Origin of the sequence: Shewanella sp. SP1S1-7, from assembly GCF_031932105.1 — a bacterium.
Classification (GTDB): domain Bacteria; phylum Pseudomonadota; class Gammaproteobacteria; order Enterobacterales; family Shewanellaceae; genus Shewanella; species Shewanella baltica.
This window is the reverse complement of record NZ_JAUOEU010000029.1, coordinates 1-57,671: the sequence shown is the minus strand read 5'-3', so window position 1 is coordinate 57,671 and position 57,671 is coordinate 1. Positions and strand designations below refer to the sequence as shown.

Below are 57,671 nucleotides of genomic sequence, written 5' to 3'. Positions count from 1 at the left end.
TGGCCACAGCGTTTTTACTGACCTCAGCGCTTTTACTGGCGAAAGCGGGCGCTCGGCTGGTTGCAGCTGTTTTATCCGTCTCGGTTTCGTTTTCGGTTTCGGTTTTAGTTTCAGTCTGACTTTCGGCGCTAGGGTGCGCTATGGCAAAACGCGCGAGCAGTTTTTGATAAGTATCGGCGCAGCTCCACTCATCGAAACTGAGTCCCGTGGGTGAGGACGTTGCGCTAAAGTGCTCGCCATAGAAGGGCGCGCGTTCATGTAACAGCTGATTGAGTGTCAAAATGGTGTGATTCAAACCGTCGTGGCTGTGCGAGGTATCGCGCAATAGTTGCAGTCTGGTGTCTCCTCGTTGGCTTGCCATAATGACTCCTTAATGGCTGTGATTGATTGCCGCTGTGCTTGATAAGCCACGCTATTATTGATAAGTCCAATAGATGAGGACCTTGTGGGCCCAAGATTTGGGCTCACAAGGGTTTTCGAACTATCTCAATAAAAGTCTGACTTAGAAGCGATAGTCCAAGGTTAAGCTGGCACTGCGCGGCGTACCGTATTGGAATTGACTATATTGACCGACTTGGCTGTAGTAGCTTTTATCTAAGGCGTTGTGCAGGTTTGCGCTGAGTTTAAGTTGCTCGGTGAAGGCGTAACTCGCCATTAGACTCGCTAGTGCGTAAGAGCCTTGCTCTACTTCGACTTTGCCAAGTGGCGAATTAATCGTTTGGTAGACGCGGCTCTGCCAGTTAACCCCCGCACCTATTTGCAATTTATGCCAATCACCGCCAAAGGTATAAGTGGTGAAGAGTTTTAACTGCTGACGTGGTGACGTGGTACTGATACGTTTGCCTTCAGGATCTTCGCTAGTGAACTGGGTGTAACCTAAGTAAAGATTCCAGTCATCAGTGATTTTACCCGTCGATTCAAATTCGAATCCCTGTGTTTTTGTACCGTTTACGCCTTCATACACTTGCGTTGTTGTTCCTGGGATCACATCGCCAGTGCTGACTCCGACATTGTCTTGTCTGATCTCAAACACCGACAGCGACATATCTAAAGCCTCATCGAACAGGCTCGCCTTAATCCCGCCTTCGTAGTTTTTCCCTTTGACCGGATCTAGATAGCTTTTATCGATTTTTTGCTTAGTTTGCGGTGCAAAAATATCCGTATAACTGGCATAGAGCGAATATTGCTCGGTCAGGGCGTAGGTGAGGCCGAAGTAAGTGGTGAGTTCGTTGCTGATGTTGAAATCGTAACGGCTGCCAAAATTATCTTGGTCGGTTTCCCACTCATTGAGGCGTAATCCGACGATGACAGCTAAAGCGTCGCTGAGATTAAGCTGAGTCGCTACATAGGCTGCACTCTGTTTGGTTTCGCCAAATGAACCCGTGGTATAGGTTTCCTTCCATTGAGGTTTTGGATATTGGAAGTTCGGATCGCGAAAATCCCCCAAAGGCGGTACTGCCGCAGTGGGATAATAGTAGGGATTGGCGAACTCTTGGCGTTGGCCATTCCAGCCAAACATCAATTGATGTTCTAATCCAAAGAGTTGGTATTGTCCTTCGGCGCGCAAATCCACATTGTGTTGGGTGCGACTGCCGTCGACATAGGCGATAGAGCCTGCAGTGGCGCCGATATTGGTTACAGGATCTGGATATCCCGTGGCCCATAGTACATCGAACTCCAATGAGTTATCGCCGTAGGTGTAAGTCCCTTTTAGGTTCCAACCGTTATCTAATCTGTGTTCGAGACTCGCAAAGGTGTTGAGGCCTTGGGTATGCGCCGAGCCCCAATCGGGCGCCGTTGAAGTGGCACGATCATAATTAGTGCGACTGCCATCGCTGTAAAATAGCGGTAAACCGCCCGACATAGTGCCGCTCGGCGTAGCATCTTGGTAATCGACACCAAGGGTGAATAAGGTGCTATCGCCAATATCGGTTTCGACTATGCCGTATAGCGTTGTGCGCTGTTGCTCGTACCTGTCTTGGAATGAATCTTTATCCTGATAGGCGGCCACCACGCGACCGCGCACAGAACCCGAATCATTTAAGCCGCTGGAAACATCGACCATACCACGCACATTATTCCATGAGCCCACACTTAACGAGGTGTTGCCCATAAACTCTTGAGTCGGGCGTTTACGGATAAGGTTAATGGCCGCCGAGGGGTTACCAGCTCCCGTCATGAGGCCAGTCGCGCCGCGTACCACTTCTACTCGCTCGTAGATGGCGGTGTCGATCAGATTATCTCCATAGTTGAAGCGGGTATCGTAGGTGGTTGGCACACCATCGTACAAAATACTGGTCACGGCAATGCCGCGGGCACTAATACTGTATCTGTCGTTATCCATTGGGCGGGCATTGATCCCCGCGACGCTGGTCATGGCATCAATGACACTATTAAGCTGTTGATCGTTCATCATCTGGCGGGTGATAGAAGTGACCGACTGCGGCGTTTCTAGATAGGATAAATCGAGCCCAGTTGCCGTGTTCATCGCTTGGGTTTTATAACGGTTGTCGTGTAAATCCTTAGCGCCAATGACATTGATGACTTCAATTTCTTTCTGGTGCTTTTTAGTTTTACTATCCGCATCGACAGTGTCAGCTGTGGCATGGGGAACCGTGGCTAACATGGCTGAGCACAGCAATAGCTTCGGGTTAACGAGGGCTTGCCGACAGACGAGTGCGATGCTGGAGAGAGGAAAAGTCTTCATAATGTTGATCTTTAATTCCGTTTAGGTTGGGTTTAAATAAAGTGGGCCAGTTAGTAGCCCACACAAACGTTTCGTAAAGTTTCAGGTCTGAGCTGCGTGTTAACGTGTTTTCGGCTCAGCGCTGCCAAGTTTGGGACGCTTAAAGGCATGGCTTTGTCTAAAGGCCGCCAAGGGATTGTCGATGTCACCGGCGAAACGCAGGTTTTTCTCCCTGTCGGCGAGGTCTATCATTTGTTGATTATTATTCAATTGGATACGATTGAGGCACGTACGTACAAAGCTGTCCTTAAACAGATCGTATTGGGCAAACTTGTCGGCCAAATGTGGATGCTGGGCTTGGTAGTCACGTACATTGTCCGCCACTAACTCCCAGAATTGGCTTTCACTGACGCTGGTTTGCTCATCGAGCAGCGGTGCTAAATAGCGGAAAATACAGTCAAAAATATCCAGTAAGATGTAGTTAAGCTTCATCTCTTCTTCAAGGCTTACCGCCAGGCGTTTTACATCATCAGGTAGCGGCTTCGCGCCATTGAGTACCGCGACTTCTTCGCCTATGTCTTTCATTAAAATCTTGACTGGCACATATTCATCGAGCACTAAGATCAGGTTTTCCCCGTGTGGCATAAAGACCAGATCGTAGGCAAAAAACGCATGTAACAGCGGCGATAAATACAGGTTTAAGTAGCGACTGACCCAATCCTTTGCAGCTAAGCCTGAGGCCGTTATCAAGGCTGCAATCAGCGCTTTATCTTCATGATCCGTGTGCAGTAGGGCAGCCATGGTCATCAAATTTTGCTTAGGCGCAATGTGCGGCAGTGGGCTTTCGCGCCACAGGGCCGAGAGCATTTTTTTGTAGGCGCTATCTTGGGTGAGCGCTTGCTCGTAATAATGGTGGTGATATCCTATGGCGGCAATTTCCTTCAGGATCACAAAGCCTTGTTGGGCAAAGTAAGGGTCGCTCTCAACCAAGTTCGCCACCCACGCATTAATTTGTGGTGTGCAGCTCATGTAAAGGGGCGATAGACCACGCATAAAGCCCATATTTAGGATAGAAAGCGCGGTTTTGACGTAGCACTTTTGCGGCGATGCAAGGTTGAAGAAAGTGCGTATCGATTGCTGCACTTGGTATTGCTCATTGCCTTCACCAAGATAAACCAGATCGCCGCGGGCTATGTCGCCGGCAAAGACGCGGGCGATTTTTTCACGCCACTGCCAAGGATGCACTGGCATAAAGTAGAAGTCCTGCGGATCATGCTGCTGGGTTTTAAGATGCTGCTGAAAATCATCGAACTGCTGACCGAGCTCTGCTTTTAATAACGCGTCGTGATTCAAGTTTTCGAGGGCGGCAAACGTGGTCTTGCTCTTGCGCACCCCAAGCCAGACTAACTGCATTGGCGCGGCGCTTTCTGGGGCAAATTGACGGTAATCCTGCATATCGAAGCCAATACGGCCGTTATTGGCAATAAACACCGGATGGCCTTCAGTCATACCCGCTTCTATGCTCTGATAATCGGCTCGCGCCAGCGTGGCGGCGGGGATCGCCTGATACGCTAACTTGTACGCCTTGCTATAAAGCGTGCTAGTGATTTCCTCTAAATAGGTAGGCAGTAAGGTTTCGCTGATCCCTAAGTCATTTTTAAGGGAAATGATCAGCGACATCGCATCGAGAATTTGCTCTTGTCCTGCGACTGAAACGCGGATGGAATCGGCATCAATCGCGAGATGATCTAGCTGATAGTGCCGTGCACTAAAATAGTAAGTGCTGTCTTTGAGCCGCAGTTCATAGTGGTTAAGCCCTGCTTTTTGCCCGTATAGCGTCGGTGTAATGAGCTTCTCGTGGGTGAATTCGCAGAGGATTTTCTTCACTAAATGCCGATTAGCCGCTTGCCAATAGGCGGGGGTCAAATGCTCTGGCATAGAAGTCGAGGTTGACGACAGTGTTGGCTCGAGTTGAGCCGCTGCATGAGTTGGATGATCCTGCGTTGGCAATGGATTTATTAATAAGGCTTTTGTGGGTAAGTTCATCTAATTCACCTAAAGAGTCGAAAATGTTATGGGGGAGGTTGCGGGTGCTTTGAACGAGCTTGGCAGCACTGAGCTTGTCTGGGCTAAGCCCGTCGAAGAGGGCGTGTTCGATGCCAGCAGACGATCGGCCGCGGTACAAAATCCGAGGTAAGCTGCTTTAGTACTTAATTGAATTGCTTTTTCATAGCGAATGCCCACTCGGCTATTTAAGCGATGAATTTTGCCATTGAGTTGATCGGGTTCAACCACAAGGCGGCTAAAGGCCAATTTTTCAAGCACAAGCTGCGCTATCGCATCCATCACTTTGAAAGATAAGCCGCTGATTGGGCGGCCATCGGGCGGCGCGATAATCAGGTGCATACCGCAATCCCCCTTCGCAACAGGATAGTGGTGACCGATTTCATCGTGGGCGGGATCGTAGAGCTCCGCCATAAAGAGCGCTTTGCCCTGCCACTCACCTATCAAGGCAAACTTGTGCTGCGTGGTTACCATAAGGTTCTCTATGGCGGTGAGACTCAAGCCTTGCATGCCCCAAAACTGCGCGTACTCTTGGTTAAACCAAGACTGGAGTGTTGGTGTGTCTTGCTTAAGATCTAACGCTCTGAACTGGAAACCATTGATACTTGTCATCGCTGATAGCTGCGTTAAACCTAGCTGCGTTAAACCTAGCTGCGTTAAACAATGGTCACTGAAATGACTCGCCATTATTGCGCCTCCTTGTTTGGCGCCATCAAGACCGACATCTTGGTTCCCGCGCCTGCGCTCATACTCGAAGTCGGTGTTTGGGTTGGGTAGAGATGCGGCGATGCATCAGCGTTATTGTTGTGCGGCGACGTCTTAGGGAAATGTTTAGGGTTAATAATTGCATTGCTGCCGCAGGGCTGATGCTTGGCAAGTTTGGCCGGATCGAAGGTTTGAAAGGCGATATGTTCTTCAATATGGTAGGGCGCATAACCAAGCACGGCCTTTAAGATGATGCCGTTGCGATAACAGCCCATACCCAGATCCGGGGAACTTATTCCATGGGTATGTAAACCGACATTTTGGACAAAAATATCCCCGCGAATATCTATGCTGTAGTCGCGTTGCACGCTGAGTTGTCCCGCATCATCGAACTCGATCTGTTGCTTTATCTCTTTGATAAATTCAGGTAAACGGTAGTGATAGCCAGTGCCTAACACCACTGCACCCGTGGTTTGGCTCAAAGGGGTATTTTGCTCTTGATGCTGGAAATGTAATTTGAGTGCATCTGGGTCAGTTTGAATACGGGTTAACGCCACATTGGTCATCAATTGGCACTGGAAATCCGCAATCAAGCGCTTTTGATATAACAAGTCATAGATGTCGTTGATAAGCTCTGCATTAATGCCCTTGTAGAGCGATTTTTGACTGGCAATCAAAGCACAGCGTTTTTCCGGTGCTAATTCGTGGAAGTAATCGACATAATCTGGCGAGGTCATCTCCAACGTCAGCTTAGTGTATTCCAAGGGATAGAAACGTGCTGACCGTGTCATCCAATTGAGTTGATAGCCATAGGTATCAATGTCTTGCAGTAGATCGTAAAACACTTCCGCCGCACTTTGACCACTGCCAATTACAGTGATGGCACTCTGACTCTGCAGGTAGGTTTTTTGCTGCATATAGCTGGCTGTATGCATGACCCGCGCATCTTGAATGGGGCAATCCTTTGGCAGATAAGGCTCTGTTCCTGTGCCTAACACTAGCTTTCGGCATTGATAGGTATGGGTTTTGCCACTGCGTCTATCAAAACCTGTGACTCGATAAATACCTTCACCGGCGTTGTAATCCACTTGAGTGACCTTAAAACCAAATTTTAGATTGCTGAGTTGTTGGCTTACCCATTGGCAGTACAAGTTGTATTCGTGGCGAGGTAAAAAGAAATTCTCACGAATGTAAAAGGGATAAAGTCTACCCGTCTTTTTGGCAAAATTAAGGTAACTGTAACGGCTGGTGGGATCGGCCATAGTCACTAGATCTGACATAAAGGGGGTTTGCAGTCTCGAGGATTTGAGTAGCATGCCTGGATGCCAGTCAAAGCTGGTTTTAGCATCTAAAAATAAGCAGTTAAAGCCGTCGATAGGTTCTGATAAGGCGGCGAGACCAAGATTGAATGGGCCAATGCCGATGCCGAGTAGATCAAAGATTTCGCGATCCATTTCCCTTTGTTGAGTAGTCACTTACGCCTCCTTTGGCAGCATGCTGTTGCGTGTTGCCGATCCAGTAATCAGTTACCTAAGGACGCAAACCAAGTTAATGCGGCTGTCAAAATAGCCTGTTTAGCTATCTATCTTGCTGTGGTTAATTCGCTATGTTTAGCGCAGTCCTTAGGCCATTTTTCCTGCTGCCTCTGTCCCGACAACGGCGAGTAAATTAGCACGTGAAAATATTCAAATGCAAACCATTCTCATTTAGGAGGTGGTGAGGGTTAATACTTTTAACTTACGGATAAGCGGGCTAAGTACGGTTAATAACGTATGTGACGGCAAGATAATTGGCTGGCAAAAAGGCTAAACTTAAGGGGTGTATAATCGAGTTGATTACGAGTAATTTGACTTTTATATCTATAAATACAAGTGGTTATATCGATATTTGTGTTGGTTTATTAATCGAGGGGAATTGATTTAGATTGCGGCAATGTCGGCTGAGTCCAATGGGGATAGGTGCCGCTAAACAGTCAGTGTAAATCCATTGTAAAGCGCAGGCTGGAGCCTCGCTCAAGGCACTGGGTAAAATGAGTCGGGTGTGGGTTAAGTTTAAATGGATTGGCTCAGATGCATTGGTCCAGATTTATTGGTTTTGATGAATGAGTTCAGAGGCATTGCCCCCAGATGTATTCGCTTAGCTTGGTATTTTCTCAGAGAGCTATTCGCTTAAAACTGCTATTGGCTGGAACTGTAAATAGGGCGGTTATCTCGGTATGGATAGCGGCAGTGCGCGTTTATTAAGGGCATGAACTTAAGCTAAAGCCGTCCTAATACGGCTTTGAAATGTGGCTGTTAACTCAGAATGCGAGTTCGAAAAGCTAAATCGTAAAACTAGCGTAAATCGACAAAGTGTCCGGTAATTTTACGCACTAATGGCAACACCATCAGTAATGTCGGGAAGGCGACCACCCATGAGATAAGCCAAGCACCGAGCCAGAGTTCGATAAACTGCGGTGAAGCGCCAACGCCATTGAAAGTACTGATCCCAGAAACGATACAACTCATGAGAATAGAAAGGAAAAAGGGCATTACAACCGTGGCATACTTGGCTGGTAATTTAGGCGTGCCCAAAAAAGTACGAGGTTTGTCATCGGGCAAAGATTTGGAAATGGTCATCGGATCCTCTATTGGAGATGTATCAGGCGAATGATTTGTCACAGGCTAACACAGTCAATTGCGTTATCGACTTCATTTGCTCTTCCCATTGGGTTCAATAGCGAAAGCAAGGTATTTAAGCGATTGATGAAGTTTAGCCCGCGCGGCGACATTCTAGGTATTGCACCGATAAAGCGCAATCATTAAAGCCCAAGCTCGCCTATCTGTACGTTCACAGTTAGCGCAGGGATCAAGACTCAATTCATTCCATTTGTTACCCAAAGCTCGCCCGTCACATGGACCCAGTGACCGAGCGAAATAGGGGATTTGCCCAGTTCAGTATCAAAGGGGAGTGCAAGGTTTGAGTGCGACAGGTAAATCGTATCTTCGGGTGTTTGGCTGATGTCGACGATTTGTCCTGAAGTTTCAAAGTTCAATTGAATTGGTAGGCGTGGAGCTTGCTCAATGATGTCAACTTGAACACTTGCTAGTCGGCCGAGTAATTCAACCGTCACCCATTGGTTAACCGGAAAGCGCATTTTTGCCAGTTGATCGCTGCCTTGGTAATAAAACCAAATCGGCGCGCCATTGTCGCATTTGCCTGCGACTTCACCTTCAACACCATTGCCACATGGAGTTAGCTCGAGAATATAGATCCGATACTGCATATAAAGTCCATTTCATTTCGATACAGACATGCTACCGAGGAACTGTGACTAAATAACTGCGACTAAATAACCGCTAAGCTATCAGTTTGATTTCTTGTCACGGTAGGGGGGGGAGGCGTGATTGTTGATAAAGATAAGAGCCGTAAGAGAACACCAACAGTGAGGTGAGCAAGGCTGGGTAAACATAGGAGTCGGTCAATCTAAAGCAAAATAAGTGAGGCTGCGAATGTGCCCCACTTATTCTGTTGATTTTTCTCTTTCATCGCGTCTTAAGCACTAGCGATTTAGGCTATCAATTTAAATCAGTGACTTAGTTTATCAATTTCAATCAGTAATTTATCTCAGTGATTGAAATCTTGATTAACTTAGGTCGCCGCTTTCATGGCGCGAGTAAAATCGCCAAGTGTCGCCAGTAGCTTAGCTTCATCGTGCTGGTGGGTTTCGATGATCTTCACAACGGCAGAGCCAGAAATTGCCCCTGCAGCGCCTGCTTTGATGGCGGCGGTTACTTGAGCGGGTTCGGCAATGCCAAAGCCGAGTAGCGGTGGCGGCGCATTAAAAGTTTTCAATTTGGATAGAATTTCTTCCACCGGAACGCCAGCTTTAGTGTCTGTGCCTGTCACCCCTGCGCGGGATAAGAGATAGGTGTAACCTTCGCCGCTGGCGCTAACCAGTGCAAGGGTTTCACTGTCGGCATTGGGCGGCGCGATAAAAATGGGTGCGATACCATGGGCTTTAGCGGCTTCGCTAAAGGGCGCCGATTCTTCCACGGGTACGTCGGCAATAAGCACTGAATCCACACCCGCTTGCTGCGCTTTGGCGTAAAACGCATCTATGCCATTAGCAAACACCAAGTTCGCATACAGCAGCAAACCGATTGGCAGTTCAGGATATTTAGCACGCACTTGCGCCAGTAATTCAAAACACGCCGTTGGAGTCGTGCCCGCCGCTAAAGAACGCAGGTTAGCACCTTGGATCACAGGGCCATCGGCCAAGGGATCGGAAAACGGAAAGCCCAGTTCTAAGGCATCGGCACCGTTTTGCACTAAGGTATCGATAATTTTCAGCGATAACTCAGGGCTAGGATCACCAAGAGTGACGAATGGGACAAAAGCGCCACGACCTTCGGCTTTGAGTTTGGCAAAGGTGGCTTGGTAACGGCCAGTGTTGGTAGACGTGTCACTCATGTTTATTATTCCTCTTTACCATTCAAAATGTCAGAAACGGTGAAAATATCTTTGTCGCCACGACCGGAAAGATTGACCACTAAAATGGTTTCTTTGGTGCACTCGCGCGCCATTTTCACGGCATAGGCGATAGCATGTGCCGATTCCAATGCGGGGATAATCCCTTCACAGCGAGCCAGTTGTTGGAAGGCTTCTAACGCTTCATCGTCGGTGGCGGATTCATAACGGGCGCGGCCTGTGGCATTAAGATGCGCGTGCTGCGGGCCAACGGATGGGAAGTCCAATCCAGCTGAAATTGAATAGGATTCTTCGATTTGGCCTTCGCTATCTTGCATCAAAGGCGCTTTCATACCGAAGAAAATCCCTGTCTTACCGTGTTTAAGCGGCGCGCCGTGCATTGGCGTGTCTATGCCTTTACCCGCAGGTTCGACGCCAATCAGTTCGACACTTGGCTCGTCGATAAAGTCAGCAAACATGCCGATGGCGTTGGAACCGCCGCCCACACAGGCGATAACCGCATCAGGTAGGCGACCTTCGCGTTCCAGCATTTGCTTTTTGGTTTCTTCGCCAATAATGCGTTGGAATTCACGCACTATGGTTGGGAACGGATGTGGCCCCGCGGCCGTGCCGAGCAAATAGTGGGCCTTTTCGTAGCTGCCAGACCAGTCGCGCATCGCTTCATTACAGGCATCTTTTAAGGTGGCAGAACCTGAGGTGACAGGAATGACTTCCGCGCCCATCAACCGCATTCTAAATACGTTAGGTGATTGGCGCGCAACGTCTTTCGCGCCCATATAGACTTTACATTTCAAGCCTAATAGCGCGCAGGCAAGAGCGGTGGCAACGCCGTGTTGTCCTGCACCGGTTTCTGCAATAATTTCCTTTTTACCCATGCGTTTAGCAAGCAGAGCTTGGCCTAACACTTGGTTAGTTTTATGTGCGCCACCGTGGAGTAAATCTTCCCGTTTAAGGTAGATTTTCACCATAGGATTGGGGCTTAAATTGCGGGTTAAGGTCAGTGCTGTTGGGCGACCCGCGTAGTTTTTCAGTAAATCGGTAAATTCGGCTTTAAAGTCGTCATCTTCCTGCGCTTCCACAAAGGCAGTTTCTAATTGCTTAAGGGCTGGCACTAAAATCTGTGGCACATACATGCCGCCGTATTCGCCGAAATAAGGGTTAAGCTTTAACTTGGACATACCTTTTTCCTTATCTTATCAATCATTTTGTCAGTGGCTTGATGGGGCTAACCGCGTCTTGGTATTAAACGCGTTAACTGAGCCGTTATCTATTTGGTCACTGGCATTAATAGGTTCATATTTTTTGTTGAGCATCACGCTTGTCGAGCACCAACTGCATCTAGGGCTTCTTGCTTAGCGCGATAGGCTAGAGACGTAAATGGGTAAAAGCCGTTTGGATCAGTTGCGCCGATTTAATTCCTGCGGCGGTTTCTAGGCCAGAATTAAAATCTAAACCGTAAAATCCTTGGGCATTGGCACTTGCCGCATTGTCGGCGTTGAGTCCGCCCGCCAATATGGCATGGGCCTTTTGCTGGCCTAAGGACTTCACATCAATATTTTGCCAATTAAAGGCTTGGCCTGAGCCGCCAAATTGACCTGCCGTTTTACTATCAAAGAGATATCGCGATGCTCCCAGAGGCAAGTTGCCAAGTTCACCCGTTTGCGCATCGACGCTGACGGCTTTCCAAATTTGGGTGGTGAGTCCCGCTTGCTCAAGTCGCTCGGCGAGCTGTGCGATTTCAAGTTCAGTTTCCGTGCCGTGCAGCTGTACGGCAGATAACTGCAAACTGGCAGCGATATCGGTGATGGTGCTTGGCGCGGCATTAACAAACACGCCGACAAATTCAATGGCGGGGGCATCGGATGCACGGTACTCCTTGAGTAGTTGTTCTGCGGCATTAAGGGTTAACGCGCGTGGGGATTTTTCAGCAAAAATCAGTCCGCCATAGACAGCGCCTGCTGTTGCCGCGGCGCGAATATCTTCCACACGGGTGAGGCCGCAGACTTTATTGTGACCGAAGATCAATTTACGGCAGGCCAAGTCGATATCAGCCTCAGCCATAATCGAGCTGCCGACAAGGAAGCCATCAACCAGCGGACTTAGGCGACGTACTTGCTCATTGTTGTAGATGCCAGATTCGCTGATCACCACGCGGTCGCTGCCAATGTGTGGCGCTAAGGCTTCTGTGGTGGCGAGATCGGTACTTAAATCCCTTAAGTTACGGTTGTTGATGCCAATAATCGGCGCATCTAATGCGATGGCGCGCTTAAGTTCTTCTTCGTTACTGACTTCGGTCAGTACATCGAGTTGATACTTAGCGGCTTCTTTCGCTAGACCTTGATATTGTTCATCATCAAGCACGGACAGCATCAACAGAATCGCATCGGCGCCTTGGTGGGCGGCGAGTTTGATTTGGTATTTGTCCACAAAAAAATCTTTGCACAGAATTGGTTGGTTGACCCGAGCGCGCACCTTAGGGATATAGTCCATATCCCCTTGGAAAAATTGCTCGTCGGTTAATACCGAAATGCCCGCCGCATATTTACCGTAAATATCGGCAATGGCTTCTACATTAAACACATCGCGGATAAGTCCTTTGGATGGACTGGCTTTTTTGCATTCTAAAATGTAACCCGCCTTGGGTGCCTTGAGTGCGGCAAATAAACTGCGGTCAGAGATTTTTGGCGATAGGCTCGCCTCAGGGAAACGCAGCTTCAGGGCGGCAATATGGGCCGCTTTGGTATCGACGATACGGGTTAACACATTACTTTTTGGCATAGCGTTTGTGGCTGCCTCTGGCTGAGTACGCAGGTCTTGAGTCATTGCTGTTGGAGTCAATTCTACTTGAGACATTCGCTTATTTTCCTCTTTCTTGACCGTTGACATGGGCTTCACCGCTGACTTTTGCGAGCTGGCTTAACAATTCAAAGGCTTTGCCGCTTTGAATGGTAGCGAGAGCAAGTAAGGTTCCGGCTTTGACTGAATCAGCAATTCCACAGACATATAAAGCACAACCGGCATTGATGGCGACCGCATTGGCATGTGCTTCAGTACCGTTGCCTTTTAAAATCGCCTCGGTAATCAAGGCATTCTGCGCGGGCTCGCCACCTTCTAAGTCTGTTATCTGCGCTAAAGGCACACCTAAATCGGCGGGCGTGAGTTGATACTCTATGATGTCGCCGTCTTTTAACTCAGCAACTTGGGTGTTGCCGTGCAGCGCGACTTCATCTAAACCGCTGCCGTGCACTACCATAGCGCGTTTTGTGCCAAGCGCCTTTAATACTTTCGCTATCGGTAAGACTAACTCAGGGCTATACACGCCAAGTAACATAAATTCAGGTCGTGCGGGGTTAATTAGCGGCCCTAACACATTGAATAAGGTGCGCGTTTTCAGTGCTTGTCTTACGGGCACCGCATGTTTTACCCCGCCATGGTAGTGGGGCGCAAACAAAAAGCACAAATTCAATGCGTCGAGGCAACGACTGGCAGTCTCTGGCGACATAGTTAAGTCGATGCCAAACTGCGCCAAAAGATCCGATGACCCTGATTTACTCGATACGCTACGATTGCCGTGTTTGGCGACCTTAGCACCTGCCGCCGCGGCAACAAAGGCCGCAGTGGTGGAAATATTAATGGTATTAAAGCCATCGCCACCCGTGCCAACAATATCAACTATGCCATTGTAAAGCGGATTGTTGTTTCGCTCAGGGCAGGGAAAAGGTTTGGCGGCGGCGCGCATGGCATCGGCGGCGCCGCTGATCTCATCAATGGTCTCGCCGCGCATTTTCAGCGCAACTAACATTCCCGCCATCGCTGCTTCACTCATCTCACCGCGAATTAACGCGCCAAAAAGTTCGGCGGTTTGCTCGCGGCTTAAACTTTTACCTTGGTATAAAACGTCGAGTAAAGGCTGAATAGGGTTGGTACTCATGCGGTTACTCCTGTTGTCATGTCTTGGGTAAGAAAGGCTAAGGTTTGAATGAGCAATGTGCTGCCCAACGTCGTCAGAATTGATTCAGGGTGGAACTGAAAGCCAACGGCTCTGTGCTCAGGGTGCAGAATCGCCATCGGCATAGCGTCAGTCGTTGCGATTACTTGCAAGCAGTCAGGCACGTGAGTGGCGACCAGACTGTGGTAACGGGCAACGGGCAAGGGAGAGGGCAAACCGGCAAATACGCCAGTACCATCATGGAAGGTTGGGCTTGCCTTGCCGTGCACCACAAAAGGCGCGCGCGCCACTTTGCCGCCGTAATATTCCACCATAGCTTGATGCCCAAGGCAGATGCCCAGCATAGGGACTTTACCGGCGACTTTGGCGATAAGCGCCATCATAGAGCCTGCTTCATGGGGCGCACCAGGACCGGGTGATAACACTAGGGCTGAGGGTTCTTGTTCGTTAAGCAGTTTTTCAGCGATAAAGTCGGCGGCAACATCGTTGCGGTAAATCACCACTTCACAGCCAAGGCTGCGAAATTGATCCACTAAGTTGTAGGTAAAGGAGTCAAAGTTATCGAGTAGATAGAGTTTCATGTTTGGCTCCTATTTAGATGGTACTGAAGTGGATTTCACAAAAGTGGATTGAGCTGACGCGTCATTTACTGGCGATTCATTGACTAGCAGCCCAGCGCCCATTTTGATGGCCGAAATCACGGCTTGGGCTTTTTGACGGGTTTCGTCAGCCTCACTTTGGGGATCCGAATCGAACACGACACCCGCGCCCGCTTGAATAAAGGCGGTGCCATTTTTGACAAAGGCGGAGCGGATCACAATACAGGTGTCCATATCACCAAGGGCATTAAGGTAGCCCACAGCGCCGCCGTAGCTGCCACGGCGGGCTTTTTCCGCTTGGCGAACCAATTGTGATGCACTCACTTTTGGGGCGCCGACTAAAGTGCCCATATTCATACAGGCCTGATAAGCATGCAGCGCATCTAAATCTTGGCGCAGTTGACCCGTTACGCGACTGACGAGGTGCATCACGTGGGAATAGCGATCAACTTTCAGTAATTCAGCTACTTTACGGCTGCCGCTTTGGCTGATGCGTGCGATATCGTTGCGAGCTAAATCGACCAACATTAAGTGTTCTGACAGTTCTTTTTTATCTAAACGCAGTTCAAGTTCAATGCGGCTGTCTAAGTCAAAATCAATCTCGCCCGTGGCGGTTTTACCGCGTTTGCGGGTGCCGGCAATCGGGTAGACTTCGACTTGATTGCTGCTGGCTTCGTATTTAAGCGCGCTTTCTGGTGAAGCACCAAAAAGCGTGAAATCTGGGCCCCTGAAATAAAACATGTAAGGGCTTGGGTTAGTTAGACGCAGGGCGCGATAAGCCCCTAAGGTATTCGGGCAAGGTAAACTAAAACTACGCGATGGCACCACTTGGAAAATATCGCCCGCAATAATGTGTTCTTTCAAATCGATAACGGTTTGTTTGAACACCTCATCGGAAATATTGACTTGCTCAGTAGCGTCGATGGCGACCAGTGTCGGCACATCGGCAGGTGAATTACCGAGGGTTTTACATTGAGTACTTAACAGCTGAACTCGCTCGCTCAGCGCTGCGGTGATGGCGGTATGCTGGGCGGAATCACGACTGAAATTATGGGTAATGATGTCGGCTTGTTTCAGTTTATGGTCGATAAGGATTAAGGTTTCTGCGAGGTAGAATAAGTAGTCTGGGCAATCATTATCGCGGTTCGGCACGGCTGGCAGCGGTTCGACGGTATCAATCAAGTCGTAGGCCAGTACGCCACCTAAAAACAGATCCTCAAAGGCGGGTTTACTTTGGCTGTCAGTATGAGTGCCACAATCAATTTGCTGGATAAACATCCGCAGGCCATCGAGTGGCGAGGTAGATTTTAAGCGTGCATCTTCATCCTGCAACTTAGTGTCTTTTTGCAGTGTCACCACTAAGGTCAAGTTATCACGGACTAGACTGGCACTCATATCAGCACGATCGCCGCTCGCGCTGAAGAAGGTTTCGATTGGGGTAAGTAAGCTCGCGCCATTGTCGGTCAGTGCGGTAAAGGTCAGTTGATAACCGTCGCAGCGGATCATCATGGCGGCATGGGTCATCACCATGCTTTTTAAGTGATCTTTACTGTCGATTTCGGCCGATTCCAGCAACATAGTATGGGGCGCATCTTGAGTAATGTGCTGATACAAGCGCAGTGGATCGCTGTGGTAGGTTAATGCCGCCTTGAGTGTGCTTGAGCGTGCGAATGTCTGTTTGGGCATGTTCATACTCCAGCTACCTTATAAAATGTCTTTAACATCATGAGTTATCTCGCTTTCTTAATCTTGTTACCCGAGTCTGCCGACATTTTTCGCACCTAACAAAAAAGCCCGCATTTCTGCGGGCTTCTTGTTGATTCTGGTCACTTTCAAATGAGCACAGAGCTTCACACCACCCGCTAAGTTGGGAAGTGCCACCACCAAATGATGTTTAATGAAGCATTAATGTGTGTCATTCAAAAGGGTCTCGCTAATTCAGTAATTGGTGTATAGAAAACCTTAGCCGGGGTCGAATGTCAATTGAATATTTTTCATTTTCTGCGATTTATTCACTTTAATGACGCAGAAAATTTAAGTCACACAGCCACAAAATGCGAGATAGCAGCGCATTTATTAACAAATTCACGTACAATAGCCCCATGAATACTCAAAGCATATTGGCTGATCTGCACAGCCACACGACCGCATCCGACGGTCAGTTAACTCCGTCTGAATTGGTGGCTAGAGCCCTTGAAAAGGGCGTGCAGTTATTTGCGATTACTGACCACGACACGGTAGCAGGTTTACCCGAAGCCCGTGCCTTTAATCTATCGCAAGCAGAACCGTTGAAATTGATCTCTGGCGTAGAAATCTCTACTCGCTGGAACAGTTATGATATTCACATAGTTGCGCTTAACTTCGATGCGGATAATCCTGCCTTATTAGCATTTTTAGAAAACCAGCGTGAGTTACGTGAATTACGCGCTCAAGAAATTGGCCATAGATTAGCTAAGGCCGGTATTGAAGGTGCTTACGAAGGTGCCAAGGGGTTGGCGGGTGAAGCGGCATTGAGCCGTGGACATTACGCCCGTTGGATGGCTGAAAATGGTCATGCTGTGGATATGCCGAGCGTGTTTAAACGCTACCTTGCCCGCGGTAAAACCGGTTATGTCCCCAATAATTGGGGTGATATGGCCAGCGCCATCGATATCATTCATAACGCGGGTGGATTAGCTGTGTTGGCGCATCCCAGTGGTTATAAGTTATCGGCAAAGTGGCTTAAGCGATTAGTGCGTGAATATAAAGAAGCGGGTGGAGATGCCATGGAAGTGGTACTTGGCCAGCAAACATTAGACGACAGGGCCAACCTTGTGGCCTTGAGCTTACAAAATCAATTGCTTGCATCGATAGGGAGTGATTTTCACTTTCCAAGTAATTGGATCGAATTAGGAAAAAATCTGTATCAGCCCCAAGGTATTGATTGGGTCTGGCAATCGGAATCTTGGGTGGAACGACCATGAGTCAGTTTTTTTATGTACATGAAGTAAATCCGCAAACACGCCTTATCAGTCAAGCTGTTGCCGCTTTAAAAGCGGGCGGTGTGATTGTTTATCCCACCGATTCGGGCTATGCCTTAGGCTGCTTGATTGGTGAGAAAGATGCGATGACGCGGATGGCGAGAATTCGTCAAATCGAGAACGATCATAACTTTTCATTGATGTGCCGTGATTTATCCGAGCTTGCGACCTACGCCAAAGTGGATAATCAGGCGTATCGCATTCTAAAAAGTTGCACGCCTGGGCCTTATACGTTCATTTTTAAAGCGACCAAAGAAGTGCCACGTCGTCTGCAAAATGACAAGAAAAAGACCATAGGTATTCGCGTGCCCGACAATGTGATCGCACTGGCGTTGCTTGAAGCCTTAGATGCGCCGCTGATGTCGACCAGTTTGGTGATGCCAAATGCAGAATTTGCCGAGTCTGATCCTGAACAAATTCGCGATTTGCTCGAGCATCAAGTGGATGTGATTATCCATGGCGGTTATTTAGGTGAAAAACCGACGACAGTGATTGATATGTCTGAAGATGGCGCCGAAATTTTGCGTGAAGGCGCGGGTGATATCACGCCTTTTCTCTAAATCCAGCGCATTAGATTTATCTGTAGTGGATGCGAGTGAGCGATGCGGCGAGCGGCAGTGAACATTTGGCAGTTTTATCGCCGCAGATTTACAGGTATAATCGCGCGTTTGGCGTTAGCCTAAGTTGGCTAGCGCAGCGTTAACGGAGCAAGATAGCGGATGCAGGGCACGCAACAGAGTTTACCCTTAGCCGTTATTCGTGGTCAGGCAATGACCGAAATGCCGCTGGATTTGTTTATTCCGCCGGAGGCATTGGAAGTGTTCCTTGAGTCCTTTGAAGGCCCATTGGATTTACTGTTATATTTGATCCGTAAGCAAAAATTAGACGTTGTCGATTTACCCATTCAGCAAATCACCGCGCAGTATTTAGAATATATTACGTTGCTGACACAGGCTCGAATTGAACTTGCCGCCGATTACTTAGTGATGGCGGCAACGCTTGCCGAGATTAAATCCCGTTTGCTGCTGCCGCGTATGGTGGCTGAAGATGAGGTTGAGGAAGATCCTCGGGCGCAATTGATCCGTCAGTTGAAAGCCTATGAAGTGATTAAAGAAGCGTCGCAAAAACTCGATGATTTGCCGCGGCTCGAGCGGGATGTGTTTCAAGCCAAAGCGGTGGCAGCACCTGACATTAAGCCGTTAATGATCCCGCCAGAAGTCTCGTTGTTTGAAATTGCCCGCGCCTTTGGCGATGTGCTCAAACGTATCGATGCCAATGAAGATCATCACGTTAAGCGTGAACAGTTATCGACGCGTGAGCGCATGAGCCAGATTTTAGCCATGCTGAACTCGGAAGATTTTACGGCATTTGAACGTTTATTTACCGTAGCAGAAGGCCGTGCAGGCGTGGTCGTGACCTTCTTAGCACTGATGGAATTAGTCAAAGAATTATTGGTTGAATTGTACCAAACAGAACCGTTTTCAACTATTTACGTTAAGGCCTATTAATTGATGCAGATAAATCCGACTCAATTAAAACAGCTTATTGAAGCGAGTTTGTTTGTATTGGGGAAACCCTTGTCGGCGAAAATGTTGAAAGACACTGTATTGGTGGATTTCACGGTTTCCAGAGACAAAATAAAAGCTGCATTGGATGAGCTGCAGCAGGATTATCAAGACAGAGGTGTGCAACTTGTGAAAGTCGCTGGTGGTTATCGCTTCCAGACCTTAGACGTCTTGAGTCCTTTTTTGCAGCCCCTGTGGCAAGAAAAGGCGCCTAAATATTCGCGTGCGACATTAGAAACCTTGGCGGTGATTGCTTATCGTCAACCTGTGACTCGCGGCGATATTGAACAGGTGCGCGGTGTGGCCATTAGTAGTCACATCATAAAAAGTTTGTCAGATAGACATTGGATTAAAGTAGTTGGCCATAAAGAAGTACCGGGGCGACCCGCGTTGTATGCCACTACCTTAGAATTTTTAGCATATTTTGGCTTAGACACCTTAGCGGATTTACCGCCGCTGTCGGATACTGAGTCATTGCAGGCGGTTTTTTCAAGTGTGAAATTAACGCCGGAACAGTCAGAAGAGCAAAATACTAATGAGTGAAAAATTGCAGAAAGTCTTGGCCCGTGCAGGCCATGGCTCCCGTCGTGAGATGGAGGCATGGATTGCTGCAGGCCGAGTTAGTATTGATGGTGAAATTGCTAGCCTTGGGGATCGGATTGAAGCCGATGCTAAAGTGCGTATCGATGGCAGAGCCATTTCGTTAAAGTCTGCCGAAGACGTGATCTGTCGAGTATTGGCATACCATAAACCTGAAGGCGAAATTTGTAGTCGTAAAGATCCTGAAGGCCGTCCAACGGTATTCGATCGCTTACCTAAAGTGCGTGATTCACGCTGGGTTGCGGTAGGTCGTTTAGACATCAACACCTCAGGTTTATTGTTGTTTACCTCAGATGGTGAATTAGCGAACCGCTTAATGCATCCATCGAACGAAGTCGACCGCGAATACGCAGTGCGTACCTTCGGTGAAATCCCTGAAGCGACAGTGCAACGTTTGCGTACTGGCGTAATGTTAGAAGACGGCCCTGCGCAGTTTGATAGCATCAAGCCAGCGGGCGGCGAAGGCATGAACCAGTGGTGGCATGTGTGTTTACGCGAAGGTCGTAACCGCGAAGTGCGTCGTCTGTGGGAATCCCAAGAAGTGCAAGTGAGCCGTTTGATCCGTATCCGTTACGGTATGGTTGAATTGCCAAAATCACTGCCACGGGGTGGCTGGGTTGAATTGCCAATGGAGCAAGTTAACTACTTGCGTAAATTGGCAGGTTTAGAACCAGAAACCCGCACTATGCTTGCTGCCGATAAACACAGCGTAGCCCGTGCTCAGGTGAAGAGTGCTAAAATTCGCCGCGCCGTACGTAAGCATAAAGTAACCGGTTCGGGAAAACCTAAGCCATCGCGTCAGCGCAGCTAAGTTGTTTTATCCCAATGAAAAAGGCCGCTTAGCGGCCTTTTTGCTTTCTGTTATTTGCAGCTATGTTATAACAAGAGTCAGCTGGATTGAGGAGTGAATGGATGAAGCTAATTTCAGTGCGACGGATTTGGGAGCAAGCTGCCCATAATGCGTTTACCGATTTAATCGCGTTTCAGGAAGCACTTTTTTGTGTTTTCCGTGAAGGGACTGCCCATGTGTCACCCGATGGCGCTTTGCGTATTCTACGTTCAGTGGATGGCGGCGAGACGTGGCAGAGCGTGGCACTTATTCGTTCGGAAGAGGCTGATTTACGCGACGGTAAACTGATTGAATATCAAGGGGAATTGCTTTTACTCGGTGGCGGGACCTTACATGATAAGTCGGGTATACAATCACATCTTTGGCGCTCAGCCGATGGGCGAGTATGGTCGGATGCGCTAAAGATAGCTGATAAGGGCTATTGGTTATGGCGTTTAACCGAGCATCAAAATACGCTCTATGGTGTGGGCTATCGCCCAGGACCTGATGGTGACACTCGGTTGTATAAGAGTGATGATGGCGTGCGGTTCAAGACTTGGCTAAAGGTGTTTAATAATCAAGGTTATGTCAACGAAACAGCCATTGTTTTTGATCAAGACAGCGGCTTTTGTCTCTTGAGGCGCGATCCCGTTTGGGGCCCTGAATTTGTTGGTTTACTCGGTCACAGTCGCGCGCCATTCACCGATTGGCAATGGCAAGAACTCGATAAGCGCATTGGTGGGCCAGTGATGTTGATGTATCAATCCCGCCTGTTGGCTGTGGTGCGCTTATACGATGAACAAGTTCGAACGGCTTTAGTTGAAATTCATCCTGATACTGGCGTTGTTCAAGAACTACTGACACTGCCATCGAAGGGCGATACCAGTTATGCGGGCGTTGTGATTGACGGAAATGAGTTGTGGGTAAGTTATTACTCAAGCCATGAGTTAGCTGACTCACCGCTAGATACGCAGAATTTGCTTGATGAATCAAGCAGAGCCGCTAAAGCTAAAACGATGATTTATTTTGCAAAAATTCAGTTAAGTTAAGATTGGCGGTGCGGCGTTTTTATGCTTTTTATTGCCATTGATTAAAACAGAGTTCCATCTTGTGAATATCTAAAATAATAAAGGGCCATCAATAGGCCCTTTATTATTGCTGAATCATATTGCCAAAAACCGATAAGCGATGTGATTACTGAGCGTTGAACTGCTGACCGTTCACTGCGCTTGCGTCTTGACCCATTAAATATAAATAGGTTGGCATGATCTCTTCTGCGGTTTTGAGATCCAGCGGATTTTCAGCAGGGTAGGCTTTAGCGCGCATTTCAGTGCGGGTTGCACCAGGATTGATACTGTTGACGCGAACCGAGGTGCCATCACACTCATGGGCGAGGACTTGCATCATGCCTTCAGTGGCAAACTTAGAGAAGGAATAAGGTCCCCAGTAGGCGCGGCCTTGACGACCCACACTGCTCGACGTGAAGATAATCGATGCACTGGGCGCTTGGCGCATCACAGGTAGTAATGCTTTAGTTAGCATAACTTGGGCCGTGACGTTCACTTTGAGTACGTCTTCGAGTGATGGAATATCTATGTGTTCAAACGGGCCTAGGGCACCGAGCAGGCTCGCGTTATGTAATAAGCCGTCTAAATGATCGAATTGCTCGGCTATGGTATCGGCCATATCGCGATAATTTTGCTCCGTCGCGCCCTTAAGATCTAATGGCACTATGGCAGGTTTTGGATAACCGGCTTGTTCGATGACATCGTAAACCGCTTCTAGTTTTTTCACTGTTTTACCGAGTAAAATCACAGTGGCGCCGTGCTTTGCAAACTCAATGGCAGCGGTGCGACCTATGCCTGCGCCAGCGCCTGTCACTAAAATTGTTTTGCCTTTGAGTAAATCTTTTGCTGCTTGATATTCCAACATGAGTCTCTTTTTCCTCTTGGCGAGAATGCCCGCCACTTCTAGAGTCGCCGAAGTGATAAACGCATGTTTCAAACAAATGAATGAAACTTTGTTATAAATAGCTAAAATGTTTGTGACAAACTTGTGGCTAACTCAATATTTTTACGTTAACTTGAAATGAGTTAGGGGCTAACATAAGCCCTATTGGTCACAGATTTAAAAGCTATTGTGACTAATTTCTTGGGGAAAACAAAACTATTACAACAAGATTTGGGGAAAAAAGATGAAAAGACTCATTTTGGGTGTTGCGATTGCATCTGCACTGGGCCTCACAGGATGTGGTGAGGACAGTTATAACGATCTCAAGGATAAGACAGAACCACTCGTCCCTGAATCGCACATGGTGTTCGACCCTGCTAATTCAAAAGTACCATTACCGAATGATTTGCTATTCAGTGGTACCAAGGATGGCACATTATCGATTCCGGGTGAAAGCTCAGGCAATTATGTTGATCCACAAATAGCGCTTGGGGCGTTAGATGGCTGGTCGACAACATCACCGATTTCCATTGATATTGATCTAGCGAAAAAACACGACGGCACACCGCTGACCTTAATGGCGGCATCGGTTGCACAACCTGGCGCAGTCAGAATGTTTGAGGCCACTGTCGGTGGTCCATTGTCTTCTGATGCTGAGTGTACTGCTAAACCGTCAGTTTCAGCGTGTAAAGTCGGAGCAGAACTTCAGTTTGGCGTTGACTTTGTATCCACCGCATCAGGCAATAAAGTGGTGATCGTGCCGCTTAAGCCACTCAAAGCTGGGCAGTCGTATATTTATGCGACGACTAATCTTATTCAAGATTCTGAAGGTCGTGGTATTGCGCCTTCAACGACCTATGGTTTGTTGAAGCTAGACATCACTACATTACCTTTAGAAACACCCGATCAATTGATGCTGCAAACCTTAGTGAACAGCTATGAGAAAGGCATTGCTGCGGCCCATAATGTCGATCCTTCGACCATAAGCTACTCTGGGCTGTTTACGACTCAGTCTGTCGCTAACGTCTATGAAACGACTAAACTGCTGATGGCAAAGGGCGCGCCTTATGCCCCCAGCTTTGCTCAGATGCCAACGCCTGCCGGTTATACTGTTGCACAAGCGGTGGGATTAACGGACTCAAATAGTGCTGCCTTTAAAGCCGCTGATTTAGCCGATGTGTATACCGCAAAAATTAAACTGCCGATTTACGGTGATTGCTCTTCGGTCAGTTGTTTATCAGCTGAAGGCAAACCATTAATTAATGGTCATTGGAAAGCACAAGGCGATAGCCCAGTCTCCGTACTATTAGCTTTGCAAGCGGGCACACTCAGCCAAAATAATTTTGGTATGCAAGCCGTGGCCAATGGTATTGCGAACCCTGCCGATGCGTTAGCCAATCCGTCTCTAATGGCGGGTAAAACTTGGTTGTTAGACGATGGTACAGCGGTAGATAAAACTAAGCATCTGACTAAGTTCAACCCAATTCCAGCGATTAAAGGATATGAAACCGTACCTGTACTGATTTCAATCCCTAATGCAGCTAAATTAGCAGCGTTGTACAATAATCCTGATCTAGCGACGGCGCCATTGGCTGGTTGGCCAACCACAATCGCACTGCACGGTTTAGGTGGCGGCAAAGAAATGTCACTAGCCTATGCGGGTTCGTATGCGGCCATGGGCGTTGCAACTATTGCTATCGATATGCCACTGCATGGGGCGCGCTCATTCGATGCTAACGGCGATGGGGTTTATGAAGTCTCTGCGACCGATCCTTCTTTTGGGGCTGTAGTCGGTACACCAGATGCCTTTAAAAATGGTAATCCGCTGGTGTTCGTGAATATCTCTAGCACTTTGTCGGTTCGTGATAATTTCCGTCAAGCGACGATGGACCATTTAGGTGTTCGTCTTGCTCTAACAGGATTAGCACAGGGCTTAGCACAAGCAGGTCAGCCACAAGTATTTGACGTGTCTAAAATCAGTGCTCAAGGTCTGAGTTTAGGCGCGATTGTCGGCACCGATTTTGCGACCTATGCCAGCACTGGCATGAAGAACCCTGCAACCGGCGATGCCTTGCCAAATGCCTATGTCATCAATGCCTTATCCCTAGCAGCGCCTGCAGGGGGATTAGCAGGATCATTTGCGGGTTCTGCAACCTTTGGTCCAGTGCTGTTTAGCAATATCAAGGCATCTGCGACTTTCCAAGCGCTGGTCGATAAGGCTAATACTGCAGGATATGAGGTGGGGAGTCCTGAATATGAGGCACTGGTGCAGGCAGTATATGCCCAGTTTATTCCTACGTTTGCCTTTGCGGTTCAAACGGCTGTGGATTCTGCTGATCCAATTAACCATGCCTCTATGTTAAAGGCGACGGACTTACCTGTTCATTTGATTGAAATCGCCGGTGATGGCAATGGTAACTTACCTGATCAAGTGTTACCGAACCGGGTAGATAACTTTCCGTTATCGGGCACTGAGCCGTTGATATCTGCTATTGGCCTACCTTGTGTCGATAGTACCAGTAAAGGTCATGGCGTTGTGCGTTTCTCTAAAGGTCACCATAGTTCGATTGTGAGCCCAGGTGAAACGGACGCTACAGATGGTATGGCTGCTGCTGCTACCGTTGAAATGCAGACTCAAGTGGCAAACTATGCTGCGACTGCAGGTAAAGGTGATGCGACGATTTTAGTGACAAACAGCGATGTCATTGCGACTTGTCCTAACTAATCTGCGCTTAATCGGAAAAACCCAGCGAATGCTGGGTTTTTTTATGGGCCTTTAGGCTGTTAGAATAGCGCGCAATTGACTGATTGATGTAACGCCCTAACGGAGAGCACTTTGGAATTTTTATACGAGTATGGAATGTTTTTGGCGAAAGCCGTCACGATAGTGGTCGCAATAGTTGCGGTTATTATTGTGGTGTTGGCTTCCACTGTTAAACATAAGTCAGATAAGGGCGAGCTGAGGATCACTAACCTGTCTGAAGAGTTAGAAGAACTGAAGCATGGCTTAAAAGAAGAACTCCTTTCAAAGAAGCAATTCAAAGCCTATGAGAAGCAATTAAAGGCAGAAGAAAAGGCGAAAGACAAAGCTGCTGATGATGCCTGCACGGGCAAAGTGTTCGTGATCGATTTTAAGGGCAGTATCGATGCCGCTGAGGTTGCGTCACTGCGTGAAGAAATCAGTGCCATTTTAGCTATTGCGGAAAAAGGCGATGAAGTGGTTGTTAATGTCGAAAGTGGCGGCGGTATGGTGCACGGCTATGGTTTAGCCTCCAGCCAGCTTGACCGTTTACGCCAAGCCGATATTCCGCTAACAGTATGCGTTGATAAAGTGGCTGCCAGTGGCGGTTATATGATGGCCTGTGTTGCGAATAAAATTTATGCGGCGCCTTTTGCAATTGTTGGTTCAATTGGTGTTGTTGCTCAACTGCCGAACTTTAATCGTTTGCTGAAAAAGCATGAAATCGATTATGAGCAACATACCGCCGGTAATTTTAAACGTACCTTGACTGTGTTTGGTGAAAACTCCGATGAGGGAAGACAGAAGTTTCAAGAAGAACTCGAAGAAACCCACATCTTATTCAAAGCGTTTGTCGGTAAATATCGCCCTGAGTTGGATTTAGTGAAAGTAGCCACGGGCGAGCATTGGTACGGCCAGCAAGCCATTGAATTAGGGTTAGTTGATGCGATTTCGACCAGTGATGATGTAATTATGTCACTTGCCGCAGAGCGCACTGTGTATAAGATGCGTTATCAGGTGAGAAAGAAACTTGCCGATAAAATTGCCCATGGCGCATCTTTATCTGTGAATGCTATTTTTAATCGCCTCATAGAAAAAAATCGTCCTATGTAATTCTGTCTATTGGTGAATAAAAGTAAAAACGCCTGCATTTGCAGGCGTTTTCATTTGCTGAGCTTTCGCGGCTAATACCGAAGCGGGTTAGATTTGATAGCTGATATGTTGATGGAAACGTACGATGAGATCTTCACGCTCCGGATCGACACCTATGTCGGCTGCGAAGGCCTTCAGAGCTGTTTCAACATTGTTCATAAAGCGTCCGAAGCCTGAATCATCACAGTCTTTGGTGCCCGCGACTATGGTGAAGTGCGCGGCTTCGACTAAGTTATCGGCATTCCAGCGACGGATCACTTGTTGCTCAGTCGCATTAGGATCGAACCCTATCATTTGTACTTCGGCTTTGCTGTCGAGTTTTTCAAACTTACTGTTACGCACCAGCGGGGTTAAGCCGTTTGCTATCATGGCAAGACGCGTCAATTGTCTGTTGGCTGCCGCTTTGAGGAAGCAATCTTCAAGGTGTTGATATAAAGGCGTAAAGTCGGTTGCTGAGTCAGGTAATAAACCCTGCTTAAGTTTACGACTCAGTGGCAAGCTTACTGTTACATAAGTGAGAGAGCTGACGTTCTCTGGTAATTCGCACTTTCTGGCTTTATATCTTGGGCCGATGGCACGCAGTTTATAGCCATAGGTTTCTTTATAGCCCTTGGCTTTTGCGAACAGATCATAGGATAAATGCTGATGGTCGCGGACCTTAACTTTAAGATCGCTTATCGGCATTAAAGGCATCAATTCTGTCAGTAATTCGCGCACTCTAATGTGGAAACTGGCGGAATTACTGCGGATATCTTCACCCGTGGCAAGGAAGACAATGCGCAGTTTACGGGCGCGATAGTTTTCTTGCGAGAATAAATTTTGGGCTTCGTGGTAGGCTGGATTATAAAAAAATAGAATTTGTTCAGTGGTTTGGAAGCAATAGGCTTCGGTGTGGTAACGGACAACAGGCAGTTTATCGTTAGTGATCACGTGGACATTACGCAGATCGTGTTGTTCTGCCAAATTAAATATCAAACGGCTTAAGGTTTGATAACAGCTTTGATAATCAGGATATTGACTCAGTAGTTCATCCGTCACCTTGATTTCGGCTGTGATGTATTGATTGGTACGGGCTTCCTTGGGTATGTACACTTTTTGCTGATGGCTAAGGGACATATTGACTCCTTGTTTGAGTTAACCATTTGCTAACACGAATTTTACTGTTTATCTATAGGGTTAATCTTGCGTTAGAACACGTTTTTATCCGTTGAGCATGAGTTTAGCTAAGTAAGCGGTTCGTTAGCTTAAAATAGCAGCTATTTTATTGGGTTAACGCATCTTCTATCCATGGTTGCATCCAAGTTGCTATCTGCGTCTGCGCCTTTTCGTTGGGGTGAATGCCATCCCGTTGCATTAATTCTGGATGGGGCGCGATATCCTGCATAAAGAAGGGGATCAACACGATATCCTGTGCTTTGGATATGTCTTGATACACTTGGGTGAACTTTTGGGTGTAGCGAGGGCCATAGTTAGGCGGTACCATGATCTCGGTCAGCAGCACTTTTGCGCCGCTATCTTTGGCTAGGGTAATGATTTGGATTAGATTATTTTCAAGTTGCGTTGGGGGGAATCCACGTAAACCATCATTACCACCCAGTTCAACGACCACAAGGTCGGGGGCGACGGAATCGAGTAAGGCGGGTAATCGGCGTAAGCCGCCCGCTGTGGTTTCGCCACTCACTGAGCCATTAGTAAATTGATGTTCGGGCAGATTTTTTTGCAGCAGCGCCACCCAGCCTGACTGCTCTGCCATGCCATAGCTAGCGCCTAAGCTGTCGCCGAGGATCAACACCTTTGCCGCGTGCGCTGGTGTGGCCATGAATACACTCAATAGGATGAATGCCCCCAGGGTCTTCGCCATTGATGTTAATCTTAGCGATTGATACCAGAATGATTTATATAAGAAGGATCCTATGTCTAACGTCATCTTAAAAAACAGTGCCATCAATGTTGTTAACCTCGAAAAATCAGTGACTACTCAGGAAGGAACGCTCACTATCCTCAAGGGCATTAACTTAGATGTCAAGCAAGGTGAGAGTGTGGCCATTCTTGGTCCGTCGGGTTCGGGCAAGTCTACTCTGCTCGGATTGCTTGCGGCGCTTGATACGCCTACCTCTGGCGAAATTTGGCTAGATGGTGTGGCGTTATCTCCACTGAATGAAGAGCAAAAAGCGGCACTGCGTAAACAGAAGGTCAGCTTTATTTTTCAATCCTTTATGTTAGTGGATACCTTAACCGCGCTAGAGAACGTTATGTTACCCGCCGAGCTTGCGGGCGTGAGCAATGCCAAGGAAAAAGCCCAAGCCATGTTAGTGCGAGTCGGTTTATCCCATCGTTTAACCCATTTGCCCAAACAATTATCGGGCGGAGAGCAGCAAAGGGTGGCGATTGCCCGTGCTTTTATTTGTGAGCCCACAGTGCTGTTTGCCGATGAACCTACGGGTAACTTGGACAGCGTCAACGGCCATAAAATTGCCGATATGTTGTTTGAACTGAATCAAGAAAGCCACACCACTCTTATCCTCGTCACCCACGATTTACTGCTGGCTAAGCGTTGTGAGCGGCAGCTGGTGATGGATAACGGCCATTTACAGGAAGATACGGCGCGCGCAGCACCGCTTGCCAATGCTAAGGAGGCTTAATAATGGAGTTAAGTTTGGCATGGCGCCTGTTTAAGCGCGAGTTACAGCAAGGGCAATTGTTATTGATTATCCTCGCTATTATGCTCGCGGTATTGTCTGTTAGTGGGTTGGCGCGGGTAAGTGAACGGCTGCAAGTGGCTATTTCAGGCCAAGCTTCACAGTTTATTGCCGCCGATCGGATTATCGATTCGCCAGTTAAAATTGATGCGGCGATTTTAACCAAAGCCGAAGATCTTGGGCTTAAGCATGTGACGAACATGCAATTTAATTCCATGGTCTATTCGGGTGATAAGTTTCAGTTAGTCACAGTTCGCGCCGTTGAAACAGGTTATCCACTCAAGGGCGACATTGAACTCACCAGTGGTAAAACCAAGGCTTTACCCCAAGCGGGTGAAATCTGGTTTGAAACCCGCTTAGGTGGACTCCTCGGTTATCCCAAATCCATCGAGCTAGGTAACAGTGAGTTTGTGCTCAGCAATGAAATAAGCCGCTTACCCGACGCGGGCTTTAATCCTTTTGCTTCCTCGCCCGTGGTATTGATGCGCATGGAAGATGTCGCCAAAACGGGAGTGATTCAACCGGGCAGCCGCGTGACCTATCTGTATCAATTTGCAGGCGATGAAGCCTCGCTTACGGCTTTTGAGCAAAGTGTTAAACCGCTTCTCAATAGCACCCAGCGCTGGGTCGATGTGCAATCCGGTGACTCGCCGATTGCGGGAGCCGTTAAGCGAGCTGAGCGCTTCCTACTGCTAGCTAGTTTGATGGGCATTGCACTGGCCTGCGCCGCGATAGGCATTGCCGCCCAGCGTTATTGTCAGCGCCATTACGATGTGGTGGCCATGCTGAAAACCTTTGGCGCCTCGGCAAAGCAAATTCGATTGTTGTTTGGTACTCACTTATTGTTAGTGACGTTAATGGGGATTGTGTTTGGCCTTGTCGGTGGTGTGTTACTCGATTTTGGGATCAGTTATCTATTGCCGCCCGAAATTGCCGCCTATTCGCCGCCACTCACTCGGCCATTACTGCTTGGTGTAAGCACAGGGCTTATCAGCGCCTTTATGTTTTCGGCTTACCCACTAATGCGTTTACTGGCCATTCCGCCACTACGAGTGCTACAGCGTCAGTTAGAAGGCCTGCCACTGGGGATGTGGCTGCATCTGCTTTTGAGCTTAGGGGCGATGGCGTTACTGGGCTATTTGTATTCCCAAAGTTGGGCTTTGACTCTGACTGTGGTCGCAGCGGTGTTGCTGCTCGGTGTGCTGTTAAGCGTGCTTGGCTTTGTGATGATACGTTTAGGCCACAGTGTCGGCATGAAGACCACCAATCCCTTACAGTTGGCACTGGCAGGGCTCAGACGTCGTGCGCGGCAAAATGCGGTGCAATTGGTGGGATTTAGCGCTGCACTGGTATTGTTATTGACGATTCTGGCGTTAAGACAAGACTTGCTCAACGAGTGGCAAAAACAGTTGCCCGAAAATGCACCTAACTACTTCCTCGTCAATATTGCGCCCGACGATGCTAAGCCCTTAAATGATTTTATGACGACTAAGGGGATAGTGGCGACGGACATTTATCCTGTGATCCGTGGCCGTTTAACTCAAATTAACGGTGAAGCGTTGATTTCGAATGAACAGTCTGAAGCGGGTGAAAAGGGCAGAGTGGGTATTTCCCGCGAGTTAAACCTAACGTGGCGCAATACGCTGCCTGCTAACAACGAACTGTTAGAGGGGCATTTTAATCAAGCGGCCGATGAAGTGTCGGTGGAATCTGGCGTGGCGGACCGTTTGGGTATTGGCATTGGCGATAAGCTGACTTATATGATTGATAATCAAGAGCTCACAGTCACGGTTGCCAGTATTCGTGCCGTGCACTGGGAAACGCTGCAGCCGAACTTCTTTATGATTTTCACCCAAGAAGCCCTCGCGCCTTTTGCTTATACCTCGATGGCGAGTTTTTATCTGAATGATCAGCAAGCTACGAATGACCAGTCAACAAATGACCAAGCAACAGACGGCCAAGCGCTGAGTGCCTATGGTACGCCTAAGGATGCGGTGATCCTTGCGCTTATTCAGCAGTTCCCGACCATATCTATCATAGATGTTGGTGCTATGGTGGGGCAGTTGCGACAGATAATTGAGCAAGTGTCGCTGTCCTTGTCTTTAGTGCTGGCCTTAGTGCTATTAGCCAGTGCCTTAGTCTTGATTGCACAGACTGAGGCTGGCATGGCAACTCGGCAGCGCGAACTGGCGGTGCTGCGTACCTTTGGCGCTTCGGGATGGTTATTGCGCAGTGCAACGGGTTTAGAGTTTGCCTTGCTTGGCGGTATTGCAGGAGTGTTAGCCGTCATAGTGGCCGAATTTGCGTTATATCTACTTAAGACGCAAGTGTTTGAGCTTAATGTGTATATGCACTGGCCTTGGTGGGGAATAGCCCCTGTTTCTGGCGCTTTAATCGTGGCCTTACTTGGGGTGTGGCGTTGCCGACAATTGCTTAGCCAATCTTGCTCTGAGCTATTAAAGGCGGGCAGCTAGTGATTGCTTGCATGGGCTAACACTATAAGTTTATGACTTAAGTAGACAGCGTTAACAATAAAAAGCACTGATGCTGCCTAAGCTCAGTGCTTTTTTATTGTCTTGCTGATTCTGCTGAGTTTGAGCATGACTCGAATATGAATATGCGTTTTTACATTGGCTTACAAATTGATCTGTGCCTAAGCTGGTAGCAACAGAACTTAGTGCAACGCAATGGGTCTATCTAACTGAGAACAGCGACTAGCTTATACATGCCAAAGAGAGGGAATATATGTTCAAAGGAATAACCAAACTACTTAAGGATAACCGCTCCTTTTTTTTGTTTATCAGCTTAATGTTAGTTTTCAGGAGCGCTGTGGCTGATTGGAATACCGTGCCATCGGGTTCTATGCTGCCGACTATCGTCGAGGGCGATCGCATTCTGGTGAACAAGATGGCCTACGATCTTAGGGTGCCATTTACCCATATCGCCTTAGTCAAACTGGCAGATCCCGCCCGCGGTGATATCGTGGTGTTCGACTCGAAAAAGGCCGATAAAAAACTCATTAAGCGGGTGATTGCTGTGCCAGGCGATACTGTGATGATGCGGGATAATCGTTTGTATTTAAATGGCGAACCCCTTAGTTACACATCCCAAGCATTGAGTCCTTATGCTCCCGCTGATGTCACAGAAATGCAGGAGAACTTACTCGATATGGCCCACAGTATTCGCCTTAATCCTGTAGCCTCAAGGCTCGCCAACTTTGGACCTGTCACTGTGCCAGACGCGCATTACCTAGCGCTGGGTGATAATCGAGATAATAGCGCTGATTCTCGGGTCATTGGCTTTGTGCCACGGGATGAAATTGTTGGCCGTTCCAGCTCAGTGGTTTTCTCCCTTGATTATGATGATCATTACTTGCCTCGACCTGAGCGTCTCATGCGCGAGTTTTAGCATTTACGATTTTGTACCATAAAGAAGGGCGCCGAATGAGGCGCCCTTTTGTTAGCTGGTTGATTCAACGATGCTTTACATTAAGCAACTTCTTCAAAAGCGACTACTTCATAAAGCTCAGATAGCCCTGCAAGACAATCAAGTTAACGATGTCGATAAAGAAAGCGCCGACGATAGGCACAACCATAAAGGCTTGGGGTGACGGCCCTGTGCGCGAGACTAGCGCGCCCATGTTCATTACCGCCGTTGGTGTTGCACACATACCAAAGCCGCAGTGGCCACCAGTGATCACTGCCGCATCGTAATTACTGCCCATCACTTTGAATGTCACGAAATAGGCGAACACCGCCAGTACTGCGGTTTGCACCAGTAAGATGACGAGCAGCGGGATGGCTAAATCAAAAATCTCCCATAGCTTTAAGGTCATCAAAGCCATAGAAAGGAACAGTGACAGGGCGACTGTGCCTATGACATCGATACTTTCAGTATGGGGCTTATAGCCGCGGGTGAGTTCAGTGATATTGGCGATGATAACGCCAAGGAAGAGAGCATAAACAAAGTCGGGCATTTTGAGCCATGCTATGCCCGATTGGCTGATCCACAGCGTGAGCCATTTTGAGCCTGCAACGCACAGCAGCAGTACAAACAGGGTTTCTAATATGGTTTTGGCTGTGACTTGATCTTCTTCTAACTGATCGTAAGTCACTAAATGCGGATGTTCACTGTGATGCTTGCGACCAATCCCATAGCGAGAAACAAGATTATGTTTACCGATTAATCGCTGCGCAACGGGGCCACCTATAATTCCGCCCATGATTAAGCCAAAGGTCGCAGCGGCCATAGCAAACTCTAAAGTATTGATACCGTAGTTTTCCGCAAAGGTTTGTGACCAAGCGACGCCAGTTCCATGGCCACCCGACAGGGTAATTGACCCTGCGATAAGGCCCATAATCGGGTCGAGCCCTAACAGATTGGCTAAACTGACGCCGACGGCGTTTTGGATAACAATATAAATCGAGGCAACACCCAGAAAGATAAAGACTTTTTTACCACCGCTGAGTAACAGCTTGTAGTTTGCCGAGAGGCCAATCGTGCTGAAAAACATCAGCATTAAGGTATTTTGCAGCGATAAGCTGAAGTCGAGACTGATATTTTGAAAGTGAAGAAATGCGACACCCGCGGCTACAACGAGGCCACCCACTATGGGTTCGGGGATATTATATTGCCTAAAGACACGTACATGGCGATTGATGGAGTGGCCGATAAACAGCACGAAAATGGCAATTAAAAATGATTCTAGCTCGCCAATCGTATAGGTCGTGTGCATGAAAATTCCTTACAAACTGTCTTAGTGTGGGCATTTCAGTGAGCACAATGCCCATTGAGGAGTCACCCATCTTGTTATTAAGTACCTGCTAATGCTGGATGTTAAGCGCTTGATGTCGAGGACAGATCAGTGTCAATCCGATAAAAATTTAAAGGATGAGTGAGCGCGAGTGTGTTTCGTTTTATGGTTTACAGGCCAAGAACAGCAGATTAAATAGCCTGTTCTTGAGCATAAATAACTGTCTATTTATGAGATGTTGCTGAGTTTATCTGTGGTCAAGGTTGAGGCGATTAATGCGTGCCTCCTATGACCGAATGGAGGCGAGTTTAGCAGAAAAGTGCCGCGCTGTCGCTAAATCACATTACAAATCATGATGTTACTATATTGTTTTTCTAGTGTTACTAAAGTGGCGCTTGTGCTTACGTCAACATCCAGCAAGCCTTAGCACCGAAATTCGTGCGCATTAGCGCCCGAATATGTCGATGTTTAATGCAAGATTCCGCGGGATTGTTAGCATCAGCGTGCTAGCCTATTTGGCTAACACGTCGGTTAAGGCATTGTCGAGGTCACTGAATTGAAACTGAAAACCGGCTTCGAGAACGCGTTTAGGATAAACAAACTGTCCTTCGGTCAGCAGCTCCGACATTTCACCCATAGCTAAGCGTAACGCAAGTGGTGGGGTCGTGATAAGGGCGGGGCGATTGAGTGCTTTTCCAAGCGCTTTAGTAAACACAGCGTTACTGACTGGGTTGGGGGCAGTGGCGTTGAATACGCCTTTGCAATGTTCTTGGCTGAGTAAAAAGTCGATAAGGGAGATGAGATCTTGCACATGGATCCAGCTCATGCCTTGACGTCCATGACCAATTGGGCCACCGAGTCCGAGCTTAAAGGGCGGTAGCATTTTCTCTAATGCGCCGCCTTTTCCTAACACAATCCCGATACGGATAATGCAGACGCGGGTTTGCTCAGTATTTGCATTAAGCGCTTCTTGCTCCCATTTTCGGCAGATGTCATGGCTAAACTCAACATGGGCACCATTGGATTCATCGAGCAATTGATCATCATGTCGACCGTAATAACCCACTGCCGAACCACTCACCATGATCTTAGGCGGATTACTACTCTGCTGTATGAGCTGAGTTAATCTTGCCGTGATATCCCAACGGCTATCACAAATCCGCTGCTTCTGGTTTTTGCTCCAGCGCTTAGCGACGATCGGCTCGCCCGCAAGATTCACTATGGCGTCGATATGATTTAGGTCGCTCAGCGCATCGAGGCTCTCAAGGTAATGGTGCTGATTACCGAGTATTCTCTGCGTTTGTTGCACTGAGCGCGTTAATAACGTCAGTTGATGATGGGGCGCCAATCGTTCGACTAATTGGCGGCCAATAAAGCCGCTTGCGCCAGTGATCAGTATATTCATGGAACCTCTCTTATCGGTTGAGCTCTGAGGATATATACCGAAATACGGTGTGCAACGATCACTTAGTCTGGCTATTTCTAGCGAGATTATTTCTGATAACACAACTCCATAGAGACTGAATCAGCAAAGCGCAGGGCATGGGGTTTGTCGATTTCGACACTGGCAAATTCAACCCAAGGATGCTCACTGGCGATGGCCAGCGTTTGGCTGGTGAGATTTTCGAGTAATGAGAAACGGTTATTCTCGATCAGCTCAATGATCTTTTTGGTGATAGTGCGGTAATTGAGTGCATCCTCAACATTATCACTGTTACGGGCACGCTCGGCACAGTAATGGATCACGACATTGATGATCACGTCTTGGCGATTTTGAATTTCATCTTCTTTAATGCCGATAAAAGTACGAAGTCTTAAGTTTTTAATGCGTATAATCGCGGTTTCTGGTTTCATAATGGCAAATGGCTATCTTAAGCTAAGGTTTCTGAGGTTAAGTGTGTTCTCGGGTTAGCCTAACAATTTTATCTAAGATCAAGAAGGATTTTTAATAAATGACGCGACCTAATGCGCCCTCCGCAGCTTACCGTGGCTTTGCGGTTATGGCCTTTGTAGTGATTATTTTGGCAGGGATTAAGGCGGCGAGCCCGATTGTGGTGCCGTTTGTGCTGTCCAGTTTTCTGGCGGTGATTTGTAATCCCGCGATTGGTTTAATGACAAAATTCCGTGTGCCTAAATGGCTTGCGGTGATCCTCTTGATGGGATTTATTGTGTTGATGGGCCTCTGGTTAGCCTCGGTTGTCGGCAGTTCAGTCAATGAGTTCTCCAAACAATTGCCCCAATATCGAGTGCAGTTAGTCGAGCAATTTGCTTGGATATTAAATAAGTTACATTCCTTCAATATTCAGATTTCGAAGGATCAAGTGTTAGCGTATTTTGACCCTGGCATGGCCTTGTCTATGACCACTAATATGCTGTCGGGTGTTGGCAATGTGATGGCGAATTTATTTCTGATCATCTTAACCATCGTCTTTATGCTGTTTGAAGCCCAATCGCTACCAAAGAAATTGCATCTGGCGCTGGACGATCCCGATATGCGCCTCAAGCAGATTGACCGCTTTTTGCAATCGGTTAATCAGTACATGGTGATCAAGACGCTAGTGAGTTTAGCGACCGGGGTTATCGTCGGTGTCGGTTTAACCATTATTGGTGTGGATTACGCCATGCTGTGGGCGGTGATCGCCTTCCTATTTAATTACATTCCCAATATCGGTTCTATCATCGCTGCCATTCCTGCGGTGTTATTAGCCTTTATTCAGCTTGGTCCTGCGGCTGCTGGCGGTACTGCACTTTTATATGTCGGTGCCAACATGGTGATGGGCAATATGATTGAACCTAAATTTATGGGCCGCGGCTTAGGCTTATCGACCTTAGTAGTGTTTTTATCGTTAATTTTTTGGGGCTGGTTGCTCGGTTCTGTCGGCATGTTGCTGTCGGTGCCGCTGACTATGGTGGTTAAAATTGCCCTCGAATCGAGTAAAAGTGGTAACTGGTTAGCCATATTATTATCGGACGATGTTGAAGATAAGTTCGTGGCCAACAACACGGAAAACTCAAGTTCCGATGCCGATGAAGCCGATACAAGTACAACAGAGAGTAAGTAATAGAAGATGCAAAGTTTTATACAAGCGCTAGCGACAATTGAATTAGGTGATGATGCAGTGCGGTTATTCCACGGCCGCGGTGGACATTACGTGGGTTGTGAACACCTATGTTTAGATTGGTTTGCGCCAGTGCTATTACTGACCAGTTTCACTCCTTTAGCCGATGACGATTTAGCGACATGTCAGCAGGCCATTGCGGCGCGTTGGCAGGTCATTTGTCCCGGTAGCCAACTGAATTTAGTCTACCAATACCGCAGTGCGGGGGAGACCTTTACTCAAGTGCTGCAAGGCGAAGTGCCTGAGCCGCATATCGTTAGTGAAAATGGCGCACGCTTTCAGGTGCATTTAATGCGCGGACAAAACCACGGTTTATTCCTCGATATGGCTAACGGCCGAGAGTGGGTGAGAGCAAATGCCCACTATAAAAAAGTGCTTAATTTGTTTGCCTATACCTGTGGTTTCTCGGTGGCGGCATTGCAAGGCGGCGCCGATGAAGTGGTCAATATGGACATGAGCAAAGGCGCATTAGGCATAGGCAAACAGAATCATTTGCTGAATGGCTTTAGCGCAGGGGCACGTTTTTTAGGCCATGATATTTTTAAATCTTGGGGCAAACTGAAAAAGCTTGGTCCCTACGACATTATTGTGGCCGATCCTCCGAGCAATCAAAAGGGCAGCTTTGTCGCGACTAAGGATTATGTGCGTTTAATCAGGCGTTTACCTGAGTTACTTGCCGATAATGGTGAAGTATTACTCTGCCTCAATGCACCCGAGCTCGATACCACTTTCCTACGCCAGCAGGTCGCAGATGCGGCGCCAACACTCGAATACATAGAGCGCTTAGCCAATCCACCAGCATTTATGGATGTGTCTGAAGAGAAGTCGCTTAAGGTGCTGCGTTACCGTTTATCGACTCAAGCCTAGTCTAGATTTAGCATAACAGGCCAGTATTAACTGGCCTTTTTGTTTGTTTTTAATAGGGCTAAAGGGCTAATTAAATTACTGATTCTAAAAGTGCAACAAGTATGGATGTGCAAACTCAAGCCAAGCTTGCAGTCAGACTAGCTTGAGTGTTGAGCTTTTTACGCAGTCACTTGTTGATGAGTAAATGGTTACTCAATAGCTTAAACGTTTCGTCAGTAGCTTAATCGTTCAGAGAGCTGCGATTGTCCAAAGGTTTCAATCACTTTGCTCACTTGATGATGGTTTAAGTGTTTGAGGGCGGAAATTTCATCATAAAGCCTGTCCTGAACATCTAATGGCATATTCATGTGTTCCATAAACATGCGGATCCCTAATACATCGCCGTGGCTAAATAATGTCGTTAGTGTGGTGGCTTCAAGCTCAATAAGTGCGTTCATATCTTACCTCCTACTCGCGTCATTACTTAATTGATAGCAGCTAGCGTCGCACTTCCCTAGATTCATTGTTTGTAAGCGATTTCTGTTAATAGCGTTTGTGTATATAGGGCTGCATTAAATGGCGTCATGGGCGGCTAAATATCATCGTCAAAGATGAAAGGTTTTCAGCTTACGGTACAGATTTTAAGCTTTAAAAGTGATAAATCGGCTTTGGTGCCACTAAAGAAGAAACAAAACTGAAAGTTTTCTGTAATTATGGTTTTGGCTTTGTTATACTCCCGCCCACGGAATAATCCCTTTCCTCATAGGCAAAATGTCAGCATAGAATGACATGCCTCTGCGACCTTACCCAATCAAGCAGGAGTTGTTATGGAAGTTCATGAATACGAAAATGCTTATTATCAAGTGAAAGACGATGTACTGACGTCTTTACCTGCTGAAAGCGAAGAAGAAGTGATCCAGGCCTAATCGATAACGATTAGACTGACGGTACTTATGAGTCGGACGTAACAAAACAAGCACATTGAAATAGCAACCTTAGGGTTGCTATTTTTTTAGCTGAAATCGGTGCTAGGATGGAGCGCATGAGAAGACATGCGCAATAAAAGTGGCGAGCGAGAAGGGAGATTAACCGTTTACTTTGCGCTTTTCTGGCATCAGCTCGACGATAGTCCACTTACTGCCAATCTTGTGAAGACGTATGGTCCTGTCATCAATCCACGGCTGACCGCCTTTAAGGCCTTTCATTTTGATCACGACAATGACGTCTTTGGTAAATTTACGGAAAAAGTCGATATCGATATCATCAATTTCCATTTCAACATTGGTCATCGACAGGCCGAGCATATTACGCTGTACGGCTGCGGCAATATGGTAATGGGTGAGCACTTGTTTAATGGGATCGTCGACAAATTGCTTGGCTTGTTCAACATTACGATCAACATAAATCGCTTTAAAAAAGCCTAAGCTCACTTCTTCGGGCGATAACTGGCGTTGATCTTCCGTCGAGGGATCGCCGCAACCAAAGAGGAACAGCAGGGAGATAAATAATAGAGTTCGCATAAGTTTTAGTTATTGGAATTTGTTCTGAGTATCGCGATTTTAGACTTAATGCACAAGTTTTGTCGTTATTTGCAATCTATTGGGAAATGCGTTGACTCAAGCCTATTGAGTGTGGCATATAGTTAGGAGGCATATAAAAAGGTTATCCACAGAAACTGTGGAAAACTATGTTGAAGACTTCAGTGATACTTTGTAAGTTACTGATATTGTCTTGCTTTATCTGCTGGTTAAAAAGTGACGCTTTTCAGTTTTCCGCCATGTTCCACTTTCACTTGTGGATATTTTTCGCCGTTTACTCACCTTATTCACACCGCTTAATTCGTTTTTCCCTCGTATTTAGTCTGCTTATTTTGCCATATTGGCTTTGCTATTGAGCCATTGTCGCAGTGCGATAGCCTTGCTTAAGCTAAATTTGAGCATAAAAAAAGCACCGGTAAGTACCAGTGCTTTTTTGTGCGTAACACTATGCAGATTTCGCTGTGTTAGCCTTTAGCTGCGTCGTTTTGTGCTGCTTGAATTGCCGTTAGGGCGATAGTGTAGACGATATCATCGACTAACGCGCCGCGAGATAAGTCGTTCACAGGTTTGCGCATACCTTGCAGCATCGGACCGATACTGATCAGGTCCGCGCTTCGCTGTACAGCCTTGTAAGTCGTGTTGCCTGTATTGAGGTCTGGGAACACGAAAACGGTGGCTTGGCCAGCGACAGGACTATCAGGTGCCTTAGAGCGAGCAACATTTGGCATAACCGCCGCATCGTATTGCAATGGACCATCAATAATCAGATCTGGGCGTTTTTCTTTGGCGATACGGGTCGCTTCACGCACTTTATCCACATCTGAACCTGTGCCTGAGTTACCGGTTGAGTAGCTGATCATCGCGACTCTTGGCTCGATACCGAAGGCTTTTGCTGATTCCGCTGATTGGATGGCAATATCAGCTAACTGCTCAGCATTGGGATCGGGGTTAATTGCGCAGTCACCGTAAACAAGCACTTGATCTGGCATCAACATAAAGAAGATGGACGACACTAAGCTTGAGCCCGGTGCCGTTTTGATCAATTGCAGTGGCGGACGAATGGTATTGGCCGTAGTGTTAACCGCGCCAGAAACGATACCGTCAACTTCGTTTTGCGCCAGCATCATAGTGCCGAGCACCATGTTATCTTCTAACTGTTCACGGGCCACGACTTCAGTTAAGCCTTTGCTGCGACGTAGATCTAACATAGGTTCTACGTAGCGGTCGCGGACCTCTTCTGGATCGATAATGATCACGCCTTCGCCAAGCACCACATCTTGCTGTGCAGCGATACGCAGAATTTCTTCTTTTTTACCTAAAAGTACACAGCGAGCGATACCGCGTTCGGCACAAATGGCCGCCGCTTTAATCGTACGCGGCTCATCACCTTCTGGCAGCACCACAGTCTTGTGGGCGGCGCGCGCCAATTCCGTGAGTTTGTAACGGAAAGCTGGTGGTGATAGGCGATGCTCACGGGGCGAGTTTTTAGTGACGCTTTCAATCCAAGTTTGGTCGATGTGGCTGGCCACATAATCCTGCACCAGATCAATACGAACCGCGTCATCGACAGGTACTTCATGGTCGAAACGTTGAATGTTGAGCGAGGTTTGCCAAGTGTTGCTGTCGATTAAGAACACAGGTAAACCGGTTTCAAAGGCCTGTTCACACAGCTTAAGGATTTCTGGCTCTGGCTCGTAGCTACCTGTTAATAACAGGGCACCAATTTTCACGCCGTTCATGGCCGCAAGACAGGCTGAAACGATGACATCTGAGCGATCGCCTGAGGTTACAAGCAAGGAGTCAGTCTTAATATGAGTGACCATGTTCGGGATACTGCGGGCACAGAACGTGACTTTACGCAGGCGGCGGGTATGCATTTCACCAGCATTCAGAATGCGTGCACTTAAATGTTTCGCTAAATCCGACGCACGAGGAGCGACAAGATCAAGATTGTAGGGCACGCTGCCTAAGATACGCAGTGGGCTCTTACCCGGCAGTTGGAACATGCTGGCCGCATCTGAGCGTTGAACACCTTGGTGATCAAAGACTTCAGATAGATCAGGGCGCGCGCGACCTTCGTCGTCCACGGGTGCTCCAATCTTGTTAATCACAGCGCCAATTAAGCGTTTATTCTTTTTCCCGCCCCAAGAGTTATAGGCGATTTCGAGGCGATTCATTAGCCCTGTGGCCGTATCACTGCCTGGTGTGGCAATAAAAATCACGTCGGCATCCATAGCTTTAGCGATGGCATAGTTCACATCATCGGCGAAGGGATGATTACGCGTTGGTACTAGACCTTCGACAATTAAGGTCTCTGTGTTGCTAGCGCAATCGGCCGCACGGGCAATGATTTGCTCCATTAAGACGTCGATTTGGTCGGCGCGGATTAAGGCTTCGGCATGGGCCATGTCGAAGGGCTCTAAGGGATTTACTGTTGGCGATTTGCTCAGAATAGTGGTCGAGCGTTCTGGGCCATTATCGTTTGGACGAAGCTGAGAAATAGGCTTAAAGAACTGAACCTTAACCCCGTGGCGCTCCAGTGCGCGCACCATCCCAAGGCTTAAGGAGGTCAGGCCGACTCCGGTACCTATGGGGATTAACATAATATTACGAGACATAAAAACCTCTAGTTTCGATGGTTTTTGGCAGAAGAGTTTCTGCAAATTTGCTTGTGAGTACGGCTACGTAAGGTATCAAGCCGTTTGGGTGAGCAAACGGCTTAGGTCTTTTTATTTGTTGATAAGTTTAATGGAATCTTCGGCGATAACCCATTCTTCGTTCGTTGGGATCACCATGGCAATCGTGCCTTTATCTTGGGTGATGATACCTTTCTTACCGAAACGCGCCGCTTTGTTGCGCTCACTATCGACATGGAAATTGAATATTTCCAGCATGTTGAGCACTTTTTCACGGATTAAATCTGAGTTTTCACCAATACCACCGGTGAAGACGACTGCATCTAAACGGCCCAGTGGCACAGTGTAAGAGGCGATGTACTTGGCTAAGCGGTAGCAGAAAATTTCTAAGGCTAAGGTCGCGCCTTTATGGCCCTCGGCGTAACCTTCTTCGATGCCACGGCAATCGTTGGTCAGCTCGGAAATACCCAGCAGACCACTTTGCTTGTTCATCAGGTTATTCACTTCTTCTAAGGTGTAACCCAGTTGATGAACTAAGTGGTAGATGATTGAAGGGTCAATATCGCCACAACGAGTGCCCATCACTAAACCTTCTAATGGGGTTAAGCCCATAGAAGTGTCGACACTTTTGCCGCCTTTGATGGCAGTGACTGACGCGCCGTTGCCTAAGTGAGCACAGATAACATTCGTTTCTTCAATTGGCTTGTTGAGCATTTTTGCCGCTTCACGGCTAACGAATAAATGACTCGTGCCATGCATGCCATAACGACGGATACCGTGTTCACGGTATAACTTGTAAGGCAGGGCGTAGACATAAGCTCTGTCTGGCATGCTTTGGTGGAAAGCGGTATCAAATACAGCAACCTGTGGCAATTTAGGGAAAGAGGCCATTGCCGCGCGGATGCCGATAAGGTGAGCAGGATTGTGCAGTGGGGCTAATGAAGCACAGTCTTCGATGCCTTTGATCACGCTCTCATCGATGATCACTGAGCGAGTGAATTTCTCACCACCGTGAACGATACGATGGCCAACGGCTTGAATTTTTGCTGCTAATTCAGGTTGTTCCGCAAGAATTTTATTAACAATGTATTCAACTGCTTCACGGTGAGCCGTAAATGCACCTAAGGCTGCTTCATGTTTTTCGCCGTTGATTTTCCATTTAATGCGCGAGTCTTCTAAACCAAAACATTCGGCTAAGCCAGAAATTTGATCGTCACCTGTTTGCGCGTCAATGACGGCAAATTTGAGAGAAGAGCTACCGCAATTGAGCACTAAAACCAGATTATTTGACATGTGTAAACCCTTTGCCATTGTGTTTAATTTAACGATTCAAAAAAATGAGGAACTGCGGTGTTTTTACCATAACAGTCTTGGGGCGATTCGCCAGATTGTGCTATGGTAAAAGCAGTATTCCATTGTAGTTGGTGTCTAAAATTGAGCATTAAGATCCTCAAAACCTTAGGTGATGGTCATCGTTATATGAAGACTTGGCCTATGGTTAGACAACTGGGTTTTTATTTCCCTGAGTATCGGGTCGTCCGAGCCACTCAGTTAGCCATACTGGTGATGCCAGTGTTGGCGTTTTTTGTGAGTATGAGCCAGCTGTATATTCACGGTTGGGCATTTCTACCCCAAGCCGTCACTCTCGGTTTATTTTTCATCAGCTTACCGTTACAGGGGCTGCTGTGGTTAGGTTGGCGAGCGCGCCATCCATTACCGTTAACGCTGTTCGACTGGAGTAACCAGTTGAGTGCGAAGTTGTCGTCCATGGGTATCAATTGCCACACCTTAGGCGCTAAAGCCTGTTACCTCGATATGGCACTGATTTTAAAAATAGCCTTTGAGCGTTTAGATGCCAGTTATTGGGAAGAACTTTAGGCTGTTGCCGCTGTTATCCCTTTTGGCTCTTTTGTTACTGTGGATTAATAAATCGCGTTAATCCCTTGCCCAACAAATACGGCTTTGATCTTTTCCATGGTTTCTCGGCTCGGTGGTGATATGCCATCGAGCTGATAGCTTTCGCCCATGGCTTCCCACTTGTGTTTACCTAATTCGTGATAGGGTAGCAATTCTACCTTTTCAATGTTTTTCATGGGCTTGATAAACTCGGCTAGTTGTAATGCCGATGCTTCATCGTCGGTAAATCCGCCCACCACCACATATCGTATCCACGTTGCTTGATTACGCTCTGCTAAATACTGCGCAAACTGTAATGTTCTATGGTTGCTGACTTTGGTTAACTCAATATGTTTTTCATCGTCCATGTGTTTGATGTCGAGCAGGACCAAGTCAGTATGGTCGAGTAACTCATCAATCACTGGCGTGTACTTACGTACAAAACCATTGGTATCTAAACAGGTATGAATACCTTCTTGTTGACAGGCTGTGAATAATTCGGCGACGAATTCTGCCTGTAAAATGGCTTCACCACCACTGGCCGTAACACCACCATTGCTGGCATCGAGAAAAGGCCGATAGCTGATGATTTGACTCATTAACTCATCGACCAGAACTTCTTTTCCACCATCAAGATCCCAAGTGTCACGGTTGTGGCAATATTGGCAGCGCATTAAACAGCCCTGCATAAAGGTGATAAACCGTATGCCGGGACCATCTACTGTGCCAAAGGATTCCACCGAGTGGATCCGACCGATAACAGCCATTGTGACTCCTGTTAAAATAAGTGAGGCTGTAGCATAGTGTACTACAGCCTTGACTAATTTAGCTTACAGACCTTTTGTGAATGTACGCGTGATCACATCTTGTTGCTGCTCTGGCGTCAGTGAGTTGAAGCGCACTGCATAGCCAGAAACACGGATGGTCAGCTGTGGATACTTGTCTGGATGCTTAACGGCATCTTCGAGCATCTCGCGGTTCATCACGTTGACGTTCAAGTGTTGGCCACCTTCTTTTTTGTCATTGTGGTCGAAGTATCCGTCCATCAATGCCGCTAAGTTGGTACGGCGAGCATCATCATCTTTACCCAGCGCATTTGGCACGATTGAGAAGGTATAAGAAATACCGTCTTGAGCGTGGGCAAATGGGAGTTTTGCCACTGAGGTTAAAGAAGCGATTGCACCTTTTTCATCACGGCCATGCATAGGGTTTGCACCCGGTGCAAATGGCGCACCTGAACGACGACCATCTGGTGTGTTACCGGTTTTCTTACCATAAACCACGTTTGAGGTGATGGTCAGAATTGACTGCGTTGGGATCGCATTGCGATACATTTTACGGTCACGAATTTTCGCCATAAAACGTTCAACTAAGTCACAGGCGATATCATCTACACGTGGGTCGTTGTTACCAAATTTTGGATAGTCACCGCTGATATCGAAATCAACTGCAATGCCGTTTTCATCACGAACAGGTTTTACTGTGGCGAATTTGATGGCAGACAGTGAGTCGGCAGCGATAGACAGACCCGCAATACCACAAGCCATAGTGCGACGTACGTCTCTGTCGTGCAGCGCCATAAGCGCGGCTTCGTAAGAGTACTTATCGTGCATGTAGTGGATTGAGTTCAGTGCAGTGACATATTGCGTCGCTAACCAATCCATTAAACCGTCTAAGCGATTCATCACGTCGTCGTAGTTTAATACGGCGTCAGTGATAGGGTCGGCTTTAGGGGCAACTTGGATTTTCAGCTTTTCGTCAACGCCGCCGTTAATTGCATACAACATAGTTTTAGCTAAGTTGGCGCGGGCACCGAAGAACTGCATGTGTTTACCCACAACCATTGGGCTTACACAACAGGCGATAGCATAGTCGTCTGATTGGAAATCTGGACGCATTAGGTCATCGTTTTCATATTGGATTGAGCTAGTGTCGATAGACACTTTGGCGCAATATTTTTTGAAGCCGATGGGCAGTTTATCTGACCACAATACTGTGATGTTTGGCTCTGGACTTGGACCCATAGTGTAAAGGGTGTTCAAGAAACGGAAGCTTGATTTAGTCACTAACGTACGGCCATCTAAGCCCATACCGCCGATTGACTCAGTCGCCCAAATTGGGTCGCCAGAGAACAATTCATCGTATTCTGGAGTACGTAGGAAACGCACCATACGCAGTTTCATCACGAAATGGTCAATCATTTCCTGAGCTTGTTGCTCAGTTAAGGTGCCATTTTTCAGATCGCGTTCAATATAGATGTCGAGGAATGAAGAGGTACGGCCTAATGACATCGCCGCGCCGTTTTGGCTCTTCACTGCGGCTAAGTAACCGAAGTAAGTCCATTGAATTGCTTCTTGTGCAGTGGTTGCTGGGCGAGAAATATCGCAGCCATATTTGGCAGCCATTTTCTTCATTTGACCTAGTGCACGGTGTTGCTCGGCAATTTCTTCACGTAATTGGATAACATTTGATAATTCTTCACCCGCTTCGAACTGCGCTTGCAGTGAAGTGAATTGGGCAAACTTATCTTTCATCAGGTAATCGATACCGTAAAGTGCCACACGGCGATAGTCACCAATGATACGGCCACGGCCATAAGCATCGGGTAAACCGGTTAAAATACCTGATTTACGGCAAGCCATAATTTCTGGGGTGTAAACATCGAATACACCTTGGTTATGGGTTTTACGCAGTTCTGAATAGATGTATTTAACGTCTTCATCTAGCACGCGGTCGTAGGCAGCGCATGAGCTTTCCACCATACGAATACCACCGTTAGGCAACATAGCGCGTTTTAGCGGCGCATCTGTTTGTAAGCCAACGATAGTTTCTAATTCTTTGTTGATGTAGCCAGCGTCGTGGGAAGTGATGGTAGAGACCATCTTAGTATCGAAATCAACAGGCGCGTGGGTACGGTTTTCCTGTTTGATGCCTTCCATGACTTTATCCCACAGGATTGTGGTCGCTTCGGTGGCACCGGCAAGGAATGATTCGTCGCCTTCAAAAGGCGCGTAGTTTTGTTGGATAAAGTCACGTACATTGACTTCAGATTTCCAATCGCCAGGGGTAAAGCCTTCCCATGCGTTGGCGAACAGTTCAGTTTTTTCGGTCATCGTACTAATACCTTCTGGTTGAGATAAAGGTTATTGGCGATCAGCGTGAAGCGATGCTGAGTATAAGCCAATAGCTAATTCCTGAAATAAAGCTCCCTTCATGATGACGCCCTATGATGGGAACTGGATTTTGAAGTGCTGTCACTCCAAAAGTCTGTCTATTGATACCCGATAAGATGACAAATATTCGCTTACTTTGATTATCGGCTACCGATCAATCTCTTTTGTAATTGGTAAGACCAATTGTCCACAAGCATATTAACATAGGTCTGTCGCTATCGCATCTTAAACGGATTGGTTTGTGCTCGCTTAATCCCAAATTTGCTAGCGAGGTAGCATTTTTTTACCACAATTAGGAATACAGCACGCTTTTCAACTTGGTGTGACATTCAAACCTATCACTCTTTAAATCACTAAACCTATGGTTGTTGTCATTTACTGTCCCCCTTTATCTGGGAGAAATCTATCCTCGTATAGATTGATTTTTGCTGGGGCAGCGTGATGGCCGGATAAGCAAGGTATGGCAGTGGCTGTTGTGTTCGTGACGTAGAAACAAGCTCCTTGTTAGCTATTTGTATTAATTGTAGTTTATTCGCTCATCTCGTTGATGTTTAGGGAATGGCATAGGGTTTCCCCCACAGGCCAAACGCTAATACCTGAATCCTACTAAAAATCATAAAAGAGTGGCTGAGTAAGGCTTTTGCTACTTATCAGGCATGTTGTCGCTTGCTGCTGGGCTAAACTGTCAATAATGAGGCGTGGAGCGCTGGCGGAGTCAATCCAGTGGATATCGAAGTGTGCGAGTCAATCTATTGCCACATCTATGCTTTACTGCCTAATCAATGCTTCACGACTGAGTAGATCTGAGTTTGCTGAAGCTGATTTTGTGAACCGTTTGATAGCGAGTTTGATAACGAGTGTACTTGAGAGTTGAATTAGCTGAATACGAGCCATTTTGGTGTTATGGACAACCTAAATAGCATGTCATTCTGATGGCTAAAATTGACTGCTATTGGTAAGACCAATTAACCTTTTGTGTTTTTGGCTTCAAAGTTTTCACATTTTTGGTGTGAATAACATCACGCTTTAGCAATATCTACTTCACAGCATGAGCGCGTTGTATGGTACAAAGCGAGACTTTAGTGAATCATCATTTTCAGCAAATCAACATCTCGGTTTTGATTCGTGCTATCTGCGCAACGGCGCTGCAGGAGAGATATATGCTACGCATTCAAGTCTGTTTATCTGAAGTTGGAGTCATGCAATGAAAAGCCCAAATCCATCATCAACCCCAACTGTTACAAACAGTGCCCACGAAGCGCCACAGGTTTCAGCGCACTTTAGTTGTTACAATCAGGCGGAAATTTACGGTACTAGCAAAGTGGTTAAAGCGCCTTGGCAATCCTTTGGCCTGGCTGTGTTTGCTGGCGCCTTCATCGCCTTAGCCTTTGTATTTTATCTGACAGTGACCACAGGTGCTGGCGATGCGTCTTGGGGCTTAGTTCGCTTCGTTGGTGGGATAGCCTTTAGTTTAGGCCTGATTTTAGTGGTCGTTTGCGGTGGAGAACTGTTCACCAGCTCAGTACTGAGTACCGTCGCCTGGGCACAAAAACAAGTCTCTGGCGCTGAATTACTCAAGTGTTGGTGCCGGGTTTATGCGGGCAATTTTGTCGGCGCTATACTGATGGTTTGTTTGATCACAGCCGCAGGTATGTATGAACTCGATGGTGGTAACTGGGGATTAAATGCCCTTAAAGTGGCGCAACACAAACTGCATCACACTTGGATCCAAGCCTTTAGCTTAGGCATTTTATGTAACATGTTAGTGTGTTTAGGCGTGTGGATGACCTTCGCCAGCCGTGATGTGTTGACTAAATCCCTACTGTTGATCTTACCCGTGGCCATGTTCGTCAGCAGCGGTTTTGAACACAGTATCGCTAACCTGTTTATGGTGCCTATGGGCATGATGATCCAATCTATCGCCAGCCCAGAATTCTTCACATCTTTAGGTGTGACTCAAGAGCAGTTTGCCGATTTAACCGTGGCTAACTTTATATTCAACAACTTAATCCCAGTCACACTTGGCAATATTGTCGGCGGCGGTGTGATTGTGGGTTTAGGTTATTGGTGGATAGAGCAGGGGAAAACGACGTCAAGCGATCCACACAAAGCTCACCATGAGCACTTTTCAGCGCCCCATTCACATACCGAAAAACCTCAACATGCGAGTGAAATCAAGTTGACGAAGCATTCCTAGAATGTTTTAAATGACCCGTTGAACGATAAGAAAATGCCCAGCAAATAGCTGGGCATTTTTTATGCTTATTTACTGGGCTGCGTAAAAGAAGCAAATAAAAACAGCATCCGAAGATGCCGTTTTTTGATTAGGTTCTAATTGAGAAATGAGATATTAGAATTTCTGTGTATATGTTGCCGTAAATGTACGGCCATATAAGTTGTATAGAGAAGCATCATATTTAAGATCAGAATCTAAAACAGGATCTTTATTAGTTAAGTTACGAATACCTAAACTAATTTTACCTTCCCACGGTGTAGCATAGCCATAGCTAATATCGAATGTTGTTTGCGAAGACAAGCTTCCAACTTGGGCGTATGTATTTGGATCTGTTTTTTCTGATTGGCCATCAATATATTGTGTCAATATAGATGCTGAGTGATCGCCATAGCTCCAGTCGACAACCCAAGTGAATCTGAATTCAGGCATACCATTACGGCCAATTTTATCATTTACTGGCCCATCAAAATATTCCTCCTCATTATAAGAAAGAATATAGCTTAGATCGTACGAACTGCTAAAGTCACCAATAGCGGTTTCAAATCCACTATATGTTAGATTGAAGTCAATACCAGAAGTATCGAAACCGTTGCCATTTGCTTTAGGTGTTGTTGCTGACAACAACTTTCCATTCGGATTATCGCCTACACGTTTAATCTCACCGCGGCTTAAGTTACCGTATCCAACTTTCTGTTCTTCTTTCAGTAGTGAGTCTAAAGAGACAAAAGTAATAACATCTTTGATATCTAAGCTGTAATACTCAACTTTACTACTTAGTTTATCAGTGATATCCCATACGAGTCCTAAGTTGTAGAAATCTGATGTTTCTGGTTTTAACTCACTATTCGCAGTGCGAGTTACGTCATATTGCTTAGCTTTACAGTCAGCGACATTAGTACCTAGAACGTCGCAGTAATGGTAATCCGTTGCCGTATCGGCACTGAAAGAATCTGCTGCAAGTAGATCTGACAATGATGGGGCACGGAAACCTTGACCCCATGATGCTCTGAATACGACGTCATCTAAGAGTTGATATCTTAGGGCTACTTTTGGTGTTGTTGCTGAACCAAAGTCAGAGTAGTTATCGTAGCGATAAGCTAAGTTTAATTCTAAATCTTCGGTTACTGGGATAATGGATTCAGCGAACAGTGCATAGACATCACGGTCACCTGAAGAGCCATTACCTGATGAACCAATAACGTCACCTGCAGCGGTTTGCGCATCAACGTTAGCTTCATATTTGTATTGTAGTGCTTCAGTTCCTATGTACCAACCAATGTTACCTGCGGGTAATTCAATGGCTTCAAAGTTTACACCAGCATTAACACTTTGGAACTCCATTATGTCTTGCTTAAGGGTTTCGTGAGCCATATCAGCTATTACCGATGCACTATTACCTTCTGGACCAAAGTTGAAAATACCATCTTTTACATATCTTTCAACCGTAGGTCTGTGTACATATCCAGTACCATAGTTACTATTTTCAGCCAAATTGTAATGGTATGTGAAGTCCCAACCGAAGCTGTCATGCGTACCAACTAAACCCAGTTGAATATCAGTGCTGTAATCGACAGTTTTTGCATCGCGTGTACCAACATCTGTAAAGCGATAGTAAGCGCGTCCAGCATTTTCGTTTAAACTATTACCAGTGTATTTGCCATCTGCATCATAGTTTTTTACTTCAACTTGACCTGGGGCTACATTAAACCAGCCTGCTGCTGGAGCATAGCGACCGAAAGTTTCATTGCGAGAGAATAGACCTAAGCCTTGAAATACGATTTCATCAGAAAGTTCATATTCTGCATTTACATAGCCAGCAGTATAAGAACGTGCAGCATGATCAGCAGCTTCTGCAGTAAAATCGTAACCACAAACATAGTCACCATCGCCAGCATCATAGATATGCCCACCACCCACCATCTTAGGATTATCACAAGCCGTCATGGGCTTGAATTGGCCTGTTTTCCCATCAAGGAAATTACGAGCGTAAGTTGAAACGCCAGTGGTATCGTCAAATTTTGGCGCTAACACATTTGAGGAACTTGAAAACCAGCGATCACGTTGATAAATGATTTCGCGATTTAAGTGCTCAAAAGAGAAAGTGACACTGCCTTTTTCACCAACAGTGCCACCCACAATTTGTGTTTTCCATTCTTCACCACCATCTTGCACTGGTTGTGAGCTGGTCGCTGAAACTTCAAGGCCTTCAAAGCCTTTTTTAAGAATAATATTGACTACACCTGCAACGGCATCTGAGCCATATACTGCGGAAGCGCCATCAGTTAATACCTCAATTCTTTCAATTGCAGCAGTTGGGATAGTATTGAGGTTGACAGCGGTTCCACCTAATGTAGGCGAGCCTGGCATGCGCTTGCCATTTAACAGTACTAAAGTACGATCTGAACCCGCACCACGGAGGTTAATTGTCGCTTGTGACTGAGCACTGCTACCTGATTTTTCAGAAGTAGATCCAAAGCTGTTTAAATTACTTCTACGCAATACGTCAGCAACAGACATTTCACCCGTTTTCTCAATATCGGAGGCACTGATAGTTGTAACGGGTGATGAGCCTTCCATATCGGTACGCTTAATACGTGAGCCCGTTACTTCAATACGTTCAACTTTTGCACCGTCTTCAGCAGCAAATACAGCTGACGTAGATAAAGCGGCTGTGGCAGTACCGCTGATTAACGCAAAGCGAACAGCTTTGGCTAATGTAGAATTTGCGCGCATTTTATTCTCCCTTAACACATGTTGTATGTTTATTTTTATTTTTCTTAAATGGTTACTTATGTAAAGAATAAGCACTCATTTAATTAAGCTCAGGATATAACCACAAGAAAATAACAAGTGCAACACTGAACTTTAATGGCTTTTGTTGTTAATTTGTTAATTCAAATCATTTAAAGGTTGTAGGGAGATTTGTCTTGAGTCAATAAACATAGGTGCGGGGTCTATTTACTGAGGGATTTGTTTGTGACACCTCTTATTTGTTTCTGTTTGTCGATTATTTTGCAGTAAATTTGTTTGTATATTGTTATCAGTTTGCGTCTCGCGTTGGGTTGTAAAAATAATATTTTGTGATTATTTTCATATAAAAAAGATAAAACCTGATTAATATATGGTTTGCCATTCTATATATTTGGAATTAAAAGCTTTAGGTGTTATGTGGTATAAGGTTTTTTGTGCGGTTTAATTTAATGTAATTTTGTTATTCACGATTTGTAGTCATGGGCTCAATAATTACGGTGTGCAGTCCTGTAAAGGTTGATAAGTAATCTTTTTTGAAGTGAATGCCAAATTTATAATTGCTTAAATACAAAAGGAAGGTGAATATATATTCACCTTCCTTTTGGTTTATGCTCAAGTTTGAAAATAATCTCTCATGTTAAACGAATACATTTTACAAACTGCAATTCTGTTTATTTACTCTCAAGTATGGTTGTTTGTTCTATCGCTTTAAAGCGTACTGGAAAATAGTGTCCTAAATAGCGTAGAGCGACATAGACAACCACTAAGGTGGCGATCACAAGCTCGAATTCTGCTAAGTATTTTATCCATATCGCTAACTCACTCATGTTATTGAACAGGGTTAACCAAGCGGCGGTTTTAAAGAGCGCGGTAGCACCGATAACCATAGGGAAGGTAAAGGCGGCATAGCCTGGGCTAAAGGGCAGCTTTAGCAGGTGAAAGAAGGCTAAGTAGATGATGCTCGTCATTAAAATGGCGATGCTCAGCAGTAAGGCGACTAAGGGAATTGACGCCTGCTCGCAAACGGTCAAATAACCTGCGAGTGATAAACTGGCGGGCGCCGCGAGAATGGCAATGGTTGGTTTAGCGGCATCAGGTATCGCCTGACAGAAAATGAGGCGATAGAGCATTAAAGGCAGCATGACTAAGTAAGCTAACATCCCAAAAACCAAAATGGCGTTTGCTAGCCATTGGTAGTCAGATACAGGGAAAGACACCGCCGCGACGATAATGCCAATCGGTGGCACGAACCAGCTTGGTACCATGTGCTCGAGTTTAAAATCGATGGCGCGGTAGTAGATAAACGCGCTTAAGAAGAGCACATGTATACCTATGGCCACTAGCCACAGGGTTAAGCCAGCTTGGGGGAAATAATCGCCGAGTGTTTTAGACACCACCATCAGCCCCATGGCGAAGGTGGGGATCACGCTACCAATCACTGGGTGGCTGAGTTCGTCCTTTAGAATAGTCGGATGCAGCATAAACTTACCCATGAGCAGTAACAGTAACACAGAGGCGATGATGGCGCCTGTGAGTTGTCCTGCGCCATTAAGTGAAGGTGTCATGTTCTCCCAAGTCCAACCTAAGCTGGCAATGGCAAGTGCCAGCCCTGCCATAGGGCTGGGAAGTTTAGCTGCGTGGGATGTCCAGCGTTTGCGTTTTGAAGTCATGTTGAATATCTCTCAATACTGACAATGCTTAACATCGCTTTTTTGGGGCGCTGTTTTGATGTCCTCAGTGTACTGCGGGTATTAAGAATAAATAAATTTGATTAATTTTATTCATAAAGTAATTTTTTCTTATCAATATTGGTGTTAATGGCGTTGGTATAGGTTGAGGGGGAAAAGGCATAAAAAGGAATCGATTGACGAGAATCTCTGTGCTTTATAACTCACTGAGCCGTTAATGCTACTGGTGATACTGAGAACTATGAGCTGCATCCAAACTTGAGCTAGAACTTGTTTACGCTCTGCAGCCGGGATCTAATTAATGCAATGTCACAAATAAAAATACCCAGCAGAGGCTGGGTATTTTAAAGGGGAATCCAACGTCGATTATTGAATGTTTTCTTCGTCGCCGAATTGGCCTTGGAACAAGACTGAAGATAAGTAACGTTCGGCAGCCGATGGCAAAATCACCACAATGGTTTTACCCGCAAATTCTGGTAATTCAGCGATGCGGTTTGCGGCAACAACGGCGGCACCTGATGAAATACCCACTAAAATGCCTTCTTCTTGCATTAAGCGGCGGGCCATGTCGATGGCTTCATCGTTAGTGACAGCTTCTACGCGGTCAATCAACTCTAAATCTAAGTTACCAGGGATAAAGCCTGCGCCAATACCTTGAATTTTATGCGGCCCTGGTTGTACCGGTAAACCTGCTAAGGTTTGCGCAATCACAGGAGAATCTGCAGGCTCAACCGCCACTGAGGTAATGGTTTTACCTGCCACTTTTTTCAAGTAACGGCTCACACCTGTAATTGTACCGCCCGTACCTACACCTGCAACAAACACATCCACTTCGCCATCGGTATCATTCCAGATTTCTGGACCTGTGGTTTTTTCATGGATTTCAGGGTTAGCAGGGTTATTAAACTGCTGTAATAAAATGTATTTTTCAGGAGCCGATTGACGGATTTCTTCCGCTTTATCAATCGCACCTTTCATGCCTTTCGCGCCTTCTGTTAGCACGAGATTTGCGCCAAGGGCTTTAAGCAGCTTACGACGCTCTAAACTCATGGTATTCGGCATGGTTAGAGTGAGTTTATAACCACGGGCCGCAGCAACATACGCCAGCGCAATACCTGTGTTGCCAGACGTCGGCTCAATCAGTTCGTGGTCTTTAGTCAGTAGCCCCTTTTTCTCGGCATCCCAAATCATATTGGCACCGATACGGCATTTAACACTGAAACTTGGGTTACGCGCTTCGACTTTGGCCAGCACTTTACCTTGGCTAACACGGTTTAAACGTACTAGCGGGGTATTACCAATAGTATATGAATTGTCTTCGAAAATTTTGCTCATGGATTGCTTGCTCCTATGTTGGCACTATTGAATCATAATCTGCTGTGGCGCTTTTAGAAGTGATTGTTTGTTCTTCTTTATTCGATTTGGTTATTAAAGGGCTTACTGTTATTCGCAAACCCTGATTGGCAGCCAGTTTAACTGTGTTAACCTCTTGCTAACATAAAAAAGATTGTTGCATTCGCAAGGATAACTTCTTGATGTGTCAATCGTAAAACAAGCCTATCACTCGTATCGGACAAGACGCAAACATGAAACAACAACAAACGGATTTGGGCAAAGACCCAAAAACTATGGTAACTCCCCATGCTTTTACCATTGCAGACACTGTACTTTATACGCCATTGGCGACGCCGCTAAAACGCGCTTTAGCCATGTTGATTGATGGTTTGCTAATCACTGTGTTAGCGGAGCAGATGGATTGGATGTTTGTATTGCTGGTGGTCGGTATCATTTATATTGAGAAACGCAGTCATAAATTAGGTCGTTTACTCAAATGGGGACTTTATGCCGCGATGTTGGCTTTTATGCTGCTCACGACCGCTGATAACCTGCTTAATGTTAATGGTTCAAGCAATACCGATAATGAGCAGGCAGTTGAGGGGGCTGCATTGGGTAAACAAATTCTTACCTCGCTTCCGGCCATCATTTCGTTGAGCCTTTGTGATAATTACGCTTGTGGTAAAACTCAAGTTCAACCCTTGCGCGAGGTGATAGAAAATGCTTCAGCATCAAAGGGCATGACAGAGACTGAGCGACGGGAGATAGTCCTTCACGCCATAGCCAACAGTAGTTTGTCTGCCGCAGACAGCGAAAAGCTCCAGACGGAAGTCCTTGATGGCACCTTGTGGCCAGTTATCGCGCCCCAAGCTGAGTTGCAAATGCCTGATACTCAGTCTGAGCCGCTCAAGTCGACACAAGCCATTGGAACCAGTGAACCAACTGATCCCGCGCAAGGTGTTGTGGCTAATGCAGCAAAAGTAACCGAAACGACAGACACAACCAAAACAGTACCTTCGCCAAGCACAAGAGTGAAAAGCGTCGATGATGACGATGAATCCACCACCCACAGTGTTATCGCTTGGGTTAAAGGCTTTATGAGTGATATGGGATTGGGCTTTGGTTGGGCGGCGTTTTACTTTACCGTTTTTACCGCCCGGTTTGATGGGCAAACCTTAGGCAAGAAGATGCTTGGCATTCGGGTGATCCAGCTCGATGGCGCTAAAATCAGTTTATGGGCCGCCTTTGGCCGTTATGGTGGTTACGCCGCAGGCTTCACCACTGGCTTACTTGGCTTTATGCAAATATTTTGGGATGCCAATCGGCAGGGGATCCAAGATAAAATATCTTCAACAGTCGTGATAGACTTAGCACAAATGCATAAAAAGCAACGATTAGAGCAGCAAGTACAGGGGCAAAGTGAGTTAGCGCCCGCGCTTACGAGTGATGATGCCGCCTCTGCTCACCTTACAACAAGCACCCGTTCGGAGCACCTATGAAACAGGTCGTGATTTCGGGGAGTGGCTTATTTACGCCGCCCCACAGTATTTCTAATGAAGCCTTAGTTGAGAGCTTCAATGCCTATGTGGATATTTATAATCTTGAAAATGCAGGCTTAATTGAGCAAGGCCATGTCGCGGCTTTGTCCTATTCCTCAAGCGAATTTATTGAAAAGGCCTCAGGCATCAAGCACAGATATGTGATGGTGAAAGAGGGGATTCTCGATCCCGAAGTCATGATGCCGTTAATTCCTGAGCGCAGCAGCGACGAGTTATCTATGCAGGCTGAAATTGGGGTTGAAGCCGCATTGATGGCACTTAACAATGCCAATCTCAAAGCTGAGCAGATTGATCTGGTGATTGTCGCCTGTGCTTATACTCAGCGTGCCTATCCTGCGATGGCGATTGAAATTCAACGTGCACTCGGTACGCGCGGTTATGGTTACGACATGCAAGTGGCCTGTTCATCGGCAACCTTTGCAATTGTTGCCGCTGCTAATGCGATTGCGACGGGCTCAGCTTCAAGAGTGTTAGTCATCAACCCTGAGATTTGTTCGGCGCAGGTGAATTATCGCGACCGTGACAGCCATTTTATCTTTGGTGATGTCGCGACCGCACTGGTACTGGAAGAGCAAAGCTTAGCTCAATCTGACAATGTGTTTAAAATTCTCTCAAGCCGCTGTTTTACTGATTACTCGAATAATATTCGCAGTAATTTTGGTTTCTTGAATCGCTGCGATCCCAGTGCTGCCCATCAGGCCGATAAACTGTTCCACCAACAAGGGCGCAAAGTGTTTAAAGAGCTGCTGCCGATGATTTACCAACATTTGGATGAACATCTGGCCGAGCAAGCGTTAACGCCGCAGTCTTTTAAGCGTCTGTGGTTACATCAAGCGAACATCAACATGAATCAGTTCGTGGTGAGAAAGCTGCTTGGGGATGATGTATCAGCGGAACAAGCGCCCGTCGTGTTAGACGAGTACGCCAATACCGCATCCGCGGGCTCCGTGATTGCATTTCATAAGTATTCCAGCGACTTTAAAGCGGGTGATTTAGGCTTATTAAGCTCTTTTGGCGCAGGATATTCCATCGGCAGTGTGATTTTGCAGAAGTGCTAAGCTGAACCTAGTAGCGCAGATTGTTCTGCGATCTTTATCAATAAAAACAGCCTCA

45 protein-coding genes and 1 other annotated feature (1 of these 46 running past the window's edge) are annotated in these 57,671 nt (G+C 46.8%); of the genes, 17 read left to right on the top strand and 28 right to left on the bottom strand.

Features of this window, described 5'->3' with window-relative positions; all coding sequences use genetic code 11:
• The 13 genes from Q4Q49_RS18335 to Q4Q49_RS18275 form a co-directional block, all read right to left on the bottom strand.
• Positions 1-361, bottom strand: the beginning of a protein-coding gene (locus tag Q4Q49_RS18335; RefSeq protein WP_312000055.1) for an IucA/IucC family C-terminal-domain containing protein. The gene continues 782 nt to the left of window position 1, outside the view; the window shows 361 of its 1,143 coding nt (coding positions 1-361); the start codon lies at positions 359-361; its stop codon lies off the left edge, out of view.
• 141 nt (positions 362-502) lie between these two features.
• Complete coding sequence (locus Q4Q49_RS18330; RefSeq protein WP_312000054.1) at positions 503-2,707, bottom strand: TonB-dependent siderophore receptor; 2,205 nt, start codon at positions 2,705-2,707, stop codon at positions 503-505.
• A gap of 99 nt (positions 2,708-2,806) precedes the next feature.
• Positions 2,807-4,732: an IucA/IucC family siderophore biosynthesis protein gene (locus tag Q4Q49_RS18325; RefSeq protein ID WP_312000053.1), complete on the bottom strand. Its 1,926-nt coding sequence runs from the start codon at positions 4,730-4,732 to the stop codon at positions 2,807-2,809.
• A gap of 9 nt (positions 4,733-4,741) precedes the next feature.
• Positions 4,742-5,437: a GNAT family N-acetyltransferase gene (locus Q4Q49_RS18320; protein WP_312000052.1), complete on the bottom strand. Its 696-nt coding sequence runs from the start codon at positions 5,435-5,437 to the stop codon at positions 4,742-4,744.
• On the bottom strand, positions 5,437-6,930 hold the full coding sequence (locus Q4Q49_RS18315) for a SidA/IucD/PvdA family monooxygenase (RefSeq protein WP_312000051.1): 1,494 nt from the start codon (positions 6,928-6,930) through the stop codon (positions 5,437-5,439). Before Q4Q49_RS18315 ends, Q4Q49_RS18320 begins: the two co-directional genes overlap by 1 nt.
• 858 nt (positions 6,931-7,788) lie before the next feature.
• The gene (locus Q4Q49_RS18310; protein ID WP_006082193.1) at positions 7,789-8,073 is read right to left on the bottom strand and encodes a DUF2798 domain-containing protein; all 285 of its coding nucleotides are present in this window, start codon (positions 8,071-8,073) and stop codon (positions 7,789-7,791) included.
• Between the two features lie 236 nt (positions 8,074-8,309).
• Positions 8,310-8,720, bottom strand: coding sequence for a glycerate kinase (locus Q4Q49_RS18305; protein ID WP_311891401.1), 411 nt, complete (start codon positions 8,718-8,720; stop codon positions 8,310-8,312).
• Positions 8,721-9,085: 365 nt separating this feature from the next.
• Positions 9,086-9,907: a tryptophan synthase subunit alpha gene (trpA, locus tag Q4Q49_RS18300; RefSeq protein WP_226059971.1), complete on the bottom strand. Its 822-nt coding sequence runs from the start codon at positions 9,905-9,907 to the stop codon at positions 9,086-9,088.
• 5 nt (positions 9,908-9,912) lie between these two features.
• Complete coding sequence (trpB, locus tag Q4Q49_RS18295; RefSeq protein ID WP_063884781.1) at positions 9,913-11,103, bottom strand: tryptophan synthase subunit beta; 1,191 nt, start codon at positions 11,101-11,103, stop codon at positions 9,913-9,915.
• Between the two features lie 187 nt (positions 11,104-11,290).
• Positions 11,291-12,778, bottom strand: coding sequence for a bifunctional indole-3-glycerol-phosphate synthase TrpC/phosphoribosylanthranilate isomerase TrpF (trpCF, locus tag Q4Q49_RS18290; RefSeq protein WP_268650541.1), 1,488 nt, complete (start codon positions 12,776-12,778; stop codon positions 11,291-11,293).
• Positions 12,779-12,782: 4 nt separating this feature from the next.
• A complete protein-coding gene (gene trpD, locus Q4Q49_RS18285) occupies positions 12,783-13,856 on the bottom strand; it encodes an anthranilate phosphoribosyltransferase (RefSeq protein WP_268650542.1) in 1,074 nt (357 codons plus the stop codon).
• Complete coding sequence (locus Q4Q49_RS18280; protein ID WP_268650543.1) at positions 13,853-14,455, bottom strand: aminodeoxychorismate/anthranilate synthase component II; 603 nt, start codon at positions 14,453-14,455, stop codon at positions 13,853-13,855. Before Q4Q49_RS18280 ends, trpD begins: the two co-directional genes overlap by 4 nt.
• A 9-nt stretch (positions 14,456-14,464) precedes the next feature.
• Positions 14,465-16,159, bottom strand: coding sequence for an anthranilate synthase component 1 (locus tag Q4Q49_RS18275; RefSeq protein ID WP_268650544.1), 1,695 nt, complete (start codon positions 16,157-16,159; stop codon positions 14,465-14,467).
• 98 nt (positions 16,160-16,257) lie between these two features.
• Positions 16,258-16,365 (bottom strand) — a sequence feature (Trp leader region).
• Between the two features lie 210 nt (positions 16,366-16,575).
• Here Q4Q49_RS18275 and rnm point away from each other — a divergent pair.
• The 6 genes from rnm to Q4Q49_RS18245 all read left to right on the top strand — a co-directional run bounded on the left by rnm (position 16,576) and on the right by Q4Q49_RS18245 (position 21,536).
• A complete protein-coding gene (gene rnm / locus Q4Q49_RS18270; RefSeq protein ID WP_311988639.1) occupies positions 16,576-17,436 on the top strand; it encodes an RNase RNM in 861 nt (286 codons plus the stop codon).
• Entirely contained in the window at positions 17,433-18,053 is a 621-nt protein-coding gene (locus Q4Q49_RS18265; RefSeq protein ID WP_006082184.1) for an L-threonylcarbamoyladenylate synthase, read from the top strand. The genes rnm and Q4Q49_RS18265 overlap by 4 nt, the downstream gene beginning before the upstream one ends.
• 159 nt (positions 18,054-18,212) lie before the next feature.
• Positions 18,213-19,001: a ScpA family protein gene (locus tag Q4Q49_RS18260; RefSeq protein ID WP_011847143.1), complete on the top strand. Its 789-nt coding sequence runs from the start codon at positions 18,213-18,215 to the stop codon at positions 18,999-19,001.
• Positions 19,002-19,004: 3 nt separating this feature from the next.
• Entirely contained in the window at positions 19,005-19,601 is a 597-nt protein-coding gene (gene scpB / locus Q4Q49_RS18255) for an SMC-Scp complex subunit ScpB (protein ID WP_011847142.1), read from the top strand.
• Positions 19,594-20,469: a 23S rRNA pseudouridine(2605) synthase RluB gene (rluB, locus tag Q4Q49_RS18250; RefSeq protein WP_011847141.1), complete on the top strand. Its 876-nt coding sequence runs from the start codon at positions 19,594-19,596 to the stop codon at positions 20,467-20,469. Before scpB ends, rluB begins: the two co-directional genes overlap by 8 nt.
• Before the next feature lie 101 nt (positions 20,470-20,570).
• Positions 20,571-21,536, top strand: coding sequence for an exo-alpha-sialidase (locus tag Q4Q49_RS18245; protein ID WP_312000050.1), 966 nt, complete (start codon positions 20,571-20,573; stop codon positions 21,534-21,536).
• A 145-nt stretch (positions 21,537-21,681) separates the two neighbouring features.
• Here Q4Q49_RS18245 and Q4Q49_RS18240 read toward each other — a convergent pair whose 3' ends face one another.
• A complete protein-coding gene (locus tag Q4Q49_RS18240; RefSeq protein WP_312000049.1) occupies positions 21,682-22,419 on the bottom strand; it encodes a YciK family oxidoreductase in 738 nt (245 codons plus the stop codon).
• A gap of 262 nt (positions 22,420-22,681) precedes the next feature.
• Here Q4Q49_RS18240 and Q4Q49_RS18235 point away from each other — a divergent pair, with 262 nt between their 5' ends.
• Positions 22,682-25,162 (top strand): VolA/Pla-1 family phospholipase, encoded by a 2,481-nt coding sequence (locus tag Q4Q49_RS18235; protein WP_311988640.1) that lies wholly within the window; start codon positions 22,682-22,684, stop codon positions 25,160-25,162.
• A 111-nt stretch (positions 25,163-25,273) separates the two neighbouring features.
• Entirely contained in the window at positions 25,274-26,290 is a 1,017-nt protein-coding gene (gene sohB, locus Q4Q49_RS18230) for a protease SohB (RefSeq protein ID WP_311988641.1), read from the top strand.
• Positions 26,291-26,377: 87 nt separating this feature from the next.
• On the opposite strand, the gene Q4Q49_RS18225 is transcribed toward sohB, so the two are convergent.
• Together Q4Q49_RS18225 and Q4Q49_RS18220 are read right to left on the bottom strand one after the other, a co-directional pair.
• Entirely contained in the window at positions 26,378-27,445 is a 1,068-nt protein-coding gene (locus Q4Q49_RS18225; RefSeq protein ID WP_311988642.1) for a DUF3083 family protein, read from the bottom strand.
• Positions 27,446-27,590: 145 nt separating this feature from the next.
• Positions 27,591-28,190 (bottom strand): arylesterase, encoded by a 600-nt coding sequence (locus Q4Q49_RS18220; RefSeq protein ID WP_311988643.1) that lies wholly within the window; start codon positions 28,188-28,190, stop codon positions 27,591-27,593.
• Between the two features lie 52 nt (positions 28,191-28,242).
• Here Q4Q49_RS18220 and Q4Q49_RS18215 point away from each other — a divergent pair, with 52 nt between their 5' ends.
• From Q4Q49_RS18215 to lepB, 3 genes are all read left to right on the top strand, one after another.
• Positions 28,243-28,971, top strand: a complete 729-nt coding sequence (locus Q4Q49_RS18215) for an ABC transporter ATP-binding protein (protein WP_311988644.1) — start codon at positions 28,243-28,245, stop codon at positions 28,969-28,971.
• 2 nt (positions 28,972-28,973) lie between these two features.
• Positions 28,974-31,502, top strand: coding sequence for an FtsX-like permease family protein (locus Q4Q49_RS18210; protein WP_312000048.1), 2,529 nt, complete (start codon positions 28,974-28,976; stop codon positions 31,500-31,502).
• Positions 31,503-31,773: 271 nt separating this feature from the next.
• Positions 31,774-32,436: a signal peptidase I gene (lepB, locus tag Q4Q49_RS18205; protein WP_107404292.1), complete on the top strand. Its 663-nt coding sequence runs from the start codon at positions 31,774-31,776 to the stop codon at positions 32,434-32,436.
• Between the two features lie 103 nt (positions 32,437-32,539).
• On the opposite strand, the gene gltS is transcribed toward lepB, so the two are convergent.
• The 3 genes from gltS to folX form a co-directional block, all read right to left on the bottom strand.
• Positions 32,540-33,763: a sodium/glutamate symporter gene (gltS, locus tag Q4Q49_RS18200; protein WP_312000047.1), complete on the bottom strand. Its 1,224-nt coding sequence runs from the start codon at positions 33,761-33,763 to the stop codon at positions 32,540-32,542.
• A gap of 529 nt (positions 33,764-34,292) precedes the next feature.
• Complete coding sequence (locus Q4Q49_RS18195; protein WP_311988646.1) at positions 34,293-35,186, bottom strand: TIGR01777 family oxidoreductase; 894 nt, start codon at positions 35,184-35,186, stop codon at positions 34,293-34,295.
• Between the two features lie 86 nt (positions 35,187-35,272).
• A complete protein-coding gene (gene folX, locus Q4Q49_RS18190) occupies positions 35,273-35,635 on the bottom strand; it encodes a dihydroneopterin triphosphate 2'-epimerase (protein ID WP_006082167.1) in 363 nt (120 codons plus the stop codon).
• A 98-nt stretch (positions 35,636-35,733) separates the two neighbouring features.
• Between folX and Q4Q49_RS18185 the strand changes: the two genes are divergently transcribed.
• Entirely contained in the window at positions 35,734-36,843 is a 1,110-nt protein-coding gene (locus tag Q4Q49_RS18185) for an AI-2E family transporter (RefSeq protein ID WP_012197293.1), read from the top strand.
• Positions 36,844-36,849: 6 nt separating this feature from the next.
• The gene (locus Q4Q49_RS18180) at positions 36,850-37,767 is read left to right on the top strand and encodes a class I SAM-dependent methyltransferase (RefSeq protein WP_312000046.1); all 918 of its coding nucleotides are present in this window, start codon (positions 36,850-36,852) and stop codon (positions 37,765-37,767) included.
• Between the two features lie 212 nt (positions 37,768-37,979).
• Here the strand turns inward: Q4Q49_RS18180 and Q4Q49_RS18175 are convergent, their stop codons facing one another.
• The 4 genes from Q4Q49_RS18175 to ackA all read right to left on the bottom strand — a co-directional run bounded on the left by Q4Q49_RS18175 (position 37,980) and on the right by ackA (position 43,213).
• A complete protein-coding gene (locus Q4Q49_RS18175; protein ID WP_106650891.1) occupies positions 37,980-38,204 on the bottom strand; it encodes a hypothetical protein in 225 nt (74 codons plus the stop codon).
• 627 nt (positions 38,205-38,831) lie between these two features.
• On the bottom strand, positions 38,832-39,266 hold the full coding sequence (locus Q4Q49_RS18170) for a hypothetical protein (protein ID WP_300476576.1): 435 nt from the start codon (positions 39,264-39,266) through the stop codon (positions 38,832-38,834).
• 482 nt (positions 39,267-39,748) lie between these two features.
• A complete protein-coding gene (gene pta / locus Q4Q49_RS18165; RefSeq protein WP_311906132.1) occupies positions 39,749-41,902 on the bottom strand; it encodes a phosphate acetyltransferase in 2,154 nt (717 codons plus the stop codon).
• 111 nt (positions 41,903-42,013) lie between these two features.
• Positions 42,014-43,213: an acetate kinase gene (ackA, locus tag Q4Q49_RS18160; protein WP_312000043.1), complete on the bottom strand. Its 1,200-nt coding sequence runs from the start codon at positions 43,211-43,213 to the stop codon at positions 42,014-42,016.
• 141 nt (positions 43,214-43,354) lie between these two features.
• Between ackA and yfbV the strand changes: the two genes are divergently transcribed.
• Positions 43,355-43,798 (top strand): terminus macrodomain insulation protein YfbV, encoded by a 444-nt coding sequence (gene yfbV / locus Q4Q49_RS18155; protein WP_106650887.1) that lies wholly within the window; start codon positions 43,355-43,357, stop codon positions 43,796-43,798.
• 44 nt (positions 43,799-43,842) lie between these two features.
• On the opposite strand, the gene pflA is transcribed toward yfbV, so the two are convergent.
• Both pflA and pflB read right to left on the bottom strand, forming a co-directional pair.
• Positions 43,843-44,583: a pyruvate formate lyase 1-activating protein gene (pflA, locus tag Q4Q49_RS18150; RefSeq protein ID WP_063884797.1), complete on the bottom strand. Its 741-nt coding sequence runs from the start codon at positions 44,581-44,583 to the stop codon at positions 43,843-43,845.
• A 63-nt stretch (positions 44,584-44,646) separates the two neighbouring features.
• Positions 44,647-46,929, bottom strand: coding sequence for a formate C-acetyltransferase (pflB, locus tag Q4Q49_RS18145; RefSeq protein WP_312000042.1), 2,283 nt, complete (start codon positions 46,927-46,929; stop codon positions 44,647-44,649).
• Positions 46,930-48,193: 1,264 nt separating this feature from the next.
• Here pflB and focA point away from each other — a divergent pair.
• Positions 48,194-49,186, top strand: coding sequence for a formate transporter FocA (gene focA / locus Q4Q49_RS18140; protein ID WP_312000041.1), 993 nt, complete (start codon positions 48,194-48,196; stop codon positions 49,184-49,186).
• A gap of 153 nt (positions 49,187-49,339) precedes the next feature.
• Here focA and Q4Q49_RS18135 read toward each other — a convergent pair whose 3' ends face one another.
• The 3 genes from Q4Q49_RS18135 to cysK form a co-directional block, all read right to left on the bottom strand.
• Positions 49,340-51,958: a TonB-dependent receptor gene (locus Q4Q49_RS18135; RefSeq protein ID WP_312000040.1), complete on the bottom strand. Its 2,619-nt coding sequence runs from the start codon at positions 51,956-51,958 to the stop codon at positions 49,340-49,342.
• A gap of 689 nt (positions 51,959-52,647) precedes the next feature.
• Positions 52,648-53,646 (bottom strand): TDT family transporter, encoded by a 999-nt coding sequence (locus Q4Q49_RS18130; protein ID WP_312000039.1) that lies wholly within the window; start codon positions 53,644-53,646, stop codon positions 52,648-52,650.
• Positions 53,647-54,030: 384 nt separating this feature from the next.
• A complete protein-coding gene (gene cysK, locus Q4Q49_RS18125) occupies positions 54,031-54,999 on the bottom strand; it encodes a cysteine synthase A (protein WP_006085400.1) in 969 nt (322 codons plus the stop codon).
• Between the two features lie 251 nt (positions 55,000-55,250).
• On the opposite strand from cysK, the gene Q4Q49_RS18120 reads away from it, so the two are divergent.
• The gene (locus tag Q4Q49_RS18120) at positions 55,251-56,498 is read left to right on the top strand and encodes an RDD family protein (protein WP_312000038.1); all 1,248 of its coding nucleotides are present in this window, start codon (positions 55,251-55,253) and stop codon (positions 56,496-56,498) included.
• Positions 56,495-57,616, top strand: coding sequence for a beta-ketoacyl-ACP synthase III (locus tag Q4Q49_RS18115; RefSeq protein ID WP_012089534.1), 1,122 nt, complete (start codon positions 56,495-56,497; stop codon positions 57,614-57,616). Before Q4Q49_RS18120 ends, Q4Q49_RS18115 begins: the two co-directional genes overlap by 4 nt.
• The last annotated feature ends 55 nt before the right edge of the window (positions 57,617-57,671 follow it).

What these genes read in the sequence shown, in the direction of transcription:
- Q4Q49_RS18330 (WP_312000054.1), bottom strand. Translation starts at nt 2,707, where the DNA reads ATGAAGACTTTTCCTCTCTCCAGCATCGCACTCGTCTGTCGGCAAGCC.
- Q4Q49_RS18325 (WP_312000053.1), bottom strand. Translation starts at nt 4,732, where the DNA reads ATGAACTTACCCACAAAAGCCTTATTAATAAATCCATTGCCAACGCAG.
- Q4Q49_RS18320 (WP_312000052.1), bottom strand. Translation starts at nt 5,437, where the DNA reads ATGGCGAGTCATTTCAGTGACCATTGTTTAACGCAGCTAGGTTTAACG.
- Q4Q49_RS18310 (WP_006082193.1), bottom strand. Translation starts at nt 8,073, where the DNA reads ATGACCATTTCCAAATCTTTGCCCGATGACAAACCTCGTACTTTTTTG.
- Q4Q49_RS18305 (WP_311891401.1), bottom strand. Translation starts at nt 8,720, where the DNA reads ATGCAGTATCGGATCTATATTCTCGAGCTAACTCCATGTGGCAATGGT.
- trpA (WP_226059971.1), bottom strand. Translation starts at nt 9,907, where the DNA reads ATGAGTGACACGTCTACCAACACTGGCCGTTACCAAGCCACCTTTGCC.
- trpB (WP_063884781.1), bottom strand. Translation starts at nt 11,103, where the DNA reads ATGTCCAAGTTAAAGCTTAACCCTTATTTCGGCGAATACGGCGGCATG.
- trpCF (WP_268650541.1), bottom strand. Translation starts at nt 12,778, where the DNA reads ATGTCTCAAGTAGAATTGACTCCAACAGCAATGACTCAAGACCTGCGT.
- trpD (WP_268650542.1), bottom strand. Translation starts at nt 13,856, where the DNA reads ATGAGTACCAACCCTATTCAGCCTTTACTCGACGTTTTATACCAAGGT.
- Q4Q49_RS18280 (WP_268650543.1), bottom strand. Translation starts at nt 14,455, where the DNA reads ATGAAACTCTATCTACTCGATAACTTTGACTCCTTTACCTACAACTTA.
- Q4Q49_RS18275 (WP_268650544.1), bottom strand. Translation starts at nt 16,159, where the DNA reads ATGCCCAAACAGACATTCGCACGCTCAAGCACACTCAAGGCGGCATTA.
- rnm (WP_311988639.1), top strand. Translation starts at nt 16,576, where the DNA reads ATGAATACTCAAAGCATATTGGCTGATCTGCACAGCCACACGACCGCA.
- Q4Q49_RS18265 (WP_006082184.1), top strand. Translation starts at nt 17,433, where the DNA reads ATGAGTCAGTTTTTTTATGTACATGAAGTAAATCCGCAAACACGCCTT.
- Q4Q49_RS18260 (WP_011847143.1), top strand. Translation starts at nt 18,213, where the DNA reads ATGCAGGGCACGCAACAGAGTTTACCCTTAGCCGTTATTCGTGGTCAG.
- scpB (WP_011847142.1), top strand. Translation starts at nt 19,005, where the DNA reads ATGCAGATAAATCCGACTCAATTAAAACAGCTTATTGAAGCGAGTTTG.
- rluB (WP_011847141.1), top strand. Translation starts at nt 19,594, where the DNA reads ATGAGTGAAAAATTGCAGAAAGTCTTGGCCCGTGCAGGCCATGGCTCC.
- Q4Q49_RS18245 (WP_312000050.1), top strand. Translation starts at nt 20,571, where the DNA reads ATGAAGCTAATTTCAGTGCGACGGATTTGGGAGCAAGCTGCCCATAAT.
- Q4Q49_RS18240 (WP_312000049.1), bottom strand. Translation starts at nt 22,419, where the DNA reads ATGTTGGAATATCAAGCAGCAAAAGATTTACTCAAAGGCAAAACAATT.
- Q4Q49_RS18235 (WP_311988640.1), top strand. Translation starts at nt 22,682, where the DNA reads ATGAAAAGACTCATTTTGGGTGTTGCGATTGCATCTGCACTGGGCCTC.
- Q4Q49_RS18225 (WP_311988642.1), bottom strand. Translation starts at nt 27,445, where the DNA reads ATGTCCCTTAGCCATCAGCAAAAAGTGTACATACCCAAGGAAGCCCGT.
- Q4Q49_RS18220 (WP_311988643.1), bottom strand. Translation starts at nt 28,190, where the DNA reads ATGGCGAAGACCCTGGGGGCATTCATCCTATTGAGTGTATTCATGGCC.
- Q4Q49_RS18215 (WP_311988644.1), top strand. Translation starts at nt 28,243, where the DNA reads ATGTCTAACGTCATCTTAAAAAACAGTGCCATCAATGTTGTTAACCTC.
- Q4Q49_RS18210 (WP_312000048.1), top strand. Translation starts at nt 28,974, where the DNA reads ATGGAGTTAAGTTTGGCATGGCGCCTGTTTAAGCGCGAGTTACAGCAA.
- lepB (WP_107404292.1), top strand. Translation starts at nt 31,774, where the DNA reads ATGTTCAAAGGAATAACCAAACTACTTAAGGATAACCGCTCCTTTTTT.
- gltS (WP_312000047.1), bottom strand. Translation starts at nt 33,763, where the DNA reads ATGCACACGACCTATACGATTGGCGAGCTAGAATCATTTTTAATTGCC.
- Q4Q49_RS18195 (WP_311988646.1), bottom strand. Translation starts at nt 35,186, where the DNA reads ATGAATATACTGATCACTGGCGCAAGCGGCTTTATTGGCCGCCAATTA.
- folX (WP_006082167.1), bottom strand. Translation starts at nt 35,635, where the DNA reads ATGAAACCAGAAACCGCGATTATACGCATTAAAAACTTAAGACTTCGT.
- Q4Q49_RS18185 (WP_012197293.1), top strand. Translation starts at nt 35,734, where the DNA reads ATGACGCGACCTAATGCGCCCTCCGCAGCTTACCGTGGCTTTGCGGTT.
- Q4Q49_RS18180 (WP_312000046.1), top strand. Translation starts at nt 36,850, where the DNA reads ATGCAAAGTTTTATACAAGCGCTAGCGACAATTGAATTAGGTGATGAT.
- Q4Q49_RS18175 (WP_106650891.1), bottom strand. Translation starts at nt 38,204, where the DNA reads ATGAACGCACTTATTGAGCTTGAAGCCACCACACTAACGACATTATTT.
- Q4Q49_RS18170 (WP_300476576.1), bottom strand. Translation starts at nt 39,266, where the DNA reads ATGCGAACTCTATTATTTATCTCCCTGCTGTTCCTCTTTGGTTGCGGC.
- pta (WP_311906132.1), bottom strand. Translation starts at nt 41,902, where the DNA reads ATGTCTCGTAATATTATGTTAATCCCCATAGGTACCGGAGTCGGCCTG.
- ackA (WP_312000043.1), bottom strand. Translation starts at nt 43,213, where the DNA reads ATGTCAAATAATCTGGTTTTAGTGCTCAATTGCGGTAGCTCTTCTCTC.
- pflA (WP_063884797.1), bottom strand. Translation starts at nt 44,583, where the DNA reads ATGGCTGTTATCGGTCGGATCCACTCGGTGGAATCCTTTGGCACAGTA.
- pflB (WP_312000042.1), bottom strand. Translation starts at nt 46,929, where the DNA reads ATGACCGAAAAAACTGAACTGTTCGCCAACGCATGGGAAGGCTTTACC.
- focA (WP_312000041.1), top strand. Translation starts at nt 48,194, where the DNA reads ATGAAAAGCCCAAATCCATCATCAACCCCAACTGTTACAAACAGTGCC.
- Q4Q49_RS18135 (WP_312000040.1), bottom strand. Translation starts at nt 51,958, where the DNA reads ATGCGCGCAAATTCTACATTAGCCAAAGCTGTTCGCTTTGCGTTAATC.
- Q4Q49_RS18130 (WP_312000039.1), bottom strand. Translation starts at nt 53,646, where the DNA reads ATGACTTCAAAACGCAAACGCTGGACATCCCACGCAGCTAAACTTCCC.
- cysK (WP_006085400.1), bottom strand. Translation starts at nt 54,999, where the DNA reads ATGAGCAAAATTTTCGAAGACAATTCATATACTATTGGTAATACCCCG.
- Q4Q49_RS18120 (WP_312000038.1), top strand. Translation starts at nt 55,251, where the DNA reads ATGAAACAACAACAAACGGATTTGGGCAAAGACCCAAAAACTATGGTA.
- Q4Q49_RS18115 (WP_012089534.1), top strand. Translation starts at nt 56,495, where the DNA reads ATGAAACAGGTCGTGATTTCGGGGAGTGGCTTATTTACGCCGCCCCAC.